This is a genomic window from Streptococcus sp. HMSC072D03 (assembly GCF_001812855.1).
GTDB classification, from domain to species: domain Bacteria; phylum Bacillota; class Bacilli; order Lactobacillales; family Streptococcaceae; genus Streptococcus; species Streptococcus salivarius_D.
Genome location: NZ_KV810691.1, coordinates 87743 through 145183 on the forward strand (window position 1 = coordinate 87743; position 57441 = coordinate 145183).

The window sequence follows — 57441 nt, forward strand, 5'->3', positions numbered from 1 at the left end:
AAAGGTCCCTTCTGTCATAGAAGGGACCTTTTGTCTATTTCTAAAAGGAGAGGAGGGGATTCGAACCCCCGAGCCCCGTTAAGGACTACACGCTTTCCAAGCGTGCGCACTCGGCCTCTATGCGACCTCTCCACAACAAACGATTAGCCTATTAATGGCTAATCGTTATTTTAATCAAGTTTTCAAGAGTTAATCTTTAAACTGAGCCTCTACTCGATAGATGACCTGACCTTTTTCTGAGAACTTACGCTCGTATTCAGTCATGACGTTGCCTTCATAATCACTGGCATGAAGGTCCAACCAAACTTTGTTGAGAACCATTCCATACTGTGAAAAGCTCGCCAAACTGTATTCGAAAAGTCCACGGTTGTCTGTCTTAAAGTGAATCTCTCCATTTTCAGGCAAAATTTGCTTATAAGTATCTAGGAAAGTCTTGTAAGTCAAACGACGTTTCTCGTGGCGACTCTTAGGCCATGGATCTGAGAAATTCAAATACATCATATCCACTTCGCCATCTTCAAAATAATTGGTCAAGGCTGAACCATCCACGCGCAAGAGTTTGACATTTTCAGCACCCGAAGCCAAAACCTTATCCAAGGCATAGCTCAATACAGACAGCTGAATATCAATACCAATGTAGTTGATGTCAGGGTTTTGTTGGGCCATACCAGTAATGAAGGCCCCTTTACCAGATCCTACCTCGATATGGATAGGATTGTCATTACCAAAAAGCTCATGCCACTTACCTTTAGCAGCCTCCGGCTCAAGGATAACGTACTGAGGATGGTTAGCTAGGTGTTCCTCTGCTCCTTTACGTTTTCTAACTCGCATGTCTACTTTCTAATATCTGTGCAAGGTCTCTCTGAATTTACGAAGTTCATAAATTTCTCGGTTGGCATGTTCCATATCACGACTATCAAAGAATTTTGAAATCTGTGTCAAATATGAAAACTGCCCATACCAGTAAATCTTGTCCATCACAAGGTCGTTGTTCTTATAGCCATAGTATGACAACCACTGTGGCCAATGTGCCAATGGAATGTAATGGCTGAGGATCTGCGCCACATCATACATACGATCTGTTAGACGTACAGAATCCCAATCAACCAAATAAATCAATCCTGAGGTTGTGATGACAAAGTTACTATGACGAGCATCTCCGTGAACAATTGTTGCAATTTCCGCACGAAACTCTGGAAGATGACGTTTCAAATCTCTAACAACATCTTGAAGGAAGCCATTCTCACGCAATTGGTAAGCGGCATTTTCCTCCCACTCGTGTAGAAGATCGAAAGGATTTTCAATATGATAATCCAACTGCAAGAGTTGATTAACCAAGTGTTTAGAGCGGTGCAAATTACCAAGAATTTGGATAATCTGTTTACTGTTCATGTCATGTTTGGTCAAAATACGACCATCAAGCCACTCCTGTGCACTCATCATGTCACCATTTCCCAGACGCTTAGCCCACAAGAGCTGGGGCGCAATCTGTTCCTTGGCAAGAGCTGCCAAGATTGGTGTTGTATTCATCTTCACAAAGACGCGATCTCCGTTTGGGTAAGTTCCCATATAGGCCTTACCACTATTTCCTTTGAGAGGAGTCAGGCTCAAATCTTTATCTGTTGATGTCACCTAGGCATCTCCTTTTTCTTTAGTCATTCGTTTCTATTTTAACTTATTTAATAGGTGTTAGTCAATCATCTTATTAAGCTTGGCTGGTAGGTAAACAAGGCTCAAAACTAGCATCATTCCAACCAAAATCAAGCTAAACTTAAGGTCGAAGAGACAAATAGCCTGTACCAGAGTCATCACAAGTACAATCTGTGTAATCAAGCGTTTCAGATTGCTCACCTGCATGTCTTTTCCAACCGGCATAAGGTTAGCCATTCTCTGATAAGCAAAGTGCGATTTAAGTGCCGTGAGCTGGAATAGCAAGAGGTAGTCAAAAACAACCACAAGCACCATAGCCAACCATTTTTCAGGAACCAAAAAGATAACTAAAAGTGTTAGGGTAAACAGGCGTAAACTAAGGGCAAAGTAATCTCCAGAACGCAAGAAGGCTCTTAGGTAAAGATTGTACCAGGTATGTTCCTTGTCTTTCTTTGTACGTTTGAGAATAGCATCCAAATAAGCACGGCGTTTAACACTCGATGTAATCCCCTTAACATTGGTAAAGAGTGAAAAGAACTTCAGAATCGATTGTTGACGCTTATTTTCCGCTGCAATAGCCTCAGTCCAATTCAGTCCAGACTGCTTATAAAAAGGTTGAGCCTTTTTCTGGAAAATAAAGTACTTAAGAATAGCCATAGCTACAAGGATAACTCCCCAAACTGGAAGTCCCAAGGCTAAAAAGAGAGGAATAACTAAAATGAAAATCAGGCTTTGTACGATTACCCAAAATCTAAAAGCACGCCCCGTTGCCTTCTTAACATGGTCAAGCACCTCTTCTTCCTTCACCAAAAGGTAATGTTTATCAGCTGGCTCTAAATAAGTCGCAATATTCCCCCAGAAAGGTAATAAAAGACAAAGCACAAGCAAGCCAAGAATGATTGCCCACGGATTCTTTGGAAAATGTCGAAGCAACTGGCTATACTGAACCAAGACAAAACCTAGCAGAAAGAGAAGAACCAAGATAAAGTGATCATTAAAGACGTAGCGACTATACTTAGCACAGCGGGCATTGAATCGCTTGCTACGCTCCTTAAATAGCTTAGCTATCATGACAATTCTCCCTTAGTTAGCTGCATGTAGATATCGTTAAGACTAGCACTCTCATCACCAAAAGTCTGACGGAGCTCCTCAAGAGTTCCCTGTGCCAAGACCTGTCCATGGTGCAAAATCACAAAGCGGTCACACATCTTTTCAGCTGAATCTAAAACGTGTGTAGACATGAGAATCGCCTTACCCTTAGCTTTTTCCTCAGCCAAAAGCTCAATTAAGTCTGAGATTGCCAAGGGGTCCAAGCCCAAGAAGGGTTCATCAACAATGAAAAGACTTGGATTCACAATAAAGGCACAGATAATCATGACCTTCTGCTTCATCCCCTTTGAAAACTGAGTCGGGAACCAATCTAGCTTTTCATCTAAACGAAAGAGCTTAAGGTACTTGTCCGCACGTGCCATCCCCTCAGTCACATCAAGACCATAGGCCATCAACACCGTTTCCAAATGTTCACGAAGCGTCAACTCTTCATAGAGACTTGGCGTTTCAGGAATATAGCCAATCTTCTGACGATAGCTAGCTGAATCTTGTTGAATAGTTAACCCATCAATGGCAATCTGTCCCCCATAAGGTGTTAAGAGACCAATAATCTCGTTAATTGTTGTTGATTTCCCAGCACCATTAAGACCAATGAGACCAACCAATTCACCATCAGCCACCTCAAAAGTCACATCTTTTAGGACGGGAATATTAGCGTAACCACCCGTCACCTTTTCTAATTTAAGCATTATCTTTTCTCTCTTTGGTATGATATAATCTATTATAACAAAAACTCATGGAAAGGTCGTTATTATGGATAATTGTATTTTCTGTAAAATTATATCTGGAGAAATTCCTTCATCAAAAGTCTACGAGGACGACAAGGTTCTAGCCTTCCTCGATATTTCACAAGCTACAAAAGGACATACCTTGGTTATTCCTAAAGAGCACGTTCGTAACATCTTAGAAATGTCTGCTGAGACCGCTGAGACTGTCTTTAGCCGTGTTCCAAAAATTGCTCGTGCGGTGCAAAAAGCAACTGGAGCAATCGGCATGAATATCCTTAATAACAACGAAGAAGTTGCAGGACAAACCGTCTTCCACGCTCATATCCATCTCGTTCCTCGTTACGGTGCAGACGATGGTATCCACATGGGATTTGACGAACACGAACCAGACTTCGCTGCCCTGGCCGACCTTGCTGACAGCATCGCTAAAGAGGTAACAGAATGAAAATTGGACGCTTTCTAGCTCTTGGAGCCCTCGCCTACGGTGCCTACTACGCCTATAAACGACGTGAAGACATCAAAGAGGAAATCCTAGACCTCAACCAATCACGAGAAAATATCTCTCACGATCTGGACAATATCAAACGCAACCTTGACATCATCAAGGAACAAAACCTTGTTCTCGCTGACATCAAACAAGACCTTAACTATAAAACACGCGTCTTCAAGAAAAACCTCGAACCCCGACTCAACATCATCCAAGAACGCTTGAAAAAATATCAGGGTGAGGATAAAGAATAAAGGTAAGTAGCCTGTGCTACTTACCTTTTTTATCAATGATGAAAACTTATAAAAAGTTTATGGATAGTGTAATAGTCACTCAATGTTCCTTTTTTTCACAACAGAAAGTACCATTCAATAATAAAAGGCACCACTAATCAGATTAAAGAGAACACTACTAAACCTATTTTCATATAATTACTATTTCTCTTTTAAAGCATTAATAATAGAACGTGTTGCTGATCTCGTTAAGCCTTGATTTTTAGGATGTGTCCTTAAATAGGAATGGACTTTGGTACCAGTATCTGAACGTGTGTAACCATTTGTATTAACAATCTTATTACTTAACAGTTTATCCAATAAATCCATTCTGCATCTCCTCACAATTAGTAATTAAAATTTATACTAAATGAATTCATTGTATCATAGTTACCATTCTGTATATTAGCAGTCCACCCAATATTTTCACCGCTCTTCATTTTATGCTTATAGTAGTTTGCTTTTTTTGCTTTTTCGTCTGATTCCTCAACTTTCTGTCCTGGATTAACTGCAACAAATTCTGATATAGATACTGACTGCTTTCCTTTCGGATCGATACTAGATTGTGACGAACTAAATGGTGTTGCTTCAATACTATTGTTAATTACAATAGTTGATTCAATATTAATTTCTTTATCCGTTAAGTTATCAATAATAATATTTCCACCAGTTCTTGTTATTTTAATATTTTTATCACTATATAGTTCTTCCGTTTTTGCTACTTTTTTTTCGAACCCGTAATACTTTGTCCTACTTTTGACGTATTATTGCCATTAGTAGAATTTTCATTCGAAGAATCTCTAATAGCCAAAAAAATTATTAACAATGTAAATATAAATCCAAAAACTGCAAATACATAAACGCTAACATTAAAAATTTACTTTAACATATCTTTTCCTTACCTTTATTTTTGAGTTTCAATTGTCACTTTTGCCTCGTGGTCCAAAGATTTAATCATTGTAGAGTAGTACTTCTCGGCTGACTCCTTTAATAATTTTTTATTGTCCTTTATAAAACCTTGTTGTTCCTTATTTGAAAAACCTTCTGCAACAGCCTCACCAGTATCTATGTCTTTAGTCGAATAACTAAGAATCCCTCCACTAGTATCGTAGAGTGTATAAGGTTTGTCTTTATCTAATTCAACACCAATAACTTCAAATTTGGGTAATGTAACTTGATAATTATGATTACCATTATCTTTAATGGTTACATCATTCTTAATACCGAATTTTGCCGTATAATTTAGAATAATGAGTGCTTTCTTTTCTGAACCAGGTATTACAAAGTTACTACCAAATAACTTTGTATTATTTTCTATTGACTTAACTTTTTGAATAGATGCATTGAGTAAAACTAACTCACTGACCTTTTCCAAAGATTTTACATTTACTATGATTTCTGTCTTTGGTTTTTGATTACCAGATGACTCACTCCCTTTATATACGCTAAGAAAAATGAATCCTACGACAATCACTAATAAAATCGCTAAAATACCATATATTATCTTTTTCATACTTTTTTCCTATTAACTCATTTCTTCAAAAACAACTGGATTAACAATCCTGCAATCACAATACCAGCTGCAATTAGGGGGTTCAACATTGCTATTCCTACAAGAAGTAGAATAGCCAAAATCCATAAAACTACTTTTAACATTATTTCTCCTTATCAAATAACAAAAGATTGTAATATTAAACCCAAGAAATCACTAACTAAAATTTAATTTTACACAAAAATTATATAGCGATATGAATGCGTTGTCAACGCTTTCTTGAAAATAGAATATATTTTTAACTATTTACCATATTATCATAATTTAAACAATTTTATCTCATTTTATATTTAAGAATAAATATAAAAGTCACAGCTATACACAATACAAGACTTTCCGCTGTGCTAAAAGTGAGAGAAGCAATAATGTTTCCCTCACTCGGAAGATTTGAGACCCAGGCTCAAATCTTAGGAATGGAATCCGCTAGGAAGTCACTTCCGTCCCTAGCACCCAAGGAAAGTCTAAAAAATTTATAAAAAGAAAAGCAGAGACGTTTAACATCTCTGCTTCATAAATAGGATTAGGAGGCTTTATGCTTTTTATTTAGCATCTTTTTCTTTGATAACCAAGACACCATCTTCCATATCAGCTTCTAGGTGTTTAGCATCAAGGTTATCCAAGTGGAAGTCTGTGACTTTGTCACGGATTTGTTGTTCAACCACACGGCGGAGTGGACGAACACCCATGACTTCATCGTAGCCTTCTTCAGTCATGTATTCTTTAGCAGCTTCGCTAACTGCCAAGTCAATGTCTTTCTTAGAAAGAGTCTTGTTAACTTCAACCAACATAAGGTCTACAATCTTAGAAAGATCTTCTTTGCTCAAGTGTGAGAATTCGATGACAGCATTGAAACGGTTAAGGAATTCTGGACGGAAGTAAGGTTTCAAACGATCCATAAGTTCTGGTTTATCAGCATCTTCTGTCAAGTTAGCTTCATAGCCAAATCCTGCGTTTGAAGTTGCGATAATCACAGTATTCTTGAAGTTTACAGTGTTACCTTGACCATCTGTCAAACGACCATCATCCAAAACTTGGAGGAGAAGTGTGATAACTTGAGGGTCAGCCTTTTCAATTTCGTCGAGAAGGACGATTGAGTAAGGATTACGGCGAACACGTTCTGTCAAAGTATTGCTATTGTCATCATAACCAACATAACCAGCTGTTGTACCAATCAATTTAGAAACGGCTGTGCGGTCGCTATATTCTGACATGTCCAAACGGATGATAGCATCTTTAGTTCCGAACATATCAAGAGCCAATTGTTTAGCCAACTCAGTTTTACCAACACCAGTAGGTCCTACAAAGAGGAAGCTACCAATTGGACGGTTACCTTCGTCAAATCCTGCACGGTTACGACGGATGGCACGTGCCACTGCTTCAACGGCTTTATCTTGACCGATAACCTTAGTTTGCAAACGGTGACCCATATCTTTCAAACGTTCGATATCAGTTGCACCCATTTGTGACACTGGAATACCAGTCATACGTTCTACAGATTCAGCCACATCATTGACAGTTGCAGTGACTTTAAGGTCTGCTGTGTGGTTAGCAATTTTCTTTTCAAGTTCTTCAATACGAACCTTAGCGTTTAGAGCTGCTTCGTAGTCTTCTTTGGCAGCTGCAGCTTCTTGTTTAGCTTTTTCTTCTTCGATTTCATGTTCAACAGCATTCACATCAGTCACTGGGTGTTGAGCAGCCAAGTGAGCCGCTGTCACATCGACAAGGTCGATAGCCTTATCTGGCAAGCTACGTTGTGGAATGTATTGGACAGAGAAATCTACTGCTGCTTTCAAAACATCATCTGGCAAGATAACATTGTGGTGTTTTTCATAAAGATCACGAATACCTTGGAGAATCTTGAAAGTATCTTCAGCAGAAGGAGCATTAACCTTAACTTCGTTGAAACGACGCGCAAGAGCAGCGTTCTTCAAGATAGTGTTACGGTATTCGTCCTGAGTTGTTGCACCAATCACTGTCAATTCACCACGTGAAAGAGCAGGTTTCAAGATATCAGCAAGACCTTTAGACCCTTGACCATCGCCAGTGCTTCCGGCACCAAGAATTTGGTGGATTTCATCGAAGAAGAGAATGATATTTCCAGCTTCTTTGACTTCATTTACCAAGTTTTGAATGTTTTCTTCAAAGCTACCACGGTATTGCGTACCAGCTTCAAGTCCAGAAATATCGATTGAGATGATTTCTTTGTTCTTGATAGCAGCTGGGACATCACCATTTACGATGGCTTGTGCCAAACCTTCAACTACGGCTGTTTTACCAACCCCAGCGTCCCCGACAAGGACTGGGTTATTCTTGGTACGACGAGCCAAGATTTCGCAAGCTTCTTGGATTTCTTTGTTACGTCCGATAACTGGATCCAATTTACCTTCGCGAGCTTCTTCAGTCAAGTTTCGACCAAGTTTAGCAAGGATGCCATCTTGTTTAGGTCCTTTACCTTGATGTTGAGTTGGGTTCACTGCTTCACCTTCATTACCAGGCAATTGACCTGTTTGACGGTAGATAGCAAATTCTTCAGGTGTCACTTCACGACCGTTAATCATGTAGCGACGGTTTTCTGAACGGTAACCACCCATGTTACCCATCAATTGATTGAAAAGATCATCCATATTGTTAAAGTTGTTGTTCATATAATTACCTCGTTTTGTGTTTTCTTGTGAAATTTTTTAAGTGTTATTTTTTATGTTAATGTGTAAGTTTTGACTTTTACTGACCAAAACCCTAAAAATTTTTAGTAGCTTCAACTACTCTTCTAATAATTTCAGGTTTTGCTCTTGGTAGGAGACTGAGAACTTTCTCAGTCTTAAATAAATTGTCATTTAGCATAAGAGCCACCTTCTTTCTGTGAATCTCTCAATATAGCTAACTTCCAAGCCCCTTTCGAAACTATAAATAGTTCTTTCAGAAAGAAACTTGAATATCAAGGAATCTCTTTTCCTTATAGTTTTATCATATACCTTTCATTTGATCAGGTCAAGAATTTAGTTTTGACTTTCACTGACCTTTCAGATGAAAATTTTTGCAGACTAGCTGCAATACTTTTTTATTGGTACATGGGCTATTGACATAACCTTCATAAGGATTTCATTTCCTTATGTTTATATTGTACAACATTGGTCAGTAATAGTCAATAGTTTTTTTGACTTTTTTTGACCTTTGTCATATTTTTTTGCAGTCAAACCAAAATAACTTTATGACAAGTATTTAGGCAAGCACTGCAAGATTTATAAGGAAGCTAAATCCTTATGACACTATCATACACTATTAGTCAGTAAAGGTCAATAGATTTATTTGATCTTTTTTGACCTTTTGGAAAATAATTTACGGAAAGTAAAAAAGCCTACCAAAGGTAGACCTAATAATGATCTTTGAAAGAGAGAAAGGCGACACTCTTACCATCAACCATATAAATCAAACGATTTTCAGCATCAATTCGTCGAGACCAAGCTCCTTGAAAGTCATACTTCAAGGGTTCTGGTTTCCCAATACCTGAAAAAGGATCCCGTTGAATGTCTTTAATCAGCTTATTGATTCGCTTAAGTGTCTTCCTATCCTGATTTTGCCAATAACAATAATCCATCCATGCATCTTCAGTGAAAGTGAGTAACATTTTCTACTCCTTTAGTGCATGCTCTTGAGTCTCTCCAGCACGTACCTGAGCCATTCCTCTTAAAACCTTGTCTGATAGTTCTTTATTTTGAACAATACGCAATGTTTCTTGAATGCTATCCCACTCACTCTTTGAGACTACTACAATATCTTCATCAGGATTTTTATTGACTACAGCTAGAGGTTCAAATTCATCATTAACCTTTTTCATATAATCCTTTAAATGATTTCGAAACGTTGAATAGACGACTGCTTCCATCAGCATACCTCATTTTCCTCTTTTCTTTTATTATATACCAAAAGTATAAACTTGTACAAGTTCCTGACAAGTTTATACTTTCTACAATATTTATTCGAAAAAAGATTTAAAAAGCCTACCAGAGGTAGACCTTCTATAAAACTATTTTACTCTAATCGGTACACGTCCAAAGTTTTGTTCACAAAGCTCGGGGTTACCTAATTGATAAACATTATCCGCTTGCTGTGTAAGCATATCCCAAGGCTCCCTTCCAATACGAGCCACTATATCCACAGACTTTTTCACAGATTTGAGATGAGACTGCCCTTTTTGAGAAAACCCAAGCACATGAATGGATTCAGCTAGAGGGTTGTCCACAGCTCCGACTAGGATATAAGTCAAAATACGACGTACACGTGCTTTGGTGTAGCGTTTGGTTGCTACCTTATCCACCAATTCCTCCACAGAAGAGGCCTCACGGATAGCAGCTTTTAAACGACTGGCAATCTCTTCATTCACTTGGAAAACACTAGTCAAATCGGGGTTTGTAAGAATCTGATAAACCAACAATTGGAAATAATTATCCCAAGAGGCCTGTGGAGAAGTCTGAAAAAGTTTGCTATTGGGCATGAACTTATCCACAAAATCACTATCTTGCTTGTGGAGTCGTAGACTGGTCGCCGAGGCGAAAGATACTTCCTTGTCTGAGGAATGATAGCCAGCCCCTTGTCTCTGGATAGGATTCAACTTAATGCCCTTACCAGCACAAGCTTTGGCATAGGCTAATCCTAGAATATGGTTGGGTGTATTGCCAGTAAAGTCCACACCAGCAAATTTCTCCCACATTTTTTGTGTCTTTTGTGGATAAGATAGGTCACTCGGCAAGTTTTCCACAAAGGCTTCCATGTCCTCTGACTTTTCAGCATAGACATCTGCTATTGCCTGGTAATCTAGGTCTTCTTCCGTTCCAAAAGTAAGGCTATCAATCCCCAGTCGGGACAAGATATCGACGGCTCCAGCAGCAAAATAATCGGCAGACTGGACTGACGTCAAGAAAGGCAACTCAACCACGAGGTCTGCCCCATTTTCCAAAGCCATCTGAGTCCTAATCCACTTATCCACAATAGCTGGCTCACCTCGCTGAACAAAGTTCCCAGACATGGCAACGATTTTTACACCTTCAGCCTGATCCAAGAGATATTTGTGGCCGTTATGAAAAGGATTGAACTCAGCAATAATACCTGTAACTGTCATAGCTCTTATTTTTGGGCTACAAAGAACCAACGGGCACTAGTTTCAGTCGGTTCCTTGTCCTCGAAATCGGCATAAAGTTTGAAAGATTTGAAGCCAGCCTGCTCCAACAAGATATCATAAGTCAAAACCTCATAAGTACGCTCCTCATGCACCTCATCATGACGGCTAAAGCTCCCATCTTCCTCTTGGACAAAGAAAGTTAATTCATGGACAATAGAATGCGGAGCCGCATCCTCATAGGTATCCCAGAGCATAGCAAAGTCTTCTGCATTTTCATGGTAGGAATAGCCAGGGAAAACCTCATCCGTCTGATAGGTTGAGTGCACATCAAAGATAAAGACGCCATCTTCATTCAGTGCATTATAAACCTCCTTGAAGACGTCCCCAACCTCTACTTCATCCTGCATATAGCAGATTGAATCTGAGTAGCAAGTCACAAAGTCATACTTACCAGCTTGCGATAAATCCAACATGTTGCCTTCAATAAAGTCAATTTTCTGTTTGGCGGAAGACGCACGCTTCTCCGCAATCTTCAACATATCAGCACTCAAATCGAGTCCAGTTACATCAAAACCAGCTTGAGAAAAACGTACAGATTGAATCCCAGTTCCACAAGCCAATTCGAGCAATTTCTTTTTGTCCTTAGTCTTTGGCAAATGACGAAGCGAAAAATCCGTCCACAAATCGTAAAGACTATCATCCATAACAGCGTCGTAGACCGCCGCAAAAGTTTCATAAGTAGCCATAATGATGATACCAAGTCCGTCCGTAATCGGAATGAAAATTAGGGGGAGTGAGACAGAACGAGTTTTCTTAAAAAAATCGTTCGTTGTCTCACCCCCGCAAGGCTGATTAGGTACTCTTCCGAGCTTAAAAAGCGAATGAAGAGTCCAATCAGCTACTGCGCCAAATAATAAATTTTAATAATGATAATTTGACATAGAACTATCTATTTTCCGACGATTACAGGACGGGTTCAAATCCTTTCTAAGATACAAAGAGCGTCAAAAGCAAAGAAAAAATAGGAAACTTTCTGCCGTATCGCTAGATACAAAGAAAGTTTATCTTTTTCTCACAGCTTTTAGCTCGTGTTCAGTTGACAAATTAACTAAACACGAGGCTCTATCCTTCCTATTAAATCTTTAGTTTAAGCAACAAAACCCAGTTGTCGCCAACTGAGTTCAATTTCTTATGCCAAATAAGCTGACACATCCACCATTGGTGCTTCATGCCAGAGTTTTTCGAGGTTATAGTGTGCACGTTCATCTTCTGTAAAGATGTGAACAACAACATCGTTAAGATCCAAAAGAATCCAACCACCCTTGTTGTCACCTTCCATGTGACTAGCATCAAGGCCAGCTTCTTTCACTTTCTCACGGATGTTGTCGGCAATAGCTTCCAACTGACGGCTGTTCATTGCACTCAAAATAACAAAATAATCTGTTAGGCTTGTAAGGCCGTACAAATCAAGGGCAACAATGTCTTCAGCTCGCTTTTCATCAGCAGCTTTGACAACCAATTCAAGTAATTCTTCTTTAGTCAATGATATTCTCCAGTAATTTGTTATTAATCTTTTAAGTAATGCACAAAAGCATTATAGGTTTCCAAGGTTTGCGGGAAAATCGGCAAGGCCTGATGAGCCAAGTGTTCCACAGTATGAACTGTCTCAAAAGCAACGGCCTTATCCAAGGATTGCTCTGCTACTTGTCTAGCTTCCTCTACCAAAGGGAAATTACGATTATGCTCAATATAATCAGCCACATAAACAATCTTATCTAGGGTTGACATTTCATGGCTTCCGACGGTATGAATTTCAATACTGCGTAGAATTTCGGGATCAGTCAATCCCAAATCTTCTTGGATTTTGTAAATCCCAACCATGCCATGCCAGACATTATTCCCCCAATTTTTCAATGCAGGATCAAGCTCATACTTATCGATAAGTTCCAAGAATTCCTGATCTGGAAGTTCCTTGGCATAATCATGAAGCAAACCAGCCAATCCGGCTTTCTCAGTATCATAACCGTACTTTTCAGCAAGAGCAATAGCAGCTCGCTCAACACCCAGGACATGATTAAAGCGTTTAGGGCTCATGACCGCTCGAACTTTTTCAAGAAGTTCTTCACGAGAATAGTCTAGATATTTTTCATAGGTCATTTATAGAGCCCCGCTTTCTTGATGTAGGCAAGTACAGACTGTGGTACCATAAAGTTAGGTGTGCGATCCTTCTTAATGTAGGCTCTGACTACACTTGAACTAATATCCATAAGGGGCACATCCACCCAAATAACTGGGTAAGAGGTTCCAGCCTTATACTTAGGACGCTGAACACCAACAAATTGGACCATCTCGATAAGTTCATCAATACGATGCCACTTAGGTAGGTATTCGACCATATCCGCTCCAATAATAAAGTAATAATCCGTATCAGGATTGGCTTCCGTCAAGAGCTTCATGGTGTCATAAGTATAACTGATTCCCTTACGTTCCAACTCAATGGTTTCGATGTCCAATCCTTCGATACCGTTAATAGCCAACATAAGCATATTAAGGCGGTGTTTTTCATCAATGGTCTCTTTTTTATCGACATGAGGTGGCTCATATTCAGGCATGAGAAGAACTTCATCGAGGCCTAACTGCTGACGCACCTGGTCAGCAACAACCAAGTGGGCATTATGAACAGGATTGAAATTTCCACCTAATATTCCCACTTGCTTACGGCCTGTATCTTTGATTTCTTCCTCTAGTTGAACCTTTGTAAATGGGGTTACGAGATCTAATGCCATGTACGTCTCCTCTATCTCAAGCATTATACAACTGACTTAAGGCTAGCTTTAATGCTTCGAAAGTGTTCCTATACCTTAGTTTGTCCTTCACCAAGCAAAATCAGCAACTATTTTTGGATTGCTTTGACCTTTGGTGACAACTTACGATTTTCTTTTTTAGCTGATTCTTTATAGAGAATCAAGATACGTCCAATCTTAAGGACTGTATCACAGCCAATTTCTTCTTCCAAGATTTCAGCAACCTCATGAATATCTTCCATAGTATTTTGGAGTAGGGTTACTTTAATCAATTCACGGGCATCAAGAGCGTTACGAACGCTAGTTTTGATGTGGTCGTTAAGACCGTTTTTCCCGATTTGTACAATAGGTTTAAGGGTGTGCGCTTCCGATTTGAGGAAGGCACGTTGTTTTGATGTTAATGACATGTTTATTCCTTTTAATTTTTTTGCTGTTTTTCTTAGGTGATACGGTGCTAGCAAACCTTCGATTTCATAGCTAATTTTTGAGTCTAGGGTCTCAAAAATTCCGAATCCAAGTCACATTTTATGTTACTCGGATTACTATCACAGCGAAAAACACATCGTTTGCTCATGACGTAAATCTAGGCAAACTTCATGTTCATTGAAAAGACTCTTTTATACTTTTAACTACTTTATTAAGTTTAAATAATCGCTTTTCGTACGACGACGCCAACACCTTCTGGTGCCCAGGCAGCAACGATGGTTGGTTGGTCAGCTTTTCCTTGGACACGAATCCAACCTAATCCCGAGAAGACAATGTCTGTCTTATCTTTGACAGTAAATTCGTGACGAACAAGTTTTGGAAAATCAGCCAGATCCTTTGGCCTAGGAGGTATGAGAAGGCTTCCAACATGCTTATCATAGAAGGCATCTGCACCTTCAAGTTTGGTACGATGAAGCTTCAAGTTATTATCAAAGAAGGCTGTAAAACCTTGCTTATTCCCATCAATAAAGTCAAATCGTCCAAGACCGCCTAGAAATAGTGTTTGGCCTGCATTTAACTGGTAAGTTTTTGGCTTAATTTCCTTCTTAGGACTAACGTACTTGAGGTCCTTCGCTGACAGATAGTGTGCCATCTGGTGGCGGTGGATGATTCCTGGTGTATCAAAAATGTAAGTACCATCATCCAAAGGAATTTCAATCTTATCAAGGGTTGTTCCTGGGAAACGAGAAGTCGTGATAATATCTTTATCACCTGTAATTTCCTTGATAATTGCATTAATTAAGGTTGATTTACCAACATTCGTCACACCGACAACATAAACATCACGACCCTTACGGAGTTTTTCAATACGTTGAATCAACTCTTTAATGGCGTGATGATTTTGGGCAGACGTCAACATGACATCCACGGGACGCATGCCTTCTTCATGGGCACGTTCTGTCAACCATTGGGTTACCTTACCATCTTTAACGGATTTAGGTAGGATATCCTTTTTATTTCCGACCAAGAGCACATTATTACCAGAAACAAAGCGTGACAAGCCTGGAATGATTGATCCATTAAAATCGAAAATATCAACAACATTGACAACGAGGGCATCACTGTCTCCAACTTCATGAAGCAATTTTAAAAATTCATCATCTGTGATGTGGACATCCACAATTTCATTGTAATGACGAAGGCGGAAACAACGTTGACAGTACAACTCACCTGTTTCTTCAGCTTTTTTTATAGAGCTAGCAGGTGTGTAACCAGCCTTTTCTTTATCTTCTGTTTGAATTTGGGCTCCACAGCCAATACAAAATAATTCTTCCATTAAATTCCTTTGTTAAAGGTCATTGGACCATATGCTTTTTCAATCTTTTTCCACATGCGACGCTCACGCCAACGATTAAACTTGGTTACCCAAGCATCTGATTGCACCAAGGGCTTAACCAAAATCGAGCGAATACCAGCTCGGTGGCTCGCTCTGATGTCAGTCATGAGCTGATCTCCCACCATAACGACCTCGTCACGGTTAAAGTGGTAACGCTCAATCGCTTCATTAATCCCTTTCGTAAAAGGTTTCATGGCACGACTCACGAAATCCACATGGAAATTGGCAACCGCACGTTCAACACGTTCATGTTTATTGTTAGAGACCACAACAACTGGAATGTCAGCCTCTGTCATCTCGTCTAACCAAGCACGTAGCTCTGGAGTCCCATCAGGGTTGTTCCAAGCAATCAAGGTATTATCCAAATCGACCAAGACAGCACGAATACCGTGTTCACGTAGCTGGTCAGGTTTCAAATCATAAACAGCCTCCACCATAAAATGGGGCCTGTAATCGTCTATACTCATTTTCTCTCCAAAATGTTAGTTTACCTCTTATTTTACCATATTTTTAAGGTTTATGTGTGAGACTTAAGTCCTATTTTTTAAGAACATCTTTGACACGACGGTATAGAAAAAGAGCCACAATCACTTGGGCTCTATCTTTATCTTTGAATTTTCTCTTGTTTTTTAAGGGCTACTAAATCCTTAAGCGAAATGAGGATGACAGCAAGAACAATTAAAATCATTCCAAGCACATCAATGGCAAAGAAGTGGTCACCCATGATTAAGACCGTTAAAATGACCGATGCCACAGGTTCTACCGAAGCTAAAAGACTCCCTTTTACGGCTCCAACCATGGTCGTCCCCTTAAGGAAAACCGTATAGGCAAAGACTGTCCCAATGAAGATCAAGCCAAAGAGTGCTAGAAGATTTCCACCAGTCAAGGGTAGCTCGTACTTCCAAGCTTGGATAGCAATCGGAAAGACCAGACCACCAAGTAACATTCCTAGACCGATGACAATCAGACTGCCCCACTTTTCAATAGCTTTAGCAGGCAGTAAGATATAGAGTGCATAGGTTACTGCCGAGAAGAGTCCCCAGAACAAACCAATAGGTGTGATGGCTAGCTCTGTCACCTGACCATGCGTTGCGATGATAAAAGTTCCCGCAATAGCCATGATAATCGCCACTAACTCTGAGACCGTTGGAAATCTGCGGTTCTTAGCACAAACAAAAGCCAGAATAAGGACTGGTGTGACATACTGTAAGACTGTCGCAGTTCCAGCGTTGGTGTACTGAATAGCACTAAGATAGGCATATTGATTCAAGACCAGACCAAAGAGAGCAAATAAAACGATACTTACTAAGGTTTTCTTATCTTTAATCGCTTGCACTAATTTGTCTCGCTGCCTAAAAAAGACCGAAGCCGTTAGTAAGGTCCCAGCTAGAATCAAACGTAAACTCGTCAAAAGATTGACATTAACCCCATGAGCCATCAGGTATTGACCAGAAACCCCTGAGATCCCCCAGGCAATCCCAGCAGTTATGACCATCAGACTACCTTTTAATTGTTTAGACATGTGTTTTCCTCGATTATAATAATGCCTATTTATTATAACACAGGGAGTTGCCAGCCAGGCGATAACTTCAGAAAAATTAAACTGTTTTTCTTGAAGAATTTTCCAGCCACCAACCGACAATCCAGCCAAGGACTAAAAGATAATTCTCAAAAGCTCCAACAGCATTAACAGAGTGATGGTATTGAAGATAGCTAAGGAAATGATTGGTTCCAATACCTAGGCCTCCCAGAATCAAAGCAATCAGAACTGCTCTCAGATAAAACCAATCGTACTTTAAGTTAACGGCAAGGAGGATGACCAGAACCGCCACATTCCAAATACCAATCTCCCTCTGCCATCCAACTGAAATACCGTAACCCGAATGACTTCCCATATAGGTGGGAAAGAATAGCTGAAAAATAATGGCACCAGTCATGGCGATGATGACTAGGATAAATAAGACTCTTAAGAATTTGTTCATTGGTTTGCTCCTGAAATCTTCTATAAAAATATTCCCAACTAGTCTAACACAAATATTGCAAAGAAAAAACCAACCTTTCGGCTGATTCTTTATCTATTACTCTTCTTTCAACTTAGCCAATTCTTGAGCAAGTAGTTTAAGAGCTACTTGTGGGTTGGCTTGGCCTTTGGTTGCTTTCATGAGGAAGCCTGTGAAGGCCTTGTCAGCGTTACGTTTACCTGATTTGAAGTCAGCTACGGCTGCTTCATTATCTGCAAAGACTTGGTGGATGATTGGGATCAAGACTTCAGGATCTGAAATCTGTACCAAACCAGCTTTTTCGACGTATTCACGCGCACCGCCACCGTTTTTCGCCAAGTGAACGAAGACTTTCTTGGCAATCTTAGATGAAATGGTTCCATCTTCGATGATGGCAATCATTTCGACCAAGTTTTCTGGTGTCAACTTGATTTCTTCAAGCGTTTTGCCTTCTGCGTTCAAGAATTGCGCGACTTCACCTTGGAGCCAGTTAGACACTTGTTTAGCATCTCCGCCAAGGGCTACCGCTGCTTCAAAGAAGTCAGAAGTAACTTTCGTCGCTGTCAATTGGTTGGCATCATAGTCAGACAAGCCAAGCTCTGCCACATAGCGAGCACGACGGTCTTTTGGAAACTCTGGCAACTCCGTACGCATTTCCTCGATCCACTCATCTGAGATTTCAAACAATGGAAGGTCTGGTTCTGGGAAGTAACGGTAATCCGCTGCTCCTTCTTTGACACGCATAAGGATAGTGCTCTTATTAGCTTCATCATAACGGCGTGTTTCTTGACGAATGACACCACCTGAACGCAAGATTTTCGCTTGGCGTTGCACTTCGTATTCAAGACCTTTACGGACGTTTGAGAAAGAGTTCAAGTTTTTCAACTCAGTCTTGGTACCAAATTCCTCTTGACCATATGGGCGAAGGGAAATGTTGGCATCTACACGCATAGATCCTTCTTCCATCTTGACGTCTGAAATACCAGTGTACTGGATAACTTCTTTCAAAGCTGTCAAATAGGCGTAGGCTTCTTCTGGAGAACGCATATCTGCTTCAGATACGATTTCAATCAATGGAACCCCTTGACGGTTAAGGTCTACGTAAGAGAATCCATCTGTTCCGTGCGTGTTCTTACCGGCGTCTTCTTCCAAGTGGGCACGTTCAATCCCAATTTTCTTAGTTGAGCCATCTTCCAATTGCACTTCAATCCAACCGTTATATCCGATTGGCTCGTCAAATTGCGAAATTTGGTAGGCTTTTGGATTATCAGGGTAAAAATAGTTCTTACGGTCAAAGTGCATGTGCTGATGGATATCCATATTCAGCGCCAAAGCAGCCTTGATACCAGCATCCACAACACCCTTGTTCAAGACAGGAAGCACCCCTGGGAAAGACCAGTCAATCACATTAGTGTTGGCATTTTGCTCATTCCCAAAGTGAGCAGAGGTTGGTGAGAAAATTTTTGAGTTTGTATTCAATTCAACGTGGACTTCAAGTCCGATGACTGTTTCAAAGTTCATTAATTGTCACCTCCGAAAATAAGGGGTTGTTGCTTGTGGTAATCCGTCGTTGCTTCAAAGGCAGCTGCAGCTTGGTAGATGGTTTCTTCAGAATACTTAGGACCAATCAACTGCAAACCAACTGGAAGACCTTGCGCAAAACCTGCAGGAATCGAAATCCCTGGAAGACCTGCCAAGTTGACTGGAATGGTCAAGAGGTCAGCCAAGTACATGGCAACTGGATCATGGTTGAGCGAATCCAAATCAAAGGCTACACTTGGAGCTGTTGGTCCAAGGATAAGGTCGTAATCCGCAAAGACTTTTTCGAAGTCTTGGATAATGAGGGTACGGACTTGGCCAGCTTTCTTGTAGTAAGCATCGTAGTAACCAGATGACAAACTAAAGGTACCAAGCATGATACGGCGTTTGACCTCATCACCAAAGCCTTGGCTACGAGTGTTCACGTAGATATCATCCAAGTTTTTAGCATCTTCTGCACGGAAACCATAGCGAATACCGTCGAAACGTTGCAAGTTTGAAGAAGCTTCAGATGAAGCGATGATGTAGTAAACAGCAACCCCGTATTTAGAATGAGGCAGGCTGACTTCTTCGACAGTTGCTCCCAATTTTTCAAAGTGTTTAGCCGCATTGAGGATGGTTTCTTTGACTTCTGGGTCAATCCCTTCGCCAAGATATTCCTTAGGAAGGGCAATCTTCATTCCTTTAATGTCTTGACCAATCTTAGAAGTAAAGTCGGCTACACGAACAGGCGCAGAAGTTGAATCCTTGGCATCTTCACTAGCAATGACATTAAGCAATTGGGCATTTTCCTTAACCGTTGGTGAGAAAGTACCAATTTGGTCAAGTGAACTACCAAAAGCAATGAGACCAAAGCGTGAAACTGTTCCATAAGTAGGTTTGAGACCAACAATCCCGTTAAATGCAGCTGGTTGGCGGATAGAACCACCTGTATCTGAACCAAGGGACAAACGGACTTGCCCTGAAGCTACAGAAGCTGCTGAACCACTAGAAGATCCACCAGGCACCTTGCTGTGGTCCCAAGCGTTTTTAGTCGCGCCATAGTAAGATGTTTCACCAGATCCACCCATGGCAAACTCATCCATGTTGGTCTTCCCGATGACAATCATATCTTTGGCTTTTGCATTGGCAACAGCTGTCGCATCAAAGATTGGCTCGTAGTTATAGAGCATTTTTGAAGCCGCAGTGGTCAAGATACCATCTGTTGAGATATTGTCTTTGACAGCGAGTGGAATCCCTGACAAGATGTTGTCTGCATCGATTCCTTTTTCATCAATGGCCTTAGCTTGCGCAAGGGCAGCTTCTTCGGCCACCGTTACAAAGGCATTGACGGCTTCTTCACGCGCCTTGATATCATCAAGCGTCGCTTGTGTCAATTCCGTTGCTGAAATTTCCTTAGAGACAAGGAGGTCGTGCAACTCTTCAATGGTTTTATTGTTGAATGACATTAGGCATCTCCTCCATCTTCTAGGATAGCTGGTACCTTGATGTAATAGTTATCTTTTTCAGGTACATTTTTAAACAAGCGGTCACGGTCAGTCCCTTTTTCAGCAACATCCGGACGCAATACGGTCTTGCGATCAGCCATGGTCGTTGTTGGGGCAACACCTGTTGTGTCCACTTCTTCCAACAATTCCACCATGTCGACAATTTTAGACAAGGTTGTCGCAAATTCAGCTGTCTCTTCTGGAGAGAATTTCAATTTTGAAAGATTGGCAACGTGGGTTACCTCTTCTTGCGTAATTTTCATCTTGCTTCCTTTCGTGAAATGATGATTTTTCAATACCTTCTATTTTACCATAATTTAGCCTATTTTGCTTGGAGGATAAAAAAACTGTAGTAACTTTTTTGTCACTACAGTTTACAGAGATAGAGCTTTTTCAAAACACTTATCGTATGGCCATCAAGAGCTTTCTCCAAGCCTCTAGAATTTCAAGTTTCAAATACTGTTTGGCCAACTCATATGAGGCTTGGTGCATAGACTCAAGATCACTTTCTAAAGCAAATACAATTTTGTCAGCCATCTGAGAAACAAGCAGGTCCTCATCCATAGTCTCGCTATAAGGAACCAGATAGCCATTCTCACCATCTTTGATGAAGGTTGGATTGCCATAACGGGCATCAAAACCAACCAGGGCTAAACCTGCTCCTACGGCCTCCATCAGGGTCAAACCAAAGGTCTCCCACTGAGAGGTAGTGACATAAAGTTCATACTGTGGGTAGACATCACGTAAATCCGCATGACCTCTAAGTTGGATGAAGTCACCTGCCCCGAGAGTATCAATCAAATCTTGTAGATTCTCTTGCTCCCCACCTTTACCGTAGATGTCATTAGTTGAGAACTCATAGACTATTCTCCAGAGGCACCGTTACTTGCGATAACTTCTTTATACCAGTTAAATGATTTCTTCTTAGAGCGTTTAAGGCTACCATTACCATCGTTGTCACGGTCTACATAGATAAAACCATAACGTTTCTTCATTTCACCAGTTCCGGCAGAAACAAGGTCGATACAACCCCACGTTGTGTAGCCCCAAAGCTCTACACCATCTTCATCGATAGCATCACGCATGGCCTTGATGTGGGCTGACAAGTAGTCGATACGGTAATCATCTTCAACATAACCATTTTCATCTGGTGTATCCACAGCACCGAGACCATTTTCAACAATAAACATCGGTTTTTGGTAACGATCCCAAATAACGTTAAGGGTAATACGAAGACCTAGTGGGTCAATTTGCCAACCCCATTCTGAAGCTTCCAAATATGGATTTTTAATAGAGGCAAAGATATTTCCTGCTGTCTTTTCATTAACTTTTGGATCACCTGAAGCCACACGACTTGCATAGTAAGAGAAGGAAATAAAATCTACAGTATGCTCTTTAAGAAGGGCCAAATCTTCTTCAGTCATCTCAAGCTCAATGCCATCACGTTCCCACTGTTTCTTAGCATAATTTGGATACTCTCCACGAGCTTGAACATCAATAAAGAAATAACTACTACGGTCTTCTTGCATGGCTGCCCAGTAGTCACGTGGGTGGGCTGTATTTGGATAATACTGACCTGCTGCCAACATACAACCAACCTTATTTTCAGGGTCAATCTCATGGGCCAACTTCGTCGCCATAGCTGAAGCTACCAACTCATGGTGAGCTGCTTGGTATTTAACCTGTTCCTCATTCTCACCCTCTTCAAAGCAGAGTCCTGCTCCCATAAATGGTGCATGGAGAATCATATTAATTTCATTGAAAGTGAGCCAGTACTTAACCAAACCTTTAAAGCGTGTGAAAAGGGTACGGCAAAGATTTTCATAGAAACCAAGCATCTTACGATTACGCCATCCCCCATACTCGGTAATCAAGTGCATGGGACAATCAAAGTGTGTAATCGTCACCAAAGGTTCAATGCCATACTTGTGACATTCCTTGAAGAGGTCCTCGTAAAAGGCAAGCCCAGCTTCATTTGGCTCAGCCTCATCCCCCTTAGGAAAAATACGTGACCAAGCAATAGAAAGACGATAGGTCTTAAAGCCCATTTCACCAAAGAGAGCAATATCTTCCTTGTAACGATGGTACATATCGATACTTTCCTTAGCTGGATAGAAATAGCCATCCTCAAAATCAAACATCTTACGACGCCCAGTGATAATTGAAAGACGATCCTCACCAATTGGCACCACGTCAACATTGGCTAGACCACGCCCATCAGCATCATAGGCACCCTCACATTGGTTGGCTGCTGTCGCTCCACCCCACAAAAATCCGTCAGGGAAAGTCATTTTTTTAGTCATTGTTCTACCTCTTTTATATTTCGATTTAATATAGTAATAGTATACAATAATCTGGAATCGTTTTCTTATAGTAAACTACGAAAAACTGATACTATCCTATGATTTTAGACAAAAAACAAGAGTAGGATGTATTCCCACTCTCTATTATAAATCTTCTTACTCCACAATAGTTGCTCCAAGAACATTTTTAAAATGCCCAATAGCAAAGTCATGAGCTTCAGGCGTCAAGGAAGCTGTTGCACTCGCTACAACCTCGATATCATAGCCCAAATTATAGGCATCAATGGCTGTATGTAGGACACAAATATCCGTTAAAACTCCTGTCAAAACAACTGTCGTCACACGACGCTCACGCAAACGAATATCTAAATCCGTTCCCGAAAAGGCTGAATAGTGTCGCTTATCCATCCAAAAGACACGATTATCATCCTTAATAGCATCATATACACCAGCTAACTTACCATAAAGTTCTCGCCCAGACGTCCCTGCAATATTGTGCGGTGGAAAGAGCTTGGTTTCAGGATGGAAGGTATCTCCTTCATCATGTCGGTCCATAGCAACAAAGATATAGTCCCCATTGTCATAGGCTTCTTGAGTTACCTGAGCAATGCGATCTTCAATGGCTTGGGCAGGCTTTCCAGCCGTCAACTTCCCATCATCTGCCACAAAATCATAAGAGTAATCAATTGATATCAATGCCTTTGTCATATTACTTTCTCCTTTTAAAAAAAGTGGGGCAGGTTCCTCCTACCTCACTTTCTTTCAGTATTCTTCTTATTCGTATTCTTTCAATTTATCGTAGATACCTTCGTTAAGAACTTTAAGATAAGTCCCTTTCATACCGAGTGAACGGCTCTCAATAATACCAGCTGATTCCAACTTACGAAGGGCATTAACGATAACTGAACGTGTAATTCCGATACGGTCAGCGATGACAGACGCTGTCAAGCGGCCTTCCAAACCGTCCAACTCATTCAAGATAGCTGAAACTGCCTTGATTTCTGAGTAAGACAAGGTATTAATTGCCATGTTGATAGCTGTTTGCTTACGAATTGTTTCTTCCAAATTCTCTGTTTGAAGGTTCAACAACTGCAACCCAACAACCGTAGAAGCGATCTCAACCAAGATAAGATCTTCATCTACAAAGTCATGATCGTTACGCCAAATGATGAAAGAACCAAGACGCATACCACCACCATAGATAGGGGCAATTGTAGTCAAACCATCTGGGAAGTCATCTTTTGACTCCACAGGGAAAATGGTCAAGTCACTGTCAATACCAATGTTTTCTTGAGTGTCATAAACACGGCTGATACCACGTGTGTATTCTTCTGGAAGTTGTTTGGCCTCAAAAAACTCTTCCACACGATCATTGTTGGTTTTGTACTTCATGGCAAAACCAAGGAGAGCACCACCACCATTAACGATAGCAGCGTTACAATCAATGATATCCGCCAATTGAGCAGCCATGTTGTTGTATGGAAGATCTCCTTCCAAGCTATCTACTGAGCGTTGCAAGATAGATGTAATTTTACGTGTTTTAGCCAGCAAATTTGCCATATTTATTGTCTTCACTTTCTATTGTAATCATAATAATATCAAGCCTTGTACTAATCTTCTGCGTCAAGACCCACTAGCCCTATCATTATAGCACACTTAACCTAGAAATTGCAAACAATTGTCTGAAAATTATTTATTATTCTACTATTCATTATATTAAGTATATTATGGCATTTCTAGGAAAAACGTTCGGATTTTGCTCAAATATGTCCCCTTTTTAGAGACAATAAAAACTGGACAAGTCTTTTTGTCCAGTTTTTCAAGAAATTAGCGCTTGTAATATGACAAGACTCGTTCGATTTTGTTACCGAGATCAGCCAACTCTTCCACACGAGGAAGGTAGACAATACGGAAGTGATCTGGTTCATTCCAGTTAAAGCCTTTACCTGGAACTAGGAGAACCTTCTCTTTCTTCAAAAGACGAAGACAGAATTCTTCATCATCTTCAATATCATACATGTTACGGTCAATCTTAGGGAAGATGTAAAGCCCTGCATCTGGCTTAACAGCTGAAAGCCCTGGAATAGCGTTTACCGTATCCGTGATAAACTCACGTTGTTCATAGATACGCCCACCAGGGATCAAGAGTTCATCCACGGATTGGTAACCACCAAGTGAAGTCTGAATAACGTGTTGGGAGAGCACATTAGCACAAAGACGCATGTTGGCCAACATATTAAGCCCTTCAATATAGCCTTTGACATTCTTTTTAGGTCCAGAGAGAACCATCCAACCTACACGGAAACCACAGATACGGTGAGACTTAGAAAGACCATTCATAGACACACAGAAGACATCTGGTGCAAGACTAGCAATCGCAGTATGCTTTTTACCATCCATAACCAAGCGGTCATAAATCTCATCCGCAAAGATAATCAGATCATTTTGTCGAGCAATATCCACAATCTGTTCAAGGACATCCTTAGGATAGAGTGAACCTGTAGGATTATTAGGATTGATGACTACAATTGCCTTAGTATTTGACGTAATCTTTGATTTGATATCATCAATATCTGGATACCAGTTAGATTTTTCATCACAGACATAGTGTACGGCATTACCGCCTGCTAGGCTGACACAGGCTGTCCAAAGAGGATAGTCTGGCATTGGGACCAAGACCTCGTCTCCATCATCAAGCAAGGCCTGCATAGACATGGAAATCATTTCTGAAACACCATTACCAATATAAATATCATCAATATCTACATTTGGGAATCCCTTTAGCTGGCAATACTGCATAATCGCCTTACGAGCTGAGAAAATCCCCTTACTATCTGAATACCCTTCACTGTTACGAACATTCATAATTAAATCACGAATGACTTCATCCGGTGCTGTAAAGCCAAATTCCGCAGGATTTCCTGTATTAAGACGAAGAATCTTTTCACCATTGGCAATCATACGGTTGGCTTCATCCAAAACTGGTCCACGAATATCATAGGCAACGTGATCCAACTTTGATGATTTATCAAATGTTTTCATAAGTTAATCCTTTCAAAAGATACTAAAAGTAGATACATCTAGCAGAAAATAAGAAAATTCAACACCTGATGGGGATTTCCACTTTTATTGACACCAACTTTAGGCTCGGCCATTTGGTATCATTTCTGAAGACTTGTCTTCCTCTTTTTTAATTATCATGTTTCTTACGAAGCTAATAACAGATTGTATTATACCTCTTTTTCAAGCAATCTTCAATTTTTAGATAATACTGAAATCTTCACATTACTAAGAGCGTCCTAAAGTAAGCAGTCAAAAAAAGATTTCAGAAAATCTATAACAACGCTTTCATTTTTTAGATTAAAGGAGTATAATAAAGCTAAAGATAGGAGGTAGAGCTTATGTCTCAACAATATGAACGTATTATGGTAGCTATCGACGGTTCTTACGAATCAGAACTGGCCTTTATTAAAGGTGTGCACGTTGCAAAACGTAATAATGCTCAGTTACTATTGGTACACGTTATCGATACACGCGCCCTTCAAAGCGTTGCGACTTTCGACTCTTACATCTATGAAAAACTAGAAGACGAAGCTAAAGCTGTTTTGGCTGACTTTGAACGCCAAGCCAGAGAAGCTGGTTTAACCAAGATTCGCAAAGTTATTGAGTTCGGTAATCCTAAGAGCCTCTTGGCTGTTGATATCCCTGATAAGGAAAATGTTGACCTTATTATGGTTGGTGCCACAGGTCTCAATACTTTTGAACGCTTGCTTATTGGTTCATCTTCTGAATACATTCTCCGTCACGCAAAAGTTGACTTGCTCATTGTTCGTGACTCTGAAAAAACACTTTAGTCACCTCTCACAAGCACCTCTGGTGCTTTTCTCATATGAAAAAGAACCGAGATCCTAAATCTCAGTTCTTTTTTCTGTTCTATTTTTCAGACTTTGCTGATTCAGACATTACTTCTGACTCTGAAGTTGACTGGCTTTCTTCGGCCAAGTCTTCACTAGCAGATTGACTTGAGGCACCTGCTTGCTCCAAAGCAAGGCTAGTTGAAAGGCTCTCACGTTCTGCTTCCTGACTAAGGCTAGCTTCAACAATCATGAGTTCCTTTTGACGTTCTGTTTCACGAAGATATTCACGTTCTTCAAGTTCTTCCTGACGACGTCTTTCCTGCTCACGTCTTTGAGCTTTTTGACGCTCACGCTTAGCATGACGTTTTTGCGTCTCATCAATCAAGACCTTAGTGTTGTCTTTAATATGCATCCACTTAATAAGACGAACCAAGAGTCTCCATAGGAAGACAATAATTGACTCTGCAAAAAGAAGAATCTCAACCAGAATAACTCCCAACAAGCTCCAAGCCATGAAGAGTGTAATCAATAACTGTGTGAAAATCTTCTTCAAGTCACCCAAATGATTATTGTGAATATTAAGGGTTTCAAGGAAAAGATCTAAAATCCCTTGCAAGAGGTGTGATTTAACAGATTTGTCTCCCTCTAGGCTCAAGTCCGTCTGGACTTCTGCCGGAGTAACAACTGTCAAGTCCCCATCTTGGTAGACATCAATACGATCTCCTAATTTTATATCAAAATCAAAAAGCGTGCGATCTATTTTCTTAAGTCGCCCGTCAGGATGACTGAGATAAACAAAGTCATCATCAAATTTTAAAATACGAAACATAATTTACCTGCTCTTTATTGCTCCCTAAATAATAGCAAAGTTAAAAAGCCCTTGTCAAGAGCTTCTTTTTCAATCCAAGGTTTTCACACCGATACGATTTTTATACTCTTGATACGTTTCAGTGTGCATGAGAGCTTTAGCATTTTTGACCCGATCTGCAGTTGGTGGTTTAACCCCTTCCAAAGGATATGGGATACCGAGCTCACGCCATTTGAACTCACCCATTGTATGATAGGGAAGAATTTCAAATTTATCGACATTTTTCAAGGTCTTTACAAACTCACCAAGCTTAATCAAGTGATCGTCAAAGTCTGTCAAACCAGGTACCAAGACATGGCGAATCCAGACTGGAACTTGTTTGTCAGATAGATATTGAGCAAATTCCAAAATATTCTTATTAGGTTGACGGGTCACAAACTTGTGTTGTTCGGGGTCAATCTCTTTGATGTCAAGTAGGACCAAGTCAGTCACAGCCAAAAGTTTGTCAACAACTTCATGATACTCAGGAGTATTGCGGTACGCAAACCCACAAGTATCAAGCGTACAGTGAATCCCTAGCTTCTTAGCCTCTGTAAAGAGGGCAGTGACAAAATCAATCTGAAGCATGGCCTCACCACCTGATACAGTGATACCACCATGCTCACCCCAGAAATGACGGAAACGAAGAGCCTCATCTAAGACATCTTCAACTGTACGTTCAACAGCCTTATTTGACTCCATAGCCCAAGTATCTGGGTTATGACAATATTGGCAACGCATCTTACAGCCTTGCATGAAAACAATAAAACGGATACCAGGACCATCTACGGATCCAAAACTTTCGGTTGAATGAACAAGTCCAGTCACCTGACTGTAATCAATTTCTGCCATGGCAGCCTCCTTGAAAACGCTTTTTACATGTTTTTATTATACCTCTTTTATCAGAAACATGCTCCATATCTGCCTGAATTCAGGCAAAGGTTATACTATAATACATCTGAAATTAAGGAATATCTATACTATACCAGAAGAAAAACAAAAAAACTGGAAAAATCCAGTCTTTTATCATCTATATTATTAGGCACGTTTCTTAAGCCCCAAAAAGGCTGCAGCAGCAAGGAAGAATGTTCCTGCCATTGTCAAGATTACTGTTGATGCTTCACCAGTCTTAGGAAGTGTAACTTCCTTACCTTTAGCATCTTTACCAGTCAATGTACCGTCAGCGTTCACTTTGAATCCTACTGTTTCAGGAGCGACAACACTTGTTGTACCATCAGTGTTAGCGATAACAATTTGGCTATTTTGTGTAGACACAATTGTTTGGCCAGCTGCAGTGATAACTGGAGCTGTTGGTGTTACAGTAACAACAGGTTGTCCATTAACATTCACCGCTGGAGTTTCAGAGTTTTGAGGTGCTTCGCTTGTCCCTTTATCAGTTGCTGAAGCTGGGTCTTCTGGCTTATCGGCTGGTTTTGTTGATGAATCAGCTGTTGGAGCCGGTGTCGCAGGTGCTTCCGGAGTTGCTGGTGTTGTTGGCTCAGCTGGTACTTCAGGAACTGTAGGTGTTGGTGTTGTTGGCGTTGCCACACCTGTGTTTGAATCATTGCTACGAGCCAAGTCACCATCACTTGGGGCTGTTGAAGGACCAGTTGTTGCACGATCTGTCGTTGGTTGTGTAAGAACAGCATCATTTGTCGCAATACCATCATCCGCAAAAGAGGTTACTGGTACAAAAGCTCCTAGGGTAAGGGTGAGTAAAAGCAAGCTACTATATATAGATATAGATTTTTTAGAAGCCATTAAGATTCTCCTTTTTTCATTTATCAGTTAACCTACATTCTACCATAAAAAAGTAATAAAAGACCGCTTTAATTAAAATCTTATTTATTTTTATTCTAAATCTTTCAACACGCTGAAATATGTTAGATTATCTTCAAAATTATCGTTATTTTTCTGACAAATTCTAACACTTTTGATAGGTTAAAAAGGCTTTATGACGTATTTTATAGACGTTTTCTAATCTTATTATTTTGATAAACTGATATTCCAAGATAGATAAGAAAAAGCACTTTCACTCATAATGAGAGAAAGTGCCTAATTAGTAAATAGTCGCTTTTAAGTTCCAATATTTTCTAATAAAAACATGTAGAGAACTATTCTTCTGCCTCTTCTGGAGCTGCCGTGATGATTACCTTAAGTTTGGTTACACGACCATCCTTAACCTTATCATTGATAAATTCAAGGTGTTTGTCCTTGTTGATAACTGAATAGTGTTCCTTGACTTCTTGAGTAGGAATGGCTCCCACACCAGTCAAATAATAACCTGCGATAGTATCAACGTCATCACTCTCAAGTTCTGTATCAAAATGTTCATTGAAGTCGTTAAGAGTCATAGCACCCTCGACAATATAGGTATTCTCGCCAATTTCACGAACTTCAATACTAGATTTATCTGTTTCGTCGTCAATCTCACCAACGATTTCTTCCAAAAGATCCTCGAAGGTAACAAGACCAGCAACCCCACCGTATTCATCAAGCAAAATAGCCATCTGATTATTGGTGTTACGAAAGGCCGCCAAGAGATCATTAACGAAGATAGTCTCTGGAACAAAGAGAGGTTCATTCATAATTCGACGAAGTTTGATATTTTCGAAACCAAGTTCGAAACCTGCTTTTAGAAGGTTTTTGGTATGAACGACACCGATAATCTTATCCTTGTCGTCTTCGTAAACAGGAATACGAGAGAAACTTTCCTTGAGAATAGCTTGGATATTTTCTTGAGTATTGTCTTCAATATCAATCATGAAGGCATCTGTACGAGGGACCATAACCTCACGCGCCATCAATTCATCAAGAGAGAATACCCCTTGGAGCATTTCAATTTCTTCAGCCTCAAGTGTATCCTCACTCTTAGTCAACATGTACTCAATCTCATCACGTGTCATCTGCTCATCTGCATCATCAAAGGTCATAGGCGTCAAACGAGACAAAAGATTGGTTGACGCCGAAAGAATCCAAACAAAGGGACTAACAATCTTACCTGTAACAATAATGACAGGTGCCGAGTAGATGGCTAGATTTTCCTTGAGATTCATAGCGATACGTTTTGGATAAAGTTCCCCAAAAACGATAGAGATATAAGTCAAGACAACCAAAGAAATCATGCTACCTGCTGTCTTAGCCCAAGCCACATGACCAAACCAAGTCGCTATCACTGCACCTAGTGATGCAGAGAGACTGGCCCCTTGTAAGAGGCTAATAAAGGTAATACCAACTTGGATAGTTGATAGGAAGTTGTTTGGATTTTCAAGAACCTTGAGCAGGCGGATAAATTTCTTATCGCCTTCTTCTGCCTTTTGCTCCACACGTGAGCGGTTAAGTGATACAAGAGCCATCTCAGATGCTGAGAAAAAGGCTGTAAGCAAGGTTAAAATTAGTAGTAAAATAGATTGAAATAATAAGGACTGACCACTAGAGTCTTCCATTTTTTCTTCTCCTCTAAAAAAAATTCTGACTTTTATTATACCATAATTTCCCAATAAAGGCGTCTATTTTATGCTATAATTAGGGTAATTTATCATCAAAGGAGAGACTTATGTCACTTATACGATTAGAAAATGTCAGCTTGGTCCGCCAAGGAAAAACACTTTTATCTGACCTTAACTGGACAGTTGAAAAAGGACAAACCTGGGCTATCCTGGGACTTAACGGTGCTGGAAAATCAACCCTCTTACGTTTGTTGACAGCTGAATTTTTCCCTTCTGAAGGGAAGGCTGAGATACTAGGCTACACCTTTGGTAATGGAGACATCACAGGTCTTCGTCAACACATCGGTATCGTCAGTTCCTTTATCACTGAGCGTCTACCTCAACATATGACTGCTGAAAAAATCGTCCTTACCGGTAAGTACAAGAGCTCAATCCTCTACAAAGCCTATGGAGACAAAGAGCTACAAGAAGCCAAGGATATGCTAACTTCACTTGGTGCTGGAGATTTGATTGGTCGTAAATACCATGGCCTCTCTCAAGGGGAAAAGCAAATCTGTTTGATTGCTCGTAGTCTGATGGAAGATCCCGACATCATCATCCTTGACGAAGCAACTGTGGGCTTGGATCTCTTTGCCCGCGAAAAGCTCTTACGTCAGATCGACCGTATCACCTCGCTTCCTCACGCACCCCTGGTCCTTTACGTCACCCACCATGCTGAAGAGATTACTGAGAAGATGGACCACATCCTCCTACTCCGTCAAGGAAAAATCGTGGCACAAGGACCAAAAAATGATATCATCACACCGGAAGTTTTAGCTGACTTCTACCAAAATCCTGTTCAAATTATTCCAATTGATGACCATCGTTTTTACATTAACCCTCTTCTATAAAAATCGCTCAAAGAAACAAGTCCCCTAGACATTATCTGGGGGACTTGTTCTTTTATCACTACTCCTCTTTTATTCTAGATACACCATACAAAATTAAGGCTGGAACGATAAGCTGTTCTATAAAAATATATTAAAAAGAAGCCAAAATTTTTCTTGGCTTCTTTTTGTGATAACATTCATTGCTTAAGCTCGACCTCGAGCCAGATTAATCATATCATAGGTTAACGTGTTGCTAGTTTCTTTGAGAGAGTAATCCTCCAAAGTATTGACTTCCTTACGAAGCTGCTTGGCATAACGGCTAGAGATAAGTTCAGCCTGCTCGTACTCGTTGATAACCTTACGTTCCAAATAGTAGCCACGCAACATTTCATCAATATTGTCTGGATGAAGGTGAGTGATAACCCGCTCGACAAAGGCACCTGATTGAATAATCTCAGCCTCTTGAAGGCGACTGCGTTTCAGATAAGACAAGAGATCTGAGTGATAAACACCTTCCAGATTACTCAAGGCTTCCAAAATCTGCTCAGTATTTGTCAAATAGAGCTCAGTCATATGGTCGCGGTTTTCTTCCGTCAACCTAGGACCTCTTCTAGTATCATCCTGATCAATACGAAACTTGAAAGTAAGAGCTAAGTGTAACAATCTACGAAGGCCACGCACAAAGACAGCTAGGGCGTAAGAAAGGCTAGAGACAAAACCACGGTTGATACGACGTTCCAAGCCCTTGATATAACGTTGGTAGAGATTATATTCGAGTTCTGAAATCTTACCCTTCTTGTAGGCATATTCCAAACCCTCACTCTCAATTTCCATAATCATTACTCGGATATTGGCCAACTCTTCTTTGACATCATTTGATTCCTGCTCCAAGATTAAATCTTCCAAGCGTTGATTGTAGTTATCAATCGTAGCATAGACAGCCCCTTGATTGGTAGACTGTTTTAGATCTTTTTCCAACTCACCGACCACATCATTGAGAATGGCAATCTGCATATAATGGTTGGTCGTATGCGCTGGACCAGTGGCTAGCTTAGGTAGGACTAAAATCCCTGTTAAGAAGCTCAGCAAGGTCACACCCGCTACCGTAAAGAGTAAAAGACTATGTTCCAGAGCAGTCATATTGGCAACTGGAAGCAAAAGGATGGTTGCAATGGAAACCGTTCCTTTAACGCCAGAAAAGGTTAACAGAGTAGCACCCTTCCAGATTTTTTTTAGTGATCGTTTGGCCCTCCAAGCTCTTTGGGCAAATACTGCACTAATCATAACAAAACGAATGCCAAACATGGTCGCTGTTAAAAGGACGATAGCAAGCAGCATCCAGAGATTATCGTAGGTACTGCTACGCAGTACTGGCGTTGCTAGAGTTGGAAGTTCTGTCCCCAAGAGGAAAAAGACCATGCCATTAAGCATAAAGGTAATGGTTCCCCAAATCGTATGGGAAACGTTATCCAGCTTGGCATCAAAAACGGTGATTTTTTTGAAACGACTGGCAAGCGAAATCCCTGCTACGACAACAGCAATAATTCCAGAAGCATGAATTTCCTCGGCTACAAAGTAAGAGGAGATTGGTAGTACCAGCTCTAGTAAGAGAGCACCTGTGACATCTGCAGCATCCATATTGTCCAAAATGGTTAAAAAGAGACGATTAAATAAGGCTGTAATCAAGCCAACTAAAAAACCACCAAGCACAGAAATAACCAAATTCCAGCTCGCACCAAGGAGGGAAAAAGCACCTGTTGTCAAGGCAGTCACTGCCACCTGAAAGGCGACCAAGCCAGAGGCATCGTTCAGAAGACCCTCACCCTGCAAAATATAGCTAATCCACTTTGGGAAACTGAAGCGTTTGGAAATAGCGGAATAGGCAACCAAATCTGTTGGTCCAAGGGCAGCACCGATGGCTAGACAGGCAGACAAGGGCACCGAAGCAGGCAAGACGGCCTTAGCAAGATAACCGATTCCCAAGGTAGACACAAAGATAACTGGAAAAATTAAAAATAGAATAAGTTTCCAGTTACGTAGAATACTAGTGATATCACTTTCTTCACCCTCACGAAACAGCAAGGGAGCAATAATGAAAGCTAGGAAAAGTTCTGTTTCAAGCTCGAAAGCGCGTCCCTTAAAAAGTAAACCAATACCAACCCCAAAAATAATTTGAATCAAAGGCAGGGGAAGACGCGGAAAGACACGATTGATAACGTTCGATAAAATCAAGCTAAAAAGAAGAACAAGCAAAGCTAATGATAAATGCATAGCTCCTCCTACCCTTCCTTATGACAACAGTTTGAGAATAGTTCTTTTTGCTTACTAATTTTTTTATCAATGGCAGTGACATCTTCTTTGGCCAAAAGTTTATGGCAACGTTCAACCTCAAGACTAGCTAACTTTTTCTTAATTTTAGCCGTTTTACGATTATCAACCTTTTTTAAAGTATCCTCGGCACTTTGCTTGTCTATATATTTGGCCTGCATATCTGCAAGCTTTTCTTTAATATCTGTAATCATTGTAATTTCTCCAACATCACCAAAAATGGTGGGGTATTAATTTGATTAAGGGGTTGGTAAAGCATAGCTGTAAAATCACGCTGGTCCAAACCGATAACGTACTCAAGCACAGCATCCTTCTCCATATCGCCACCATCATGACCATAGTAAATCATAATAGCTAAACGACCACCCACCTCTAGACGGTCAAGAATTTTCTCAATGGCCTCAAGAGTCGTGTGGGGCTTAGTAATAACACTCTTATCTGCAGATGGCAGATAGCCCAGATTGAAAATAGCTGCACGAATAGGTTCCGTGACATAACGGTCCAGATTTTCATGACCATCTAAAATGAGTTCCGCATTTTCAATTGCCAAGTCCGACAAGCGTTGACGAGTCTTTTCGAGCGCCTGCTCCTGCACGTCAAAGGCATAAACCTTCTTGGCAAGGCCAGCTAGAAAGGCTGTGTCATTGCCGTTTCCCATGGTTGCATCGACAGCAACACTCTCATCATCCAGCACTTGAGCTAGAAAGTCATGAGACAGATGAATTGGTCGTTTAATCATGCTTTTTCCTCCTTCTCGTTAGCTACTTTGCACCCTTGCCATGAGTCACGACGTTCCATCTCTTTGTCAATGGCATTGAGGACTTCCCATTTGTTGAGACTCCACATAGGACCAATCAACATATCTCTCGGCGCATCACCAGTGATTCGATGAATGACGATATCCTCAGGGATGATTTCCAACTGGTCACAGATGATTGACACATACTCTTCCTGACTCAGCAATTTAAGACGCCCCTCGTGGTAGTCCCTTTGCATACGCGTATTGGTCATCAAGTGGAGGAGGTGGAGTTTAATCCCCTGAATGTCATTGTCCGTCACACAACGGCGAACATTTTCCACCATCATCTCGTGGGTTTCCCCTGGTAGCCCATTAATCAGATGCGATACAATCTCAGCCTTTGGCGCACGCTCACGCACACGCTTAACCGTCTCCACATAGAGATCATAGCTGTGTGCTCGGTTAATGAGCTCTGACGTTTCTTCATAAGTCGTTTGCAAGCCAAGTTCGACGGTCACATGCATACGTTCTGTGAGTTCTGCCAGATAATCAATCACATCATCTGGCAAACAGTCTGGGCGGGTACCGATATTGATACCAACAACACCAGGCTCATTGATAGCCTGTTCGTAGCGTTCCTTGATAACTTCAAGCGGCGCGTGGGTATTGGTAAAGTTTTGAAAATAAACCAGATATTTCTGAACTTCTGGCCACTTGCGGTGCATGAAGTCAATCTCATGGTAAAACTGCTCACGAATCGGTGCCTCAGGAGCTACAATGGCGTCCCCAGACCCCGATACCGTACAAAAGGTACAGCCACCATGAGCCACTGTGCCATCACGGTTGGGACAATCAAAACCCGCATCTATTGGTAGTTTGAAAATCTTTTCGCCAAAAATTTCACGATAGTAATCATTGACTGTTCTATAACGTTTTTTCATAAAGACTATTATAACACTTTGACCTAAAAAAGAGAGTAAGACTCAGACAAAAATCATGAATTTCTGCCTGTCCTACTCTCTTCTTATTTAGTCTTTTTCAAATAATCAATGGCTTCTTGAGCTGTTTTAACAGGGACGATTTTCATCTTGGTTCCCAGTTTCTTGGCAGCTTCCTTGGCCTCTTGATAGTTGGTTTTGGCATCCGGATCAGCCTTTTTCATTTCCTTGGTTACTGGATTATTTGGCACGAAGAAAATGTCTGCACCACTATCAGCCGCTGATTTCACCTTGAGGTAGGCACCACCGATATCACCGACCGAACCATCCTTTTCAATGGTTCCTGTTCCAGCAATCTTACGGCCAGCCTTGAGGTCTTGACCAGATACCTGATCGTAAATAGCTAGGGTAAACATAAGACCCGCACTTGGTCCGCCAACGCCATCAAGTTTAAACTTCACATTTTCAGGACTCTTAACCTCGGTATGATCTGTCAAACCGATACCAATACCATTTTTACCATTGGCAATCTTGATAATCTTACCAGTGGCAGTCTTTTCTTTGTCATCTGTCGTATAAGTGACCTTGACTTTTGAACCCAGCTTAAGTCCTTGAACGTATTTAATCAAGTCAGCAGAATTATCAAAGGTCTTGCCATTGACAGCTGTCACCGTATCCGCAATATTGAGGACACCCTTGAAGCTAGAATCATCAGCCACCTGAAGCACATAGACACCCATATACTCCAAGCTAGCCTCCTTACCGGCCAGAGTCAAGCCCTGATAAATCGCTTGGTTTTGGGAAGTCTCCATGTAAAATTGGTTGATACGCATGAAATCTTCATCAGAGTAATTCCCAGTTGCCTCTTCAGCTGTTTGAAGCTTTGCAAAATCATTAAGCTGAGCATAGAGCATTAAGGCTAAAGTCGCCTTGGTTTGGGCCACTGCCACAAAATTGTAGGATCCTTTTGAATCATCAGCTTTCTTGTCTACAGTCAAGACTTCCTTAGTATCAAAAGCACCACCCGGAAGCTCAACATAATAATTATTTAGCGGGAAAAAGAGGGCAAATAGGAGGAAAAGTACCGTAAAAATACTTAACAACCACCACTTAATCCGCCAAATTTTCCCTAATAGTGATTTAGATTCGTTCTTGTTTGCCACGCTTAGCCTCCACTTCCTTAACAACTGCTTGAGGAACATAGGAACTAATATCCCCCTCAAAATAAATCAACTCACGCACACGACTGGAAGAGACTGGTGTTACCTCATGACTAGCAATCAAATAAACCGTTTCAATTTCAGGGGCCAACCCCTTATTGAAATAATCCATATTAGCCTCATAGTCAAAATCTGTCGCATTACGAAGGCCTCGGACCAAATAAGTCACCCCAAGATCTCTGGCGACATCTACAGCCAGACTATCGTGAGCCGTTATAACCTTTACATTGGGAAGATCTGCCACGACCTCTTCCAAGATACGCTTGCGAGTCTCCACGTCCCAGAAGCCCTGCTTATTTTTATTATAAAAGAGACCGATATAGAGCTCATCAAAGAGCTTGCTGGCTCTGGCAATAATATCCATATGCCCATTAGTAATCGGATCAAAAGACCCCGTAAACATAGCAATCTTTGTCATAGCATTCCTTTCTACAACTTCCCTATCAAAGGCTAACGCACGTAAACGGTCACCTTACTGATACCATAGGTTTTCTGTTTCCAAATCCCAAAGTTTGAAATTTCTTCAGGCAGGTCCACAGCCTTATCCGTCTCGCAAACCAACATAACCTCCTCAGCTAAGAGCCCTTGCTCCTCTAACTGAGTAATATTGGCCACAATCTGCTCTTTGGCATAAGGCGGATCTAAAAGTACCAAGTCAAACTTTCCTGTCAATTGTGTCAGCGCACGCGCCGCATCCATCTTCAAAAGCTGGAACTGCTTCTCACTCTTGGTCATCTTGATATTTTCCTGAATAACAGCCTGTGCCCGACGATCCTTTTCCACGAGGACAGCAGACGACATACCACGACTGATAGCCTCAATAGCCAGACTACCACTTCCAGAAAAAAGATCCAAAACACGCCCTCCATCAAAGAAAGGACCAATCATATTGAAAATGGCACCCTTGACCTTGTCCGTTGTTGGACGAGTCGTTTTGCCTTCTAACGTTTTAAGCGGACGTCCGCCAAATTCACCTGCTACAACACGCAAGTCGGTCACCTCGTTTTTACTGATTTTTAGTAAGACTTTTCTATTATAACAAAAAACACGCATAGATGTTGGTCCAAAGGGGACTAGACAAGCTAAATCCCCCCAAGAGAACACAAAAAACTCGAGAACATCCCGAGTTTTTATTATTTTACTTATCACCAAGTGCAGTCACGTAGTTGTAGGCTTCGATACCAGCTGTGGCACCATCACCTACGGCTGTTGTAATTTGGCGAAGGTCTTTCTGACGGACATCCCCAATGGCAAAGATACCAGGAATACGTGTCGCCATCTTATCATCTGTAATTACCCAACCATCTTGGTCAGTGACGTCGAGACCTGTCAAGTAATCTGAAACAGGATCAAGTCCCACATAAACGAAGACACCGCCAAATTCGTGGTTAGTCACCTCACCAGTTTTGACATTCTTGATATCAACACTGCAAACCTTGATGTCATCACCCTTAATTTCTTCAACGACTGAGTCCCAGATAAACTTAACCTTTTCATTGGCGAAGGCACGGTCTTGAAGGACCTTTTGAGCACGCAATTCATCACGACGATGAACAATGGTCACGCTATTGGCAAAGCGTGTCAAATAAATTCCTTCTTCAACGGCAGAGTCTCCACCACCAACGACCAAGAGGTCTTGATTACGGAAGAAGGCACCATCACAGACCGCACAGTAAGATACCCCACGGCTGTTGTACTCTTCTTCGCCAGCAACACCAATGTGGCGATGTTTGGCACCAGTCGCAATGATCACTGTCTTGGTTTGGTACTCTTCATCACCAGTTTTGACAACTTTATAGTCACCCTTGTCTTCGATACCAGACACGATACCATAAAGATTTTCAACGCCCAATTTTTCCAAAGGTTCGAACATCTTCATTGACAATTCTGGACCAGAAATACTTTCAAAACCAGGGTAATTTTCAATATCAGACGTGTTATTCATCTGTCCACCAGGAGCACCTTGCTCCAAAGTTGCCACTTTAAGGTTGGCACGTGCTGCATAGAGTGCTGCAGTCATCCCCGCAGGACCAACTCCAATAACAATTGTATCGTACATAAGTAACTCCTTATATGATTTTCTTGTAGAGATATCTTACACCTAATGTGCCAACAAAGCTAGAATTATGCATTCAGCACGATAAGAATCGCCATAAAAGCAAATGCCAAAACTGGGATCGAAACCATCGACATCATAATAGCATCATAGAGGGCACCTTGACGCTCCTTAACAGTTTTGTCCGCACGACGTAAGGCACGCCATCCAAGCCAAATGGCACCAATCACCAAGCACACAAAGAAAGCAATCACAAGGCCTAAGAGGTAAAATTTAAAAATATTTAATAACATAAATCATCCTAAAGTGAGAAATAGAAAAGGCTGAGATAACATTCTCCAACCTCTAAATTCGACTAGTAATAACTGCACGATGCAGTTTCTGATTGGACTATAGTCGCCTTTGAAACATTCAAAAGTTCCTAATCATCCTTGTGGGACTTTGACTATGGACTAAAATGTCGTCCACTCCCACCACCTTTTCTATTGTAACAAAAATCTCATCTTAAAGATATTGTTTTGAATAAGAAGCGAAAAATTCTTTTGTTCGTTCTTCTTTTGGATGGTTAAAGACTTCGTCAGGTGTTCCTTGTTCAAGAATACGACCTTTTTCAAGGAAGAGCACCTTGTCAGCCACTTGATAAACAAAGTTCATGTCGTGACTGACCAAAATCATAGTTTGACCTGACTTAGCTGCATCAGCGATTGATTTTTCAACCTCACCAACCAACTCAGGGTCAAGAGCAGATGTTGGTTCGTCAAGCAAGAGCACATCAGGCTTCATTGCAAGGGCACGAGCCAAGGCCACACGTTGCTTTTGACCACCTGACAAGTGACGTGGGTAGTGGTTTTCACGATTAGAAAGCCCAACCTTAGCAAGCTCTTCTTTCGCAATCTTGGTAGCTTCTTCGTCAGAAAGTTTCTTAACAATCTTAAGACCTTCCTTAACATTATCCAAGGCTGTACGACGTTCAAAGAGGTTGAACTGTTGGAAAACCATGGCCAACTTACGGCGAAGGGTAAGGATTTGTTCTTTAGTGATAGTCTTAAAGTCGACTTTAAAATCATCAATGGTAATGGTACCAGAATCAGGTTGTTCCAAATAGTTTAAGCTACGAAGAATTGTTGATTTCCCTGCACCAGAGGCACCAACAAGAGCTACAACTTCACCCTTTTCAATGTCAATATCAATACCATCGAGAACCTTTTGACCTGAAAATTCCTTGGTCAAATTTTTGATACTAATCATTAGCGGTCACCTCCAATTCCAGAAATGTCAGTCACTTCAGGCGCCTTAATGGCCATGTGATTTTCAACTGAACGACCAATGTACTCAATCAAGATTGAGATTACCCAGTATACAAGGGCAACTGAGATATAACGTTCAAAGTAACGGTAGTCAGCACCACCCAAGATTTGAGCCTGAGCATACATTTCGACGATACCAGCACTAAAGGCAAGTGATGTTCCCTTAGTCAAGCCAATCAAACTGTTAATCAAACTTGGTGTTGCAATAACTGCCGCATTTGGAATAATAACACGACGGTAAACCTGTGCCGATGTCATCCCAAGAGAACGGGCAGCTTCGATTTCCCCAGCGTCAACGGCCTGAATCGCTGCACGAATGGTTTCACTCATGTAGGCTGCTTCGTTAAAGGCAAAGGCCGTAATCGCGAAGATAGCTGGTGGAATCTCATTGATATTCCAATCCAAACCAAATTCACCATTCAAATAACGAAGGAAGAGTGGTATTCCATAGTAAGTCAACATGAGTTGTACAAGGATTGGTGTCCCACGCAAGAAGCTCACAAAAACTGCTTGAATTGGATAAAGGATACGTACTCGATTGATCTTAACGACCGCAAAGACAAGGGCCAAAATCAAACCGAAGAAAGCACCTGCAATGGTCAATCCCAAAGTCAAAGGCAAGCGTTCCACAATCTTAGGAACAGCATCAAAGACTGCCTTCCATGAGAAGAGCTTACCAGCTGGCATCCAAGACGAAATCCATTTGAAGATAATCGTAATCAGTTGCAAAACATAGCCCCAAAGAATTTCTACTAGCCAAGACAAGGGAATGGCTAAAGCAACAGCTACTGCCAAACCAACCAAGCCAATGATAACTTGGAGATACCAAGGTGACCGATTAAATGCTTCTATACTCTTTTTCACAATGTCGCCCTTTCTTTCTAAAAAAGTAGGTTAGCCTAGTGCTAACCATTCAAATATCTTATCATAATTTTATAGTATTCATTTTAGCACGACTCAGAAAGTCTGTGAAATAGTCTTTTCTTATCATAGTGATAAGAAAATCGTATCACTGATAGTAATACCTTGTTAAGACCAAAAAGATTTGAACTTATTCCTTATTTAACGAACAAAGTGAGCATAAACCGAGGCTTTCCGGCGTGAGAAAAACACCTGAAACTTTAAAGTTTCAGGTGTTCGGAAGTTTTGAGACCTTAGGCTCAAAACTTAGTCATGGAGCTTCGACGAAGGTCGCTGACGTCCGTCATCACCTCAGGAAAGCCTCAAAAGAAAGCTTTGTGTTAAATCCAAAGCTGAGACAGCAGTCTCAACTTTTAACAGTCTTATTTCAAATCACTGACGTAATCGCCACCGAAGTATTCCTTGCTGAGTTTGGCAAGGGTTCCATCCTTCTTAAGCTCTTTGATACGCTTATTAACAAATGTCTTGAGTTCCTTACCTTGCTTATCATTTGAGAATAGAAGATATTCCAGACCATCAGTCTTCATACCGATATCGTCTTTAATCTTGTTTACAGCTAGCTTATAGCCTTGATCTTTGACAATGTACTCAGACGAAATCGCATCGTAAAGGATAAAGTCAATTTTTCCTTCTTGAATGTGTTGAATACGTGTTGAAAGACCCGTTGAGCTAGAAGCATAGTTGATAGTAATTGGTGTCTTGTCCGCATTGGCATGGTTCCAATTTTCAAGCAACTGAGCATAGTTAGAGCCAGGAAGCACCTCTGTCGTCTTACCAGACAAATCGTCTAGGCTAGTATACTTGGTACCCTCAGCACTAGTGATGGCATAGTTAGAACGTGAAATCGGATCTGAGAAACCATATTTCTGAGCACGTTCTTCATTGTAGTTGAAGTCGTTAGCCGCAATCTGATAACGTCCAGAATCCACCCCTGTCAAGATGGAATCAAAAGGTGTCGTTACAAACTTGACCTCATATTTGTCCGAATCCTTGAAAATAGCCTTGACCAAATCAATATCATAACCCTTGAAGTCGTCACCTTTTTTGAAAGTGAAAGGTGCCGTATCAGAGTCCGTCGCAACAGTAATCGTCTGCTTTTCACCAGATCCCTTACTGTCACTCTTGTTTCCACAAGCTGCCAAAGTCAAAACTGACAAGCCAAGAATCCCTAAACCTGCAAGCCATTTTTTCATATCTATAATCCTCGATACTTTCATTAATAGTTAGTGATAACAGTTTATCATCTTCATCCTTAGTCGTCTAATAATAAAAACCTAAGTGGTGATAGAAAATGGTTATAGGGGAATCGATACAACGAACAATAAGAAAAGAGCTGCCACTGGTGTGACAACTCTTCTCGTCCAAAAAAGCTTTCCGTACATGTTTAACATCAAATGCAATAAAACTCTATTTTCCCTTACTTGATGACTTACTGCTTGAATCGCTACTGTCTTCAGGTTGATAATCTGATAAATTCTTATGGATACGTTCAGCGTAAACGGCTCTGCTTCCTGATTCATCATGGTCAACCAAGGCTTCGGCAAGCTCTTTATAATCTTCTATAGAAATCGTCCAGTTGCCTCCATCATCTTTGGTTAGCTTGAAGGTCTTTTCTAGATTATCAGCACCTGTCAAAGGTGTATAGGCCATTTCTTTATCAATATCCTTAAATTGTGTCAAATCTCCGTTAAAGTTTTCACCATAAAGGAATTTCGTTGTGAGATCTTTGGCTTTACCTTTTTCCACATCGTTGTTATCAGCTTGATTCCATTGTTTCAACTTGTCAATATCGTTGTCATAGAGACTCATAAGGAGAGTACGAACAGCAGCTGCAGCACCATAGGCACTAACAGAACGTGAAGTAAAGGTAACTGTCGCTTCATTTCCTTTAACTTTGACATCTTTCAGCTTATAGTCCTGAATCTTACCAATCATATTACGACGGACCTTGAGGAACTTAGAAAGCACTTGGGTTGGAGTCTTGGCATCATAACCTTCAATGTATTTAAACGTATACTTGTCTTCCGGTGTATACCCCTTTTCTTCGATAGTATCTGCAACTTGTTTTTCAAAAACATTCGTTTCAGTCCAGGTTTCGTAATTTTCACCGTAGAGTTTTGAAAAACCGTTACTAGATTTTCCAAGCATAGTATCAATTAAAACTGTCGCATCAGCCTTGGCACGTTCTGTCGGAGTTGGTGTCGCTTTTTTCTTCTCAGCTGGTTTATTGGAAGCACAAGCTACGAGAACCAAGCAAGCTGCTAGAATCAGTCCTAAATAGGTAAGAACTTTTTTCATTAATATTATTCCCTCATTTCTTTTAGTTACTCTTTAAGATAGCATAGGTCTGATGATTCTTCAAAGTCACTTTCCAAAAGAAAAAATCAAAACTCTACTATTATAATGACTCCAAATCATCTAGGTCCAATTGCCTGCCTTCTTGATCTTCCAGACCCGTCAGCGTCACACCGAGCAGGCGAACACCGCTGCTATTTTCCTCTAATTGATCAAAAATGGTATGGGCAATCCTTTCGATGGTGTCGAAATCCTGAGTCGATTTGTCCAAGGTCATACGCTTGGTTAAGGTCGAGAAATCCGAATAACGGACCTTGATGACAATAATTCGACCGACTTTTTTATTTTTCTGAGCACTTTCAGCTACCCGCCTAGCATTCTTAGTCAACTCAGCCTTGATGTCATCTTCATTATAAAGAAGTTTGCCGTAGGTTCGCTCACTTCCAATAGATTTACGGACACGATTGGGCCTAACAGGACTATTGGAAATCCCTCTAGCCTTTCGAAAGAGATCAAATCCAAAACGTCCAAAACGATCAATCAGCGTCATCTCAGGAATCTTCAGAAGATCGGCACCGGTGTATATTTCCATGTCATGAAGACGTTCAACTGACTTTTTACCTACCCCATGAAACTTTTCAATAGGTAGCTTTCCCAAAAATTCCTGAGCTTCCTCTGGAAGCACCACCGTCAAACCAGCAGGCTTTTGAAAATCAGAGGCTAGTTTGGCGATAAATTTATTGTAGGAAACCCCTGCTGAACAAGTCAGGTGAAGTTCCTGCCAGATATCATACTGGATAAGTTTGGCTACCTTAACCGCCGATTTGATACCAAGCTTATTTATCGTCACATCAAGATAGGCTTCGTCGATAGACATAGGCTCTACCAAGTCGGTGTAGCGTTTAAAAATCTCACGAATTTGCATCCCTACCTCTCGGTAATGGCTATAATTTCCTGAGATAAAGACAGCATTAGGACAACGTTCATAGGCTTCCTTAGAAGACATGGCTGAATGGACACCATATTTTCTAGCCTCGTAATTACAGGTTGATACCACACCACGTCCCCCAGTTTTTCTAGGATCGTGACCGATAATAACCGGTTTGTCCTTAAGACTGGGGTCATCCCTCATCTCGACCTGAGCAAAAAAGGCGTCCATGTCAATATGGATGATTTTCCGACTGGTATCATTTATTAGAGGAAACTCTAACATGGCTCCCTGCCTCCTTTCTCAGATTTATCTCATTGTAAAGCTTTTCACATAAAACTTTGGGACTACAAAGCATTCTCCCCTTATGATACCAAAATCTATCAAAAAACAGAAATTTATAATACAGATTTGTCGTTTTCGAAACTGTATTATAAAAGAATGTCTCTAAAAACGCAGTTTTAAAGTTGTGTAAGCGGTTACTGTGTGATAGAATACTTCTAGAGAATGTAACAGATGATTTTGTTACTAGAATTATAGGAGATCCAAACTATGGCAACGGTTAAAACTAACACAGATGTTTTTGAAAAAGCGTGGGAAGGCTTTAAAGGAACTGACTGGAAAGAAAAAGCTAGCGTTTCACGTTTCGTTCAAGCAAACTACACACCTTATGATGGTGACGAAAGCTTCCTTGCAGGACCAACTGAACGCTCTCTAAAAATTAAAAAAATCGTAGATGAAACTAAAGCAGGCTATGAAGCTGAAGGACGCTTCCCAATGGATACTCGTCCAACTTCAATCGCTGACATTGACGCAGGATACATTTCAAAAGAAGATGAACTTATCTATGGTATCCAAAATGATGAGCTCTTCAAATTGAACTTCATGCCTAAAGGTGGTATCCGTATGGCGGAAACTGCTTTGAAAGAACACGGTTATGAACCAGACCCAGCTGTACACGAAATTTTCACAAAATACGTGACTACAGTTAACGATGGTATCTTCCGTGCTTACACTTCAAACATCCGTCGTGCACGTCACGCTCACACAGTTACTGGTCTTCCAGATGCTTACTCACGTGGACGTATCATCGGGGTTTACGCTCGTCTTGCCCTTTACGGTGCTGACTACTTGATGCAAGAAAAAGTTAACGACTGGAATGCTATCAAAGAAATCGACGAAGAAACTATCCGTCTTCGTGAAGAAGTTAACCTTCAATACCAAGCACTTCAAGACGTTGTTCGCCTTGGTGACCTTTACGGTGTAGATGTTCGTCGCCCAGCCTTCGATACTAAAGAAGCTATCCAATGGACAAACATCGCCTTCATGGCAGTATGTCGTGTGATCAACGGTGCCGCTACATCTCTTGGACGTGTACCAATCGTTCTTGATATCTATGCAGAACGTGACCTTGCTCGTGGTACTTACACTGAATCAGAAATCCAAGAATTCGTTGATGATTTCGTTATGAAACTTCGTACAGTTAAGTTTGCTCGTACAAAAGCTTACGACCAATTGTACTCAGGTGACCCAACATTCATCACAACTTCTATGGCTGGTATGGGTGCTGACGGACGTCACCGTGTTACTAAGATGGACTACCGTTTCTTGAACACTCTTGACAACATCGGTAACTCTCCAGAACCAAACTTGACAGTTCTTTGGACTGATAAATTGCCTTACTCATTCCGTCGCTACTGTATGCACATGAGCCACAAACACTCTTCTATCCAATATGAAGGTGTGACTACTATGGCTAAAGATGGATACGGTGAAATGAGCTGTATCTCATGTTGTGTATCACCACTTGACCCAGAAAACGAAGAACAACGTCACAACATCCAATACTTCGGTGCTCGTGTTAACGTGCTTAAAGCCCTTCTTACTGGTTTGAACGGTGGTTACGACGATGTTCATAAAGACTATAAAGTATTTGACATCGAACCAGTTCGTGACGAAGTTCTTGACTTTGACACTGTTAAAGCTAACTTCGAAAAATCTCTTGACTGGTTGACTGACACTTACGTAGATGCCCTTAACATCATCCACTACATGACTGATAAGTACAACTACGAAGCTGTTCAAATGGCCTTCTTGCCAACTAAACAACGTGCTAACATGGGATTCGGTATCTGTGGTTTCGCCAACACTGTTGATACATTGTCAGCAATCAAATACGCTACAGTTAAACCAATCCGTGACGAAGATGGCTACATCTACGACTACGAAACAATCGGTGAATACCCACGTTGGGGTGAAGATGACCCACGTTCAAACGAATTGGCAGAATGGTTGATCGAAGCTTACACTACTCGTCTTCGTAGCCACAAACTCTACAAAGATGCAGAAGCTACAGTTTCACTTCTTACAATCACTTCTAACGTTGCTTACTCTAAACAAACTGGTAACTCTCCAGTTCACAAAGGGGTATACCTCAACGAAGATGGTTCAGTGAACTTGTCTAAATTGGAATTCTTCTCACCAGGTGCTAACCCATCTAACAAAGCTAAAGGTGGATGGTTGCAAAACTTGAACTCACTTGCAAGCCTTGACTTCGGTTATGCAGCTGACGGTATCTCACTTACTACTCAAGTATCACCTCGTGCCCTTGGTAAGACTCACGACGAACAAGTTGACAACCTCGTAACTATCCTTGACGGATACTTCGAAAACGGTGGACAACACGTTAACTTGAACGTTATGGACTTGTCAGATGTTTACGAAAAGATCATGAGCGGTGAAGATGTTATCGTACGTATCTCTGGATACTGTGTAAACACTAAATACCTCACTCCAGAACAAAAAACTGAATTGACACAACGTGTCTTCCACGAAGTTCTTTCAATGGACGACGCTTTGGGATAAATCTAAGCATATAACAAGAAACAAGCATCCTAGTGATGCTTGTTTTTTCTTAGTTTCTCAAACAGTTTCTACCAAACTGTACAAAACCTTACATTAACAGTTGTTAATAATTATGGATAGGACTATAATACAAACTGAATTTGAAAGAAGGTATTATTATGAAAAAAGTGTTTTTCAAAACTAGTCTTGGAATCACACTTAGCGTCCTAGCTAGTGTCTTATTCCTTGCCCACAAATCTGAATTCTTCAAGGACGATAGTGCCTTATATGATGAATTTGATTCTACGTTGGATTAAGGAGGAGAACTATCATGCAAAAGAAAAAAGCAATTATGATCGGTGCTGGTTTATCAAATATGGCTGCCGCTGTTTACCTCATTCAAGAAGGTAAATGGTCAGGAGACCAAATCACTTTCTACGCTCTTGATAATTACGGATCAAACGACGGTTCCCCTACCCAAGATGTTAAGGATGACTATTGGAATAAAAATCATCCGATGGAAAATCAAAAGGGTTATATTGCTCGCGGTGGTCGTATGCTTAACTACCGTACCTATGTTGACTTGATGGATTTGCTTGATCGGGTTCCTTCAATGACAGAACCAGGTCTTACAGCTGCTGAGGATACTCGCCAATTTGATGCCGCACACCCAACCTATGACAAGGCTCGTCTCTTAACAGGCGGACAAGGTATCGTTGATGGTGGTAAGCTTGGTTTGAATAATAAAAGTCGTAAGCTCCTTACGCAGTTAATTATGATGCCTGATTCACAAGAAGAAAAACTAGATAACATCACGATTGCTGACTATTTCAAAGACAATACTGAGTTTTTCGAAAGTAACTTTTGGTTTATGTGGGAAACGACATTCGCTTTTAGGACTCGCAGTTCTGCACAAGAGCTTCGTCGTTACATGCACCAAATGATTTATGAATTCACTCAGATTGAGCATTTAGTTGGTGTTAACCGTACACGCTATAATCAATACGAAAGCATCATGAAGCCTTTGATTAATTACTTGGAAAAAGAGGGCTGTCACATAGTCCTTAATCGTCGTGTTGTTGACTGGAAATTCAAGGACAGCAAGATGCAAGACGAAATTACTGTTACTGGTCTTCACATGGTCAATACTAAAACTGATGAAAATGAGTTCGTACCAGTGGATGACGATACAGCAGTCATCTTTACAAACGGTTCGATTACTGACTCTGCAACACTAGGCGATTTCAACACTCCGGCTGCAGAAAACATGGATTATGGTGCTGCTTCAAGTCTTTGGAAAAAGGCATCAGATCATTTTTATAACCTTGGTAATCCTGATAAATTCTTCGCTGATCGTGATGCCAGTGAATGGGTAAGTTTCACTCTCACTACTAAAAATCATCTCTTCTTGAACGAAATTGCTCGTATTACCACTCAGGAACCAGGCAACGCCCTTAATTCCTTTATTTCTACAGAACCAGTGACACCACTCGGTCAAAAAGATGTAACCATGTCAATCGTTGTCCATCACCAACCTCACTTCACTAGTCAAAAACCAAACGAAACGGTTCTTTGGGGATACTTCCTCTACCCTCGTCGTCACGGGGAAATCATTGATAAACCTTATATCGAAATGACTGGTAAAGAGATGCTCCAGGAACTTATTGGACAACTTTCAAAGGTAGACCCAGGGCCTATCAATATCAGCGATAAAGAAGAGGAAATCATGGACAGTGTTATTAACTGTATCCCTGTCTATATGCCATATGCTTCTGCTCTCTTTAACAATCGAGCCAAGTCAGATCGTCCTAAGGTTATTCCAAACCATTCAACAAACCTTGCCTTTACTGGAGAATTTGTCGAACAACCTTATCAAATGATTTTCACAGAAAATAGTGCTGTTCGTTCTGGAGAAATCGCAGCTTTCCATTTTGCTGGTATCCCCATGTCACGTTTGGTGAAAACACCTCGTTATGATAAAGATGTCAAAACCTTGTTAAGAGCTGCAAAGAAAATGTTCGATTAAGAATCATTACACACATTAAAGACAGTAAACATCATGATTTCAAAATGTTTGCTGTTTTTTTATTTTTGCAAAAACCAGCTTTCATTATATTTTTCTAAATCTACTATAATTTACATTTGACTTTTTATCAGATTAGATATAAAATAAAAGCGTTTCCGTTTGGTATCTCCAGACACTTCCTTCACAGAAGCACCTTAGAGAAACGATACTCAATGACTGTCAAACGGATAGTTTCTAATAACACGTAAACTATCATTGTTATAAGATTAAAGAGTATAAGGAGGACAAATGAATAAGAAAAGTTTTAAGATAATTGGATTAGTCTCTCTCGTAGCAAGCACTGTCCTACTCGTAGCCTGCCAGTCTGATACAAAAAACGAATCCTCAAAGTCCAAGGACGTTCAATGGGGGTATACTGGTGCTACTGGTCCAGACCATTGGGGTGACCTTACTAAAGATTATGAACTCAGCAAAAACGGTAAAGAACAATCTCCAATCAATATCACCGGTGCTGAGGACATTGATCTTCCAGAACTAAACCTTAATAATCAAGAATCAGAGGCTCAAGTTGAAAATAACGGGCATACAATTGAAGTCAGCTTTAAAAATCCAAAGAATACCCTAACGATTGGTGATGATGTCTATAAATTACAGCAGTTCCATTTTCACGCACCTAGTGAGAATGAAATTGATGGTCAGACTTATCCTCTAGAAGGTCACTTCGTCTACAAGACTGATAATGGGAAAATCACAGTTGTCTCAGTTCTCTATAATTATGGCGATGAAAATCAAGCCTTAAAACAAATCTGGGATAAGATGCCTCAGGCTGCTAATACTGAAACCGAGTTGTCTCAACCTATCTCACTAGATGATTTCTATCCTGAAGACAAGGACTACTACAACTTCGAAGGTTCCTTGACAACACCACCATGTACTGAGGGTGTTAACTGGATTGTCTTCAAGAATCAAGAAACCGTTAGTAAGGAACAAGTGGAGAAATTCACTCAAACCCTTGGATTTGAAAATAACCGTCCTATCCAAGATACAAACGGTCGACAAATTAAAGAATAAAGCAAGATAAAAAGCTTGATGATAACTCCTCTCATCGAGCTTTTTTTCGTTGACAATTAGTTATAGACTTTGTTACACTTGCCCTATGATTATCAAACATACAAGAGATACACTCTCAGAAACTTACCTCGATGCCGTAGCCATCCGAAACACTGTTTTTGTTAAGGGACAAGGTGTTCCTCGCTCCATCGAGATTGATGCGAATGAAGCCTACTGCATCCACTTTGTTCTATATGATGACAAAGGCAAGGCCGCAGCAACCGTACGCCTACTACCGAATAAAGACTTGACTCAGCTTACCCTCCAACGTATGGCGGTGCTCGATGCCTACCAAGGTCAAGGTCTGGGGAGCATTCTCCTAAAAGAAGCTGAAGATTTTGCACAAGAACAAGGCTTCCAGACTATTTCTCTCCATGCTCAACTCAGTGCACTTAAGTTCTACCTCAATAATGGCTATCAAGAAGTCGGTAACATCTTTGAAGAAGCTGGTATCCAACACATTACTGTTGAAAAATCCTTACTAAGTAAAAAAGCTTAAGCAGTTGACCCACTGCTTAAGCTTCTTCTTTTGCCGCAAATATAGGATATCCATGCTAGACAGCCAGAACTGTTACATTTTCTCTAGCTTTTAATGTCTCTGTGATTTTTTTCCAGCTACGATTTCCCATAATGATAACGATCATCGTTACCATATAAACTAAAAAAGCAGGATATCTAGCAAAGTCGGTAAATGTCAATTTTAAGGACTCCAGAATTTTCCTGAGTATAAAGGCGTAACCAATCACAATATGAGTGAGTCCACAAAAGTACCCTAAACATATAAGCAAATACTCTATTTGAAGCTTCTTGGAACGCTTTTTGTAGAGTAACTTATAGTCTTGACCATACTTTTCAAACACAGGAAAATGAATATCAAACCCTCTTCTCATACGAAGGACTTTTAAATCGGGTTGGGCACGATACCCAAGGCAATGAATCAGTTTGTATAGTAGTTCTCTTATCAAAATATAAAAAGAAATAATAAGGTTAGATAACAAGCTAATAAATACCAAAACTACAAAAGAGCTTACATCTCTATTAGTCGTCAAAAAAATGATCACCACTGTAAAACACATACCACAGAAAAAGAGACTACTCCCGTTAAGCATGCAAAAGAGCAAACTCAGAAACCAAGGGATAAGCTTTCTTTCCTTGGAGTGTCTACTCGACCGTTTCACGAATCAGCTCCTTCTTCATTATCTCAATTAAAACATCTCTGTCCTTAATCCATTGAGCTCTCTCATCCTTGTAGTAAGTACGATTACTGAGGAAAATCGCCGCACGTTGACGAGGGATATTGATAAGCACAAAGGTACCTGTATAACCAGTGTGAAGAATCCACTCGCCTTGGAGGTCCCAAGCGACACTGCGTTCCTTGTTGGATTGGCTGATATTCTGCGTCATATTTTTAGCAAAATCATCCGTCAAATAATGGTTAACAAAAATCTCTAAGTCTTTTAGTGTTGAAAAGAGACCTGCTGAACCTGTATGTTCTTTGAGAACTCGAGCCTTGGGATCATGAACAGTCCCTCCCGTAACCCCCTTAACTGTTGGAACAGCTACCTCAACTGGGCCAAACTGTGTTTCAGACATACCAAACGGTTGAAAAATCTCGGAGTCAAAGAGCTTATCCAGTGTTTGTCCAGAGACTTTTTCAAGCATCAAACCTAGGAGAATAAAATTTATATCTGTATACAAGAAAGGTTTATCAGCCTTAACTTTGATGGCATTAATAGCAGCAATCAAGCCAGCTTGGTCTAAGTCATCACGATTTGGAATAAAAGGATCAATTCCGCTACTGTGAGAAAGAAGCTGACGAAGGGTTAACGTCTTATCCACAACTTCAGGATAATAGGTCGATAGTTTCTCATCCAAGTCCAATTTTCCCGCTTGCAAGTAGAAAAGACAGAGGGTCCCAACTCCGACTACCTTGGAAACACTAGCTAGATCATAGGTAAGTCCTGGAACTACCGGAATAGTTCCATCCTGAGTTCCTAGATAATGCTCCTGCCAATCTTGTCCGTCATAAAGTGCAAGGCTGGCACCCGGAAAGATGTCAGCCTTGATGTAGTCTGTAATTGTTGACAATGTTTGTTGAAAATTAGTCATTACTTTGTAAACCAAACCTCAATATTGCTCATGTCAGTGAGTGCGAGCAAGTTCCCTTTGCTGTCTAGGTAACTAGAGAACTGTTCTTTTTCAAGTTTATCATGCAAGGCAACTAAGTCATAGTCTTCTGCCACCTTAAACTCTAGAATTTCCAAATCCCAAGTCTGGTCTGGACTCACTTGGAGGTCAGGACCTTCTGCTTTTTCAAAGTGGATAGACAAAGGCAATTCTTCGCCAAAAAGATTGTCGTAGAAGAAAGCTGCTTGGGCTGTATCAACAACGTTCAAGGTCAAAGACTCAACCGTAAAGTCTGATACTCCTTTGAAGTCTTCTTTTTCTTCAACATCTGCGTATTCAACTGTCTTGAGAGTAGACAAGTCATCTTCAGCATGCATCAAAATAAGACCATTCTCAGGTGAGATTGTTTCAAAAGCATAGCCCTTTTCCCCTTGGAAAATAGCCTTGGCCTGGTGATCATCACGCGCCAAAAGGTACTCAATCTCAAGTGGATTTGAAACTTTAATGACCACTTTATTAATTTTCTTAGGACCTTCAACCGCACGACAACGGTATGCTGGTGACTCTTCAATCACAAAAAGTGAATTACGGTCTGTCCAATCTGTGAAGACAGCAAGGGCATTTTCCTCAGTTAAAAGCTTAAATCCTAATGTATTTTGGTAAAAATCAATATTTTCTTGTCTGTTATTTACACGAAAAATTGGTGTGTGAAACTTAAAATTCCCTGATTGCGTCATGACAACCTCCATTCTTCTCTATTTTATCCGAAAAGAGCTTGTGTGACAAGGATTTTCCTAAGAAAAAACAGTATTGTAATTTTTTCACTTTCTTTCACACAAATTATGAACTATTACATTATCTTCACTTTTGGGCTAGCATTTCCCTCATTTTAGAGTATAATAGAGTCTATGAAAACTCTTGTCAATAATCTGGCATTTAGACATGCCTATCAGGGATTTTTTTTACTGCTGATGATAGCTATCCCAAACATCACCTTAGGTATGACAACCTTATATAACAATCAGACTGGATTGACCTTCACTAACCTAGAAAGCTTGGGGATTATCGCTGTCAACCTCATTATTTTTTATATTACCTATCTTTGGGCTAAAAGTGAGGGTATGATTCACAACTTTAGCTTAAATCGAAAGGATATCAAAGCCATTATCTGGGGCTTTGCCATTATCTTCTTGATGGGACTCATCGGAAGTAACCTCATGTTACTGACCCACACCAACTACCATGCCGAACTTCAAAAGACGCTCACAACAATTCCTATCCTACCTGTAGCCATTGGTATGATTACGACAGCCGTCCTCCAAGAAATCCTCTTTCGCAAGTGGATTTTCACCTGGTTAGCTCCTTATTCAAAAACGGCTGTGCTAGTCAGCACTGGGCTCTTTTGTCTCTTTCATATGCCAACTAATCTTGCCTACCTCACTCTTTATATCGGAATGGGCTTGGCTCTCTCTATGGTCTACCAAAAAAGAGAAAACTTATCTGCAAGTATCACACTTCATGTTTTATGGAATCTTTACACCTTAGGTGCTACCATTCTAGTAATGACTAATCCAATGTGACTGAGAATATTTTCTCAGTTTTTTATTACTTTCAAAATTTTAAGCATAAAAAAATCTGAAGCACTAACTTCAGATTTTTTGTATTGATTAAAGGTAGAGGAACTTGAACAAAGCTATAGCTAAAACTCCTGCTAAGATTGGAGCTACAACTGGAACCCAAGCATACCACCATTTAGAATCACCTTTGTGTTCACCAAGAACTGTTGTTGGCAAAATGTGGTGGAGAAGACGGGGCATCAAGTCACGGGCTGGGTTAAGAGCTGGACCTGTTGCACCACCAAACGAAATAACCAAGGCTGCAACCAAGAAACCAACACCGATGTGGGCAACCGCAAGTGCACCATTAGCCATTTGACCTGTTACAGCTTCTTTATCATACCCATATTGGACTGCTTGTGAGACCAATTTGTGACCAAAGTAGTTATTAGTCAAGGCAAGAGCACCAAAGAAGAGAAGGAATGAACCTGCGAACTCGTTGGCAAAACCATTAAGCCAAGCACGTTTGTGATTTTCCTCTGAGTCTGAGTTATCATCAACAGCAGAGATTGTAGAGAAGGTACCGAGAATGTTGTTTGGATTCTCAGTTTGAAGATAATAAGGTTGGTGAACCCAAACCACGATAGCTTGTCCTAAGAAAGCACCGAGAAGTTGAGCAATCAAGTAACCTGGAACGGCTACCCATGAGAACAAGCCAGATGCAGCAAGTCCAAGTGTGAAGGCTGGGTTGATGTGGTTACCAGAAACATCACCAAACATAAGTGCTGGCATCATTACCGCAAAACCATAACCAAAACCAATAACAAGCCATCCAGACTTATTACCCTTAGTCCCTTTAAGCTCAACATTGGCAACCGAACCATTACCAAGTGCAACCATCAAAGCTGTCCCAATAAACTCAGTAATGTACTTCATAATCCAATCATGACTGAGCGCTTCTTTTAGAAAATCATTCATTTGTCTCTTTATTTCCTTTCACATTTTACAATAATTTAGACATCTATCATTTTATCAAGTATAATGTCTGATGTAAAGATATTTCTGAAATGTTTACGTATTCTTTTTTTGAGGTTTTAAAGTATGAAATTTAATCAGTTTAGTTACATCCCAGTAAGTCCTGAAATGGCTTGTCAGGAACTCCATTCTCTGGGCTTTGAAGTCTCTCCAAATGCTAGTGCCAAGGATAATTTTGAAGCCTTTGTTCGTAAGTCCTTCCTCTTCTTTGAAGACACCGACTTAGCTTTGAAAAATTGGATTGCTGATACAGAGACTGATCTCCTAACCTTCTTCCAATCAGACCGTCCTTTGACTGCTGACGTCTTTGGTTTGGTAGCTCTTCAAATGCTAGGATTTGTCCCTAATGTAGACTTTACAGATAGTGTTGCTTTCCTAGAGGAAATGGCTTTCCCAATTACTTTTGATGGTAGCCTTAATAACCTCCATCAATTGCTAGCAACACGCACACAGTCTGGCAATACCTTAATTGATCAGTTAGTAGCTCAGGATTTAATCCCTGTAAATAATAACTACGTCTTCTTTAACGGTAAGAGCTTGGCAACATTTGACACTAATCAGCTTCACCGTGAGGTGGTTTATGTTGAAACACCTGTAGATACCGATAAAGATGGGCAGTTAGACTTGGTCAAAGTGACTATCTTACGTCCTAATGTGGACTTCCCAGTTCCAGCCATGATGACCGCAAGCCCTTATCAACAAGGGACTAATGAGCCTGCTTCAGATAAGCTTACCCACAAGATGGAAGGTGATTTGCTCGTCAAACCAGCAGGTGAAATCTCCCTTAACCAACCAGAAATCAAGACACCAGAGGCAGACCTTACGCCTATCAATCCTGTCACGAAGGCTCAGGAGCGTTTTGCTCACACAGATACCTACACGCTTAACGATTACATGTTGGCTCGTGGTGTGGCTTCTATCTATGTGTCGGGTGTCGGTACCTTCAATTCTGAAGGCTTCATGACCTCTGGAGACTATCAGCAAGTTCTGGCCTATAAAGCTGTCATTGACTGGCTCAATGGTCGTGCACGCGCCTTTACTAGCCGTAGCAGACAGCATACCATCACTGCAGATTGGGCATCTGGTAAGGTGACTACTACCGGACTTTCATACTTAGGTACCATGTCCAACGCCCTTGCTACAACTGGTGTCGACGGTTTGGAGATGGTCATCGCTGAAGCAGGTATTTCTTCTTGGTACGACTATTATCGTGAAAATGGACTCCTCGTCAGTCCTGGAGGATACCCTGGTGAAGATCTCGACACCTTGACTGAATTTACCTATTCTCGTGCCCTATTAGCTGGAGAATACCTACGCCACCAAAAAGACTACCAAGCCTATCTCAAAGAGCTAAGCACAGCCATTGATCGTAAGCATGGTGATTATAGCCAGTTCTGGCATGACCGTAACTATGTGCAGTTCGCAGATCGTGTTAAAGCTACTGTTGTCTTTACACATGGTAGCCAAGACTGGAATGTCAAACCGATTAACGTCTATCAAATGTTCAATGCTCTTCCAGACTCTCTTGAAAAACACCTCTTCTTCCACAATGGTGCCCACGTTTACATGAATGCTTGGCAGTCTATTGACTTCCGAGAAAGCATGAACGCCTTGATTTGTCAGAAACTCCTTGGTTTGGAGAATGGCTACACACTGCCTACTGTTATCTGGCAAAATAACCAGTCTGAACAGACCTGGGAAGTCCTCGATAACTTTGGACACGACAATGGTAAAAACATTCAGTTTGGTGAGACTGAAGCTAGCATCGCTAACCATTATGAAGAGGAAACCTTCACCAAATATGGTAAAGCTTACCAAAGCTTCAAGGATGACCTCTTTGCAGACAAAGCCAATGCCATTACCTTGGACTTTGAACTGGACCAAGATATCCAAATCAATGGTCGTGTCCACCTAGAGCTCAAGGTTAAGTCTAACACAAACCGTGGTCTCATTTCGGCCCAAGTTTTAGAAATGGGTGACAAGAAGTATCTCGCACCTATTCCCGCACTCAAACGCATGAATCTAGATAACGGCCGTCTCTTCAAGGAAGAAGCCTTACGTGAATTGCCATTCAAGCAGGCAAAATATCGTGTCATTACCAAAGGACACCTTAACCTGC

60 protein-coding genes, 1 tRNA gene and 1 pseudogene (1 of these 62 running past the window's edge) are annotated in these 57441 nt (G+C 40.7%); 11 read left to right on the forward strand and 51 right to left on the reverse strand.

What is annotated here, in order from left to right:
- Positions 1 to 45: 45 nt before the first annotated feature.
- The 5 genes from HMPREF2877_RS08555 to HMPREF2877_RS08575 all read right to left on the reverse strand — a co-directional run bounded on the left by HMPREF2877_RS08555 (position 46) and on the right by HMPREF2877_RS08575 (position 3449).
- A tRNA-Ser gene (locus HMPREF2877_RS08555) sits at positions 46 to 132 on the reverse strand.
- Positions 133 to 189: 57 nt separating this feature from the next.
- Positions 190 to 831 carry a tRNA (guanosine(46)-N7)-methyltransferase TrmB gene (gene trmB / locus HMPREF2877_RS08560; protein ID WP_003096317.1) on the reverse strand — a complete coding sequence of 214 codons (642 nt, stop codon included), beginning with the start codon at positions 829 to 831 and terminating at the stop codon, positions 190 to 192.
- Between the two features lie 9 nt (positions 832 to 840).
- A complete protein-coding gene (gene ccrZ, locus HMPREF2877_RS08565; RefSeq protein ID WP_002884270.1) occupies positions 841 to 1632 on the reverse strand; it encodes a cell cycle regulator CcrZ in 792 nt (263 codons plus the stop codon).
- Between the two features lie 57 nt (positions 1633 to 1689).
- A complete protein-coding gene (locus HMPREF2877_RS08570; RefSeq protein ID WP_373419249.1) occupies positions 1690 to 2718 on the reverse strand; it encodes an ABC transporter permease in 1029 nt (342 codons plus the stop codon).
- Positions 2718 to 3449, reverse strand: coding sequence for an ABC transporter ATP-binding protein (locus HMPREF2877_RS08575; RefSeq protein ID WP_002884531.1), 732 nt, complete (start codon positions 3447 to 3449; stop codon positions 2718 to 2720). Before HMPREF2877_RS08575 ends, HMPREF2877_RS08570 begins: the two co-directional genes overlap by 1 nt.
- 64 nt (positions 3450 to 3513) lie before the next feature.
- Here HMPREF2877_RS08575 and HMPREF2877_RS08580 point away from each other — a divergent pair, with 64 nt between their 5' ends.
- Together HMPREF2877_RS08580 and HMPREF2877_RS08585 are read left to right on the forward strand one after the other, a co-directional pair.
- Positions 3514 to 3933: an HIT family protein gene (locus tag HMPREF2877_RS08580; RefSeq protein WP_002891660.1), complete on the forward strand. Its 420-nt coding sequence runs from the start codon at positions 3514 to 3516 to the stop codon at positions 3931 to 3933.
- Entirely contained in the window at positions 3930 to 4229 is a 300-nt protein-coding gene (locus HMPREF2877_RS08585) for a hypothetical protein (protein ID WP_014634939.1), read from the forward strand. The genes HMPREF2877_RS08580 and HMPREF2877_RS08585 overlap by 4 nt, the downstream gene beginning before the upstream one ends.
- 180 nt (positions 4230 to 4409) lie before the next feature.
- On the opposite strand, the gene HMPREF2877_RS11000 is transcribed toward HMPREF2877_RS08585, so the two are convergent.
- The 24 genes and pseudogenes from HMPREF2877_RS11000 to HMPREF2877_RS08695 form a co-directional block, all read right to left on the reverse strand.
- Positions 4410 to 4577 carry a hypothetical protein gene (locus HMPREF2877_RS11000; RefSeq protein WP_014634940.1) on the reverse strand — a complete coding sequence of 56 codons (168 nt, stop codon included), beginning with the start codon at positions 4575 to 4577 and terminating at the stop codon, positions 4410 to 4412.
- A gap of 574 nt (positions 4578 to 5151) precedes the next feature.
- Positions 5152 to 5760, reverse strand: a complete 609-nt coding sequence (locus HMPREF2877_RS08590; RefSeq protein WP_002884297.1) for a DUF4230 domain-containing protein — start codon at positions 5758 to 5760, stop codon at positions 5152 to 5154.
- A gap of 17 nt (positions 5761 to 5777) precedes the next feature.
- A complete protein-coding gene (locus HMPREF2877_RS11285) occupies positions 5778 to 5903 on the reverse strand; it encodes a hypothetical protein (RefSeq protein WP_002884447.1) in 126 nt (41 codons plus the stop codon).
- A 435-nt stretch (positions 5904 to 6338) separates the two neighbouring features.
- Positions 6339 to 8444, reverse strand: coding sequence for an AAA family ATPase (locus HMPREF2877_RS08595; RefSeq protein ID WP_070579628.1), 2106 nt, complete (start codon positions 8442 to 8444; stop codon positions 6339 to 6341).
- Positions 8445 to 9169: 725 nt separating this feature from the next.
- Positions 9170 to 9424 carry a Txe/YoeB family addiction module toxin gene (locus HMPREF2877_RS08600; RefSeq protein ID WP_070579630.1) on the reverse strand — a complete coding sequence of 85 codons (255 nt, stop codon included), beginning with the start codon at positions 9422 to 9424 and terminating at the stop codon, positions 9170 to 9172.
- 3 nt (positions 9425 to 9427) lie between these two features.
- Positions 9428 to 9682 carry a type II toxin-antitoxin system Phd/YefM family antitoxin gene (locus HMPREF2877_RS08605; protein WP_060971904.1) on the reverse strand — a complete coding sequence of 85 codons (255 nt, stop codon included), beginning with the start codon at positions 9680 to 9682 and terminating at the stop codon, positions 9428 to 9430.
- Between the two features lie 141 nt (positions 9683 to 9823).
- Positions 9824 to 10915 (reverse strand): nucleotidyltransferase, encoded by a 1092-nt coding sequence (locus HMPREF2877_RS08610; protein WP_070579632.1) that lies wholly within the window; start codon positions 10913 to 10915, stop codon positions 9824 to 9826.
- A 5-nt stretch (positions 10916 to 10920) separates the two neighbouring features.
- Positions 10921 to 11661, reverse strand: coding sequence for a class I SAM-dependent DNA methyltransferase (locus HMPREF2877_RS08615; RefSeq protein ID WP_013991077.1), 741 nt, complete (start codon positions 11659 to 11661; stop codon positions 10921 to 10923).
- Positions 11662 to 12104: 443 nt separating this feature from the next.
- On the reverse strand, positions 12105 to 12458 hold the full coding sequence (rsfS, locus tag HMPREF2877_RS08620; protein WP_014632696.1) for a ribosome silencing factor: 354 nt from the start codon (positions 12456 to 12458) through the stop codon (positions 12105 to 12107).
- A 23-nt stretch (positions 12459 to 12481) separates the two neighbouring features.
- A complete protein-coding gene (gene yqeK / locus HMPREF2877_RS08625; RefSeq protein ID WP_049529230.1) occupies positions 12482 to 13072 on the reverse strand; it encodes a bis(5'-nucleosyl)-tetraphosphatase (symmetrical) YqeK in 591 nt (196 codons plus the stop codon).
- A complete protein-coding gene (locus HMPREF2877_RS08630; protein WP_037599152.1) occupies positions 13069 to 13701 on the reverse strand; it encodes a nicotinate-nucleotide adenylyltransferase in 633 nt (210 codons plus the stop codon). The genes yqeK and HMPREF2877_RS08630 overlap by 4 nt, the downstream gene beginning before the upstream one ends.
- 107 nt (positions 13702 to 13808) lie before the next feature.
- Entirely contained in the window at positions 13809 to 14126 is a 318-nt protein-coding gene (yhbY, locus tag HMPREF2877_RS08635) for a ribosome assembly RNA-binding protein YhbY (protein ID WP_002884193.1), read from the reverse strand.
- A gap of 236 nt (positions 14127 to 14362) precedes the next feature.
- On the reverse strand, positions 14363 to 15481 hold the full coding sequence (gene yqeH / locus HMPREF2877_RS08640; RefSeq protein ID WP_070579635.1) for a ribosome biogenesis GTPase YqeH: 1119 nt from the start codon (positions 15479 to 15481) through the stop codon (positions 14363 to 14365).
- The gene (locus HMPREF2877_RS08645; RefSeq protein WP_002884676.1) at positions 15481 to 16008 is read right to left on the reverse strand and encodes a YqeG family HAD IIIA-type phosphatase; all 528 of its coding nucleotides are present in this window, start codon (positions 16006 to 16008) and stop codon (positions 15481 to 15483) included. Before HMPREF2877_RS08645 ends, yqeH begins: the two co-directional genes overlap by 1 nt.
- A gap of 137 nt (positions 16009 to 16145) precedes the next feature.
- Positions 16146 to 17063: a DMT family transporter gene (locus HMPREF2877_RS08650; protein WP_049529228.1), complete on the reverse strand. Its 918-nt coding sequence runs from the start codon at positions 17061 to 17063 to the stop codon at positions 16146 to 16148.
- Positions 17064 to 17139: 76 nt separating this feature from the next.
- The gene (locus tag HMPREF2877_RS08655) at positions 17140 to 17523 is read right to left on the reverse strand and encodes a hypothetical protein (protein ID WP_037611907.1); all 384 of its coding nucleotides are present in this window, start codon (positions 17521 to 17523) and stop codon (positions 17140 to 17142) included.
- 96 nt (positions 17524 to 17619) lie between these two features.
- A complete protein-coding gene (gene gatB / locus HMPREF2877_RS08660; protein ID WP_003018306.1) occupies positions 17620 to 19062 on the reverse strand; it encodes an Asp-tRNA(Asn)/Glu-tRNA(Gln) amidotransferase subunit GatB in 1443 nt (480 codons plus the stop codon).
- Entirely contained in the window at positions 19062 to 20528 is a 1467-nt protein-coding gene (gatA, locus tag HMPREF2877_RS08665; protein ID WP_070579638.1) for an Asp-tRNA(Asn)/Glu-tRNA(Gln) amidotransferase subunit GatA, read from the reverse strand. The genes gatB and gatA overlap by 1 nt, the downstream gene beginning before the upstream one ends.
- The gene (gene gatC, locus HMPREF2877_RS08670) at positions 20528 to 20830 is read right to left on the reverse strand and encodes an Asp-tRNA(Asn)/Glu-tRNA(Gln) amidotransferase subunit GatC (RefSeq protein ID WP_002884769.1); all 303 of its coding nucleotides are present in this window, start codon (positions 20828 to 20830) and stop codon (positions 20528 to 20530) included. The genes gatA and gatC overlap by 1 nt, the downstream gene beginning before the upstream one ends.
- A gap of 139 nt (positions 20831 to 20969) precedes the next feature.
- Positions 20970 to 21410: pseudogene (locus tag HMPREF2877_RS10735) on the reverse strand (glycosyltransferase); the annotation flags it as partial.
- 20 nt (positions 21411 to 21430) lie between these two features.
- On the reverse strand, positions 21431 to 22870 hold the full coding sequence (locus HMPREF2877_RS08680) for a 6-phospho-beta-glucosidase (RefSeq protein ID WP_070579641.1): 1440 nt from the start codon (positions 22868 to 22870) through the stop codon (positions 21431 to 21433).
- A gap of 156 nt (positions 22871 to 23026) precedes the next feature.
- Positions 23027 to 23578 carry a cysteine hydrolase family protein gene (locus HMPREF2877_RS08685; RefSeq protein ID WP_004183314.1) on the reverse strand — a complete coding sequence of 184 codons (552 nt, stop codon included), beginning with the start codon at positions 23576 to 23578 and terminating at the stop codon, positions 23027 to 23029.
- A 66-nt stretch (positions 23579 to 23644) separates the two neighbouring features.
- On the reverse strand, positions 23645 to 24430 hold the full coding sequence (gene codY / locus HMPREF2877_RS08690; protein ID WP_002884784.1) for a GTP-sensing pleiotropic transcriptional regulator CodY: 786 nt from the start codon (positions 24428 to 24430) through the stop codon (positions 23645 to 23647).
- A 267-nt stretch (positions 24431 to 24697) separates the two neighbouring features.
- Positions 24698 to 25912: a pyridoxal phosphate-dependent aminotransferase gene (locus HMPREF2877_RS08695; RefSeq protein ID WP_070579644.1), complete on the reverse strand. Its 1215-nt coding sequence runs from the start codon at positions 25910 to 25912 to the stop codon at positions 24698 to 24700.
- 359 nt (positions 25913 to 26271) lie between these two features.
- Between HMPREF2877_RS08695 and HMPREF2877_RS08700 the strand changes: the two genes are divergently transcribed.
- A complete protein-coding gene (locus HMPREF2877_RS08700; protein WP_002891687.1) occupies positions 26272 to 26724 on the forward strand; it encodes a universal stress protein in 453 nt (150 codons plus the stop codon).
- A 79-nt stretch (positions 26725 to 26803) separates the two neighbouring features.
- Here the strand turns inward: HMPREF2877_RS08700 and HMPREF2877_RS08705 are convergent, their stop codons facing one another.
- The 4 genes from HMPREF2877_RS08705 to HMPREF2877_RS08720 all read right to left on the reverse strand — a co-directional run bounded on the left by HMPREF2877_RS08705 (position 26804) and on the right by HMPREF2877_RS08720 (position 31020).
- Entirely contained in the window at positions 26804 to 27556 is a 753-nt protein-coding gene (locus HMPREF2877_RS08705; RefSeq protein WP_014634961.1) for a hypothetical protein, read from the reverse strand.
- 69 nt (positions 27557 to 27625) lie between these two features.
- Positions 27626 to 28426: a pyruvate formate-lyase-activating protein gene (pflA, locus tag HMPREF2877_RS08710; RefSeq protein ID WP_014632684.1), complete on the reverse strand. Its 801-nt coding sequence runs from the start codon at positions 28424 to 28426 to the stop codon at positions 27626 to 27628.
- Positions 28427 to 28612: 186 nt separating this feature from the next.
- Complete coding sequence (locus tag HMPREF2877_RS08715) at positions 28613 to 29335, reverse strand: LPXTG cell wall anchor domain-containing protein (RefSeq protein ID WP_014632683.1); 723 nt, start codon at positions 29333 to 29335, stop codon at positions 28613 to 28615.
- Between the two features lie 353 nt (positions 29336 to 29688).
- The gene (locus HMPREF2877_RS08720) at positions 29689 to 31020 is read right to left on the reverse strand and encodes a hemolysin family protein (protein WP_045769057.1); all 1332 of its coding nucleotides are present in this window, start codon (positions 31018 to 31020) and stop codon (positions 29689 to 29691) included.
- 110 nt (positions 31021 to 31130) lie between these two features.
- On the opposite strand from HMPREF2877_RS08720, the gene HMPREF2877_RS08725 reads away from it, so the two are divergent.
- A complete protein-coding gene (locus HMPREF2877_RS08725; protein ID WP_045769056.1) occupies positions 31131 to 31913 on the forward strand; it encodes an ABC transporter ATP-binding protein in 783 nt (260 codons plus the stop codon).
- A 183-nt stretch (positions 31914 to 32096) separates the two neighbouring features.
- On the opposite strand, the gene HMPREF2877_RS08730 is transcribed toward HMPREF2877_RS08725, so the two are convergent.
- From HMPREF2877_RS08730 to dinB, 14 genes are all read right to left on the reverse strand, one after another.
- On the reverse strand, positions 32097 to 34163 hold the full coding sequence (locus tag HMPREF2877_RS08730; protein WP_004183325.1) for a cation:proton antiporter: 2067 nt from the start codon (positions 34161 to 34163) through the stop codon (positions 32097 to 32099).
- Between the two features lie 8 nt (positions 34164 to 34171).
- Positions 34172 to 34414, reverse strand: coding sequence for a hypothetical protein (locus tag HMPREF2877_RS08735; protein ID WP_014634967.1), 243 nt, complete (start codon positions 34412 to 34414; stop codon positions 34172 to 34174).
- Complete coding sequence (locus tag HMPREF2877_RS08740) at positions 34411 to 34959, reverse strand: tRNA 5-(aminomethyl)-2-thiouridylate-methyltransferase MnmM (protein WP_045772008.1); 549 nt, start codon at positions 34957 to 34959, stop codon at positions 34411 to 34413. Before HMPREF2877_RS08740 ends, HMPREF2877_RS08735 begins: the two co-directional genes overlap by 4 nt.
- Positions 34956 to 35900, reverse strand: coding sequence for a tRNA modification radical SAM protein MnmL/YtqA (locus HMPREF2877_RS08745; protein ID WP_004183328.1), 945 nt, complete (start codon positions 35898 to 35900; stop codon positions 34956 to 34958). The genes HMPREF2877_RS08740 and HMPREF2877_RS08745 overlap by 4 nt, the downstream gene beginning before the upstream one ends.
- 83 nt (positions 35901 to 35983) lie before the next feature.
- The gene (locus HMPREF2877_RS08750; RefSeq protein ID WP_002884703.1) at positions 35984 to 37060 is read right to left on the reverse strand and encodes a SepM family pheromone-processing serine protease; all 1077 of its coding nucleotides are present in this window, start codon (positions 37058 to 37060) and stop codon (positions 35984 to 35986) included.
- Positions 37038 to 37535, reverse strand: a complete 498-nt coding sequence (coaD, locus tag HMPREF2877_RS08755) for a pantetheine-phosphate adenylyltransferase (RefSeq protein ID WP_014632676.1) — start codon at positions 37533 to 37535, stop codon at positions 37038 to 37040. The genes HMPREF2877_RS08750 and coaD overlap by 23 nt, the downstream gene beginning before the upstream one ends.
- A gap of 32 nt (positions 37536 to 37567) precedes the next feature.
- Complete coding sequence (gene rsmD / locus HMPREF2877_RS08760) at positions 37568 to 38116, reverse strand: 16S rRNA (guanine(966)-N(2))-methyltransferase RsmD (protein WP_231910681.1); 549 nt, start codon at positions 38114 to 38116, stop codon at positions 37568 to 37570.
- A 139-nt stretch (positions 38117 to 38255) separates the two neighbouring features.
- Positions 38256 to 39176 (reverse strand): thioredoxin-disulfide reductase, encoded by a 921-nt coding sequence (trxB, locus tag HMPREF2877_RS08765; RefSeq protein WP_014632674.1) that lies wholly within the window; start codon positions 39174 to 39176, stop codon positions 38256 to 38258.
- A gap of 65 nt (positions 39177 to 39241) precedes the next feature.
- A complete protein-coding gene (locus HMPREF2877_RS08770) occupies positions 39242 to 39466 on the reverse strand; it encodes a DUF4059 family protein (protein ID WP_002884393.1) in 225 nt (74 codons plus the stop codon).
- A 211-nt stretch (positions 39467 to 39677) separates the two neighbouring features.
- Positions 39678 to 40421, reverse strand: coding sequence for an amino acid ABC transporter ATP-binding protein (locus HMPREF2877_RS08775; protein ID WP_014632672.1), 744 nt, complete (start codon positions 40419 to 40421; stop codon positions 39678 to 39680).
- The gene (locus tag HMPREF2877_RS08780; protein WP_096832659.1) at positions 40421 to 41167 is read right to left on the reverse strand and encodes an amino acid ABC transporter permease; all 747 of its coding nucleotides are present in this window, start codon (positions 41165 to 41167) and stop codon (positions 40421 to 40423) included. Before HMPREF2877_RS08780 ends, HMPREF2877_RS08775 begins: the two co-directional genes overlap by 1 nt.
- Before the next feature lie 596 nt (positions 41168 to 41763).
- A complete protein-coding gene (locus HMPREF2877_RS08785) occupies positions 41764 to 42594 on the reverse strand; it encodes a transporter substrate-binding domain-containing protein (RefSeq protein ID WP_004183337.1) in 831 nt (276 codons plus the stop codon).
- A 214-nt stretch (positions 42595 to 42808) separates the two neighbouring features.
- The gene (locus HMPREF2877_RS08790) at positions 42809 to 43699 is read right to left on the reverse strand and encodes a hypothetical protein (RefSeq protein ID WP_004183338.1); all 891 of its coding nucleotides are present in this window, start codon (positions 43697 to 43699) and stop codon (positions 42809 to 42811) included.
- Positions 43700 to 43799: 100 nt separating this feature from the next.
- Positions 43800 to 44909, reverse strand: a complete 1110-nt coding sequence (gene dinB, locus HMPREF2877_RS08795; RefSeq protein ID WP_045769047.1) for a DNA polymerase IV — start codon at positions 44907 to 44909, stop codon at positions 43800 to 43802.
- Between the two features lie 267 nt (positions 44910 to 45176).
- Here dinB and pflB point away from each other — a divergent pair, with 267 nt between their 5' ends.
- From pflB to HMPREF2877_RS08815, 5 genes are all read left to right on the forward strand, one after another.
- Entirely contained in the window at positions 45177 to 47489 is a 2313-nt protein-coding gene (pflB, locus tag HMPREF2877_RS08800; RefSeq protein ID WP_049553862.1) for a formate C-acetyltransferase, read from the forward strand.
- 158 nt (positions 47490 to 47647) lie between these two features.
- Complete coding sequence (locus HMPREF2877_RS11005; RefSeq protein WP_004183341.1) at positions 47648 to 47785, forward strand: hypothetical protein; 138 nt, start codon at positions 47648 to 47650, stop codon at positions 47783 to 47785.
- A 14-nt stretch (positions 47786 to 47799) separates the two neighbouring features.
- A complete protein-coding gene (locus HMPREF2877_RS08805; protein ID WP_070579646.1) occupies positions 47800 to 49494 on the forward strand; it encodes an oleate hydratase in 1695 nt (564 codons plus the stop codon).
- Positions 49495 to 49782: 288 nt separating this feature from the next.
- A complete protein-coding gene (locus HMPREF2877_RS08810) occupies positions 49783 to 50565 on the forward strand; it encodes a carbonic anhydrase (RefSeq protein ID WP_070579649.1) in 783 nt (260 codons plus the stop codon).
- Positions 50566 to 50650: 85 nt separating this feature from the next.
- Positions 50651 to 51103: a GNAT family N-acetyltransferase gene (locus tag HMPREF2877_RS08815; RefSeq protein WP_004183346.1), complete on the forward strand. Its 453-nt coding sequence runs from the start codon at positions 50651 to 50653 to the stop codon at positions 51101 to 51103.
- Positions 51104 to 51158: 55 nt separating this feature from the next.
- Here the strand turns inward: HMPREF2877_RS08815 and HMPREF2877_RS08820 are convergent, their stop codons facing one another.
- Genes HMPREF2877_RS08820 through HMPREF2877_RS08830 form a run of 3 tightly spaced genes read right to left on the reverse strand, consistent with a single transcriptional unit; the run spans position 51159 to position 53468 of the window.
- A complete protein-coding gene (locus HMPREF2877_RS08820) occupies positions 51159 to 51782 on the reverse strand; it encodes a hypothetical protein (RefSeq protein WP_070579652.1) in 624 nt (207 codons plus the stop codon).
- A complete protein-coding gene (locus tag HMPREF2877_RS08825; protein WP_014632661.1) occupies positions 51766 to 52713 on the reverse strand; it encodes a serine hydrolase domain-containing protein in 948 nt (315 codons plus the stop codon). Before HMPREF2877_RS08825 ends, HMPREF2877_RS08820 begins: the two co-directional genes overlap by 17 nt.
- Positions 52713 to 53468 (reverse strand): CppA family protein, encoded by a 756-nt coding sequence (locus tag HMPREF2877_RS08830; RefSeq protein ID WP_004183351.1) that lies wholly within the window; start codon positions 53466 to 53468, stop codon positions 52713 to 52715. The genes HMPREF2877_RS08825 and HMPREF2877_RS08830 overlap by 1 nt, the downstream gene beginning before the upstream one ends.
- Positions 53469 to 53732: 264 nt before the next feature.
- Here HMPREF2877_RS08830 and HMPREF2877_RS10740 point away from each other — a divergent pair, with 264 nt between their 5' ends.
- On the forward strand, positions 53733 to 54311 hold the full coding sequence (locus tag HMPREF2877_RS10740; protein WP_256262935.1) for a CPBP family intramembrane glutamic endopeptidase: 579 nt from the start codon (positions 53733 to 53735) through the stop codon (positions 54309 to 54311).
- 87 nt (positions 54312 to 54398) lie between these two features.
- Here HMPREF2877_RS10740 and gla read toward each other — a convergent pair whose 3' ends face one another.
- A complete protein-coding gene (gla, locus tag HMPREF2877_RS08840) occupies positions 54399 to 55265 on the reverse strand; it encodes an aquaglyceroporin Gla (protein ID WP_014632658.1) in 867 nt (288 codons plus the stop codon).
- A 123-nt stretch (positions 55266 to 55388) separates the two neighbouring features.
- Between gla and HMPREF2877_RS08845 the strand changes: the two genes are divergently transcribed.
- Positions 55389 to 57441, forward strand: partial view of a Xaa-Pro dipeptidyl-peptidase gene (locus HMPREF2877_RS08845; RefSeq protein WP_070579653.1) — the 5' portion only. The gene runs 215 nt beyond the window's last position; the window shows 2053 of its 2268 coding nt (coding positions 1-2053); it begins with the start codon at positions 55389 to 55391; its stop codon lies off the right edge, out of view.

Coding starts and splice junctions, on each gene's coding strand:
- trmB (WP_003096317.1), bottom strand. CDS start 831: ATGCGAGTTAGAAAACGTAAAGGAGCAGAGGAACACCTAGCTAACCAT.
- HMPREF2877_RS08575 (WP_002884531.1), bottom strand. CDS start 3,449: ATGCTTAAATTAGAAAAGGTGACGGGTGGTTACGCTAATATTCCCGTC.
- HMPREF2877_RS08580 (WP_002891660.1), top strand. CDS start 3,514: ATGGATAATTGTATTTTCTGTAAAATTATATCTGGAGAAATTCCTTCA.
- HMPREF2877_RS08585 (WP_014634939.1), top strand. CDS start 3,930: ATGAAAATTGGACGCTTTCTAGCTCTTGGAGCCCTCGCCTACGGTGCC.
- HMPREF2877_RS11000 (WP_014634940.1), bottom strand. CDS start 4,577: ATGGATTTATTGGATAAACTGTTAAGTAATAAGATTGTTAATACAAAT.
- HMPREF2877_RS08590 (WP_002884297.1), bottom strand. CDS start 5,760: ATGAAAAAGATAATATATGGTATTTTAGCGATTTTATTAGTGATTGTC.
- HMPREF2877_RS11285 (WP_002884447.1), bottom strand. CDS start 5,903: ATGTTAAAAGTAGTTTTATGGATTTTGGCTATTCTACTTCTTGTAGGA.
- HMPREF2877_RS08595 (WP_070579628.1), bottom strand. CDS start 8,444: ATGAACAACAACTTTAACAATATGGATGATCTTTTCAATCAATTGATG.
- HMPREF2877_RS08600 (WP_070579630.1), bottom strand. CDS start 9,424: ATGTTACTCACTTTCACTGAAGATGCATGGATGGATTATTGTTATTGG.
- HMPREF2877_RS08605 (WP_060971904.1), bottom strand. CDS start 9,682: ATGGAAGCAGTCGTCTATTCAACGTTTCGAAATCATTTAAAGGATTAT.
- HMPREF2877_RS08610 (WP_070579632.1), bottom strand. CDS start 10,915: ATGACAGTTACAGGTATTATTGCTGAGTTCAATCCTTTTCATAACGGC.
- HMPREF2877_RS08615 (WP_013991077.1), bottom strand. CDS start 11,661: ATGGCTACTTATGAAACTTTTGCGGCGGTCTACGACGCTGTTATGGAT.
- yqeK (WP_049529230.1), bottom strand. CDS start 13,072: ATGACCTATGAAAAATATCTAGACTATTCTCGTGAAGAACTTCTTGAA.
- HMPREF2877_RS08630 (WP_037599152.1), bottom strand. CDS start 13,701: ATGGCATTAGATCTCGTAACCCCATTTACAAAGGTTCAACTAGAGGAA.
- yhbY (WP_002884193.1), bottom strand. CDS start 14,126: ATGTCATTAACATCAAAACAACGTGCCTTCCTCAAATCGGAAGCGCAC.
- yqeH (WP_070579635.1), bottom strand. CDS start 15,481: ATGGAAGAATTATTTTGTATTGGCTGTGGAGCCCAAATTCAAACAGAA.
- HMPREF2877_RS08645 (WP_002884676.1), bottom strand. CDS start 16,008: ATGAGTATAGACGATTACAGGCCCCATTTTATGGTGGAGGCTGTTTAT.
- HMPREF2877_RS08650 (WP_049529228.1), bottom strand. CDS start 17,063: ATGTCTAAACAATTAAAAGGTAGTCTGATGGTCATAACTGCTGGGATT.
- HMPREF2877_RS08655 (WP_037611907.1), bottom strand. CDS start 17,523: ATGAACAAATTCTTAAGAGTCTTATTTATCCTAGTCATCATCGCCATG.
- gatB (WP_003018306.1), bottom strand. CDS start 19,062: ATGAACTTTGAAACAGTCATCGGACTTGAAGTCCACGTTGAATTGAAT.
- gatA (WP_070579638.1), bottom strand. CDS start 20,528: ATGTCATTCAACAATAAAACCATTGAAGAGTTGCACGACCTCCTTGTC.
- gatC (WP_002884769.1), bottom strand. CDS start 20,830: ATGAAAATTACGCAAGAAGAGGTAACCCACGTTGCCAATCTTTCAAAA.
- HMPREF2877_RS08680 (WP_070579641.1), bottom strand. CDS start 22,870: ATGACTAAAAAAATGACTTTCCCTGACGGATTTTTGTGGGGTGGAGCG.
- HMPREF2877_RS08685 (WP_004183314.1), bottom strand. CDS start 23,578: ATGACAAAGGCATTGATATCAATTGATTACTCTTATGATTTTGTGGCA.
- codY (WP_002884784.1), bottom strand. CDS start 24,430: ATGGCAAATTTGCTGGCTAAAACACGTAAAATTACATCTATCTTGCAA.
- HMPREF2877_RS08695 (WP_070579644.1), bottom strand. CDS start 25,912: ATGAAAACATTTGATAAATCATCAAAGTTGGATCACGTTGCCTATGAT.
- HMPREF2877_RS08700 (WP_002891687.1), top strand. CDS start 26,272: ATGTCTCAACAATATGAACGTATTATGGTAGCTATCGACGGTTCTTAC.
- HMPREF2877_RS08705 (WP_014634961.1), bottom strand. CDS start 27,556: ATGTTTCGTATTTTAAAATTTGATGATGACTTTGTTTATCTCAGTCAT.
- pflA (WP_014632684.1), bottom strand. CDS start 28,426: ATGGCAGAAATTGATTACAGTCAGGTGACTGGACTTGTTCATTCAACC.
- HMPREF2877_RS08715 (WP_014632683.1), bottom strand. CDS start 29,335: ATGGCTTCTAAAAAATCTATATCTATATATAGTAGCTTGCTTTTACTC.
- HMPREF2877_RS08720 (WP_045769057.1), bottom strand. CDS start 31,020: ATGGAAGACTCTAGTGGTCAGTCCTTATTATTTCAATCTATTTTACTA.
- HMPREF2877_RS08725 (WP_045769056.1), top strand. CDS start 31,131: ATGTCACTTATACGATTAGAAAATGTCAGCTTGGTCCGCCAAGGAAAA.
- HMPREF2877_RS08730 (WP_004183325.1), bottom strand. CDS start 34,163: ATGCATTTATCATTAGCTTTGCTTGTTCTTCTTTTTAGCTTGATTTTA.
- HMPREF2877_RS08735 (WP_014634967.1), bottom strand. CDS start 34,414: ATGATTACAGATATTAAAGAAAAGCTTGCAGATATGCAGGCCAAATAT.
- HMPREF2877_RS08740 (WP_045772008.1), bottom strand. CDS start 34,959: ATGATTAAACGACCAATTCATCTGTCTCATGACTTTCTAGCTCAAGTG.
- HMPREF2877_RS08745 (WP_004183328.1), bottom strand. CDS start 35,900: ATGAAAAAACGTTATAGAACAGTCAATGATTACTATCGTGAAATTTTT.
- coaD (WP_014632676.1), bottom strand. CDS start 37,535: ATGACAAAGATTGCTATGTTTACGGGGTCTTTTGATCCGATTACTAAT.
- trxB (WP_014632674.1), bottom strand. CDS start 39,176: ATGTACGATACAATTGTTATTGGAGTTGGTCCTGCGGGGATGACTGCA.
- HMPREF2877_RS08770 (WP_002884393.1), bottom strand. CDS start 39,466: ATGTTATTAAATATTTTTAAATTTTACCTCTTAGGCCTTGTGATTGCT.
- HMPREF2877_RS08775 (WP_014632672.1), bottom strand. CDS start 40,421: ATGATTAGTATCAAAAATTTGACCAAGGAATTTTCAGGTCAAAAGGTT.
- HMPREF2877_RS08780 (WP_096832659.1), bottom strand. CDS start 41,167: ATGCCAGCTGGTAAGCTCTTCTCATGGAAGGCAGTCTTTGATGCTGTT.
- HMPREF2877_RS08785 (WP_004183337.1), bottom strand. CDS start 42,594: ATGAAAAAATGGCTTGCAGGTTTAGGGATTCTTGGCTTGTCAGTTTTG.
- HMPREF2877_RS08790 (WP_004183338.1), bottom strand. CDS start 43,699: ATGAAAAAAGTTCTTACCTATTTAGGACTGATTCTAGCAGCTTGCTTG.
- dinB (WP_045769047.1), bottom strand. CDS start 44,909: ATGTTAGAGTTTCCTCTAATAAATGATACCAGTCGGAAAATCATCCAT.
- pflB (WP_049553862.1), top strand. CDS start 45,177: ATGGCAACGGTTAAAACTAACACAGATGTTTTTGAAAAAGCGTGGGAA.
- HMPREF2877_RS11005 (WP_004183341.1), top strand. CDS start 47,648: ATGAAAAAAGTGTTTTTCAAAACTAGTCTTGGAATCACACTTAGCGTC.
- HMPREF2877_RS08805 (WP_070579646.1), top strand. CDS start 47,800: ATGCAAAAGAAAAAAGCAATTATGATCGGTGCTGGTTTATCAAATATG.
- HMPREF2877_RS08810 (WP_070579649.1), top strand. CDS start 49,783: ATGAATAAGAAAAGTTTTAAGATAATTGGATTAGTCTCTCTCGTAGCA.
- HMPREF2877_RS08815 (WP_004183346.1), top strand. CDS start 50,651: ATGATTATCAAACATACAAGAGATACACTCTCAGAAACTTACCTCGAT.
- HMPREF2877_RS08825 (WP_014632661.1), bottom strand. CDS start 52,713: ATGACTAATTTTCAACAAACATTGTCAACAATTACAGACTACATCAAG.
- HMPREF2877_RS08830 (WP_004183351.1), bottom strand. CDS start 53,468: ATGACGCAATCAGGGAATTTTAAGTTTCACACACCAATTTTTCGTGTA.
- HMPREF2877_RS10740 (WP_256262935.1), top strand. CDS start 53,733: ATGACAACCTTATATAACAATCAGACTGGATTGACCTTCACTAACCTA.
- gla (WP_014632658.1), bottom strand. CDS start 55,265: ATGAATGATTTTCTAAAAGAAGCGCTCAGTCATGATTGGATTATGAAG.